At 70.5% G+C, this 56,726-nt stretch carries 51 protein-coding genes and 1 pseudogene (1 of these 52 cut by a window edge); 38 read left to right on the top strand and 14 right to left on the bottom strand.

Features of this window, described 5'->3' with window-relative positions; translation table 11 throughout:
- The 5 genes in view from ACFW0G_RS28850 to ACFW0G_RS28830 are tightly spaced (at most 56 nt apart) and all read left to right on the top strand, a layout consistent with a single transcriptional unit that may run on beyond the window.
- Positions 1–870: the 3' portion of a pyridoxal phosphate-dependent decarboxylase family protein gene (locus ACFW0G_RS28850; protein WP_378328553.1), read on the top strand. The gene continues 585 nt to the left of window position 1, outside the view; 870 of the gene's 1,455 nt are visible here — the last part of the coding sequence; the start codon falls outside the window, past its left edge; the stop codon is at positions 868–870.
- Positions 867–2,168 carry a lysine N(6)-hydroxylase/L-ornithine N(5)-oxygenase family protein gene (locus ACFW0G_RS28845; RefSeq protein WP_378328552.1) on the top strand — a complete coding sequence of 434 codons (1,302 nt, stop codon included), beginning with the start codon at positions 867–869 and terminating at the stop codon, positions 2,166–2,168. Before ACFW0G_RS28850 ends, ACFW0G_RS28845 begins: the two co-directional genes overlap by 4 nt.
- 2 nt (positions 2,169–2,170) lie before the next feature.
- On the top strand, positions 2,171–3,961 hold the full coding sequence (locus tag ACFW0G_RS28840; protein WP_378328551.1) for an IucA/IucC family protein: 1,791 nt from the start codon (positions 2,171–2,173) through the stop codon (positions 3,959–3,961).
- Complete coding sequence (locus ACFW0G_RS28835; RefSeq protein WP_378328569.1) at positions 3,958–5,289, top strand: glutamine synthetase; 1,332 nt, start codon at positions 3,958–3,960, stop codon at positions 5,287–5,289. Before ACFW0G_RS28840 ends, ACFW0G_RS28835 begins: the two co-directional genes overlap by 4 nt.
- Before the next feature lie 56 nt (positions 5,290–5,345).
- A complete protein-coding gene (locus ACFW0G_RS28830; protein WP_378328550.1) occupies positions 5,346–6,083 on the top strand; it encodes a phytanoyl-CoA dioxygenase family protein in 738 nt (245 codons plus the stop codon).
- A gap of 452 nt (positions 6,084–6,535) precedes the next feature.
- Here the strand turns inward: ACFW0G_RS28830 and ACFW0G_RS28825 are convergent, their stop codons facing one another.
- Positions 6,536–7,795 (bottom strand): DUF222 domain-containing protein, encoded by a 1,260-nt coding sequence (locus tag ACFW0G_RS28825; RefSeq protein WP_378328549.1) that lies wholly within the window; start codon positions 7,793–7,795, stop codon positions 6,536–6,538.
- A 228-nt stretch (positions 7,796–8,023) separates the two neighbouring features.
- On the opposite strand from ACFW0G_RS28825, the gene ACFW0G_RS28820 reads away from it, so the two are divergent.
- Positions 8,024–8,326: a hypothetical protein gene (locus tag ACFW0G_RS28820; RefSeq protein ID WP_378328548.1), complete on the top strand. Its 303-nt coding sequence runs from the start codon at positions 8,024–8,026 to the stop codon at positions 8,324–8,326.
- A gap of 216 nt (positions 8,327–8,542) precedes the next feature.
- The gene (locus ACFW0G_RS28815; RefSeq protein WP_378328547.1) at positions 8,543–8,983 is read left to right on the top strand and encodes a YybH family protein; all 441 of its coding nucleotides are present in this window, start codon (positions 8,543–8,545) and stop codon (positions 8,981–8,983) included.
- A 33-nt stretch (positions 8,984–9,016) separates the two neighbouring features.
- Here the strand turns inward: ACFW0G_RS28815 and ACFW0G_RS28810 are convergent, their stop codons facing one another.
- Positions 9,017–9,424 carry a hypothetical protein gene (locus tag ACFW0G_RS28810; RefSeq protein WP_378328546.1) on the bottom strand — a complete coding sequence of 136 codons (408 nt, stop codon included), beginning with the start codon at positions 9,422–9,424 and terminating at the stop codon, positions 9,017–9,019.
- A gap of 194 nt (positions 9,425–9,618) precedes the next feature.
- Here ACFW0G_RS28810 and ACFW0G_RS28805 point away from each other — a divergent pair, with 194 nt between their 5' ends.
- The 6 genes from ACFW0G_RS28805 (at position 9,619) to ACFW0G_RS28780 (ending at position 18,030) form a co-directional block, all read left to right on the top strand.
- Positions 9,619–11,517 (top strand): intein-containing Rv2578c family radical SAM protein, encoded by a 1,899-nt coding sequence (locus ACFW0G_RS28805; protein WP_378328545.1) that lies wholly within the window; start codon positions 9,619–9,621, stop codon positions 11,515–11,517.
- A gap of 98 nt (positions 11,518–11,615) precedes the next feature.
- Positions 11,616–13,388, top strand: coding sequence for an aspartate--tRNA ligase (gene aspS / locus ACFW0G_RS28800; RefSeq protein WP_378328544.1), 1,773 nt, complete (start codon positions 11,616–11,618; stop codon positions 13,386–13,388).
- Positions 13,388–14,329: a DUF389 domain-containing protein gene (locus ACFW0G_RS28795; RefSeq protein ID WP_378328543.1), complete on the top strand. Its 942-nt coding sequence runs from the start codon at positions 13,388–13,390 to the stop codon at positions 14,327–14,329. The genes aspS and ACFW0G_RS28795 overlap by 1 nt, the downstream gene beginning before the upstream one ends.
- Positions 14,330–14,407: 78 nt before the next feature.
- The gene (locus ACFW0G_RS28790; RefSeq protein ID WP_378328542.1) at positions 14,408–15,592 is read left to right on the top strand and encodes a phosphotransferase; all 1,185 of its coding nucleotides are present in this window, start codon (positions 14,408–14,410) and stop codon (positions 15,590–15,592) included.
- Positions 15,593–15,744: 152 nt separating this feature from the next.
- Positions 15,745–16,602 carry an SGNH/GDSL hydrolase family protein gene (locus ACFW0G_RS28785; protein ID WP_378328541.1) on the top strand — a complete coding sequence of 286 codons (858 nt, stop codon included), beginning with the start codon at positions 15,745–15,747 and terminating at the stop codon, positions 16,600–16,602.
- Positions 16,603–16,653: 51 nt separating this feature from the next.
- Positions 16,654–18,030, top strand: coding sequence for a replication-associated recombination protein A (locus ACFW0G_RS28780; protein ID WP_378328540.1), 1,377 nt, complete (start codon positions 16,654–16,656; stop codon positions 18,028–18,030).
- Positions 18,031–18,120: 90 nt separating this feature from the next.
- On the opposite strand, the gene ACFW0G_RS28775 is transcribed toward ACFW0G_RS28780, so the two are convergent.
- Positions 18,121–18,735: a class I SAM-dependent methyltransferase gene (locus tag ACFW0G_RS28775; protein WP_378328539.1), complete on the bottom strand. Its 615-nt coding sequence runs from the start codon at positions 18,733–18,735 to the stop codon at positions 18,121–18,123.
- Positions 18,736–18,865: 130 nt separating this feature from the next.
- Between ACFW0G_RS28775 and ACFW0G_RS28770 the strand changes: the two genes are divergently transcribed.
- From ACFW0G_RS28770 to ACFW0G_RS28745, 6 genes are all read left to right on the top strand, one after another.
- On the top strand, positions 18,866–19,996 hold the full coding sequence (locus ACFW0G_RS28770; protein ID WP_378328538.1) for an acyl-CoA dehydrogenase family protein: 1,131 nt from the start codon (positions 18,866–18,868) through the stop codon (positions 19,994–19,996).
- Entirely contained in the window at positions 19,996–21,024 is a 1,029-nt protein-coding gene (locus ACFW0G_RS28765; RefSeq protein WP_378328537.1) for a methylthioribose-1-phosphate isomerase, read from the top strand. The genes ACFW0G_RS28770 and ACFW0G_RS28765 overlap by 1 nt, the downstream gene beginning before the upstream one ends.
- A complete protein-coding gene (mtnC, locus tag ACFW0G_RS28760) occupies positions 21,021–21,737 on the top strand; it encodes an acireductone synthase (RefSeq protein ID WP_378328536.1) in 717 nt (238 codons plus the stop codon). Before ACFW0G_RS28765 ends, mtnC begins: the two co-directional genes overlap by 4 nt.
- Positions 21,734–22,366 carry a methylthioribulose 1-phosphate dehydratase gene (mtnB, locus tag ACFW0G_RS28755; RefSeq protein ID WP_378328535.1) on the top strand — a complete coding sequence of 211 codons (633 nt, stop codon included), beginning with the start codon at positions 21,734–21,736 and terminating at the stop codon, positions 22,364–22,366. Before mtnC ends, mtnB begins: the two co-directional genes overlap by 4 nt.
- Positions 22,363–22,941, top strand: coding sequence for an acireductone dioxygenase (locus tag ACFW0G_RS28750; protein ID WP_378328534.1), 579 nt, complete (start codon positions 22,363–22,365; stop codon positions 22,939–22,941). The genes mtnB and ACFW0G_RS28750 overlap by 4 nt, the downstream gene beginning before the upstream one ends.
- Positions 22,942–23,095: 154 nt before the next feature.
- Entirely contained in the window at positions 23,096–24,568 is a 1,473-nt protein-coding gene (locus ACFW0G_RS28745; RefSeq protein ID WP_378328533.1) for a trypsin-like serine protease, read from the top strand.
- Positions 24,569–24,586: 18 nt separating this feature from the next.
- On the opposite strand, the gene ACFW0G_RS28740 is transcribed toward ACFW0G_RS28745, so the two are convergent.
- From ACFW0G_RS28740 to ACFW0G_RS28730, 3 genes are all read right to left on the bottom strand, one after another.
- Complete coding sequence (locus ACFW0G_RS28740) at positions 24,587–25,021, bottom strand: SUKH-3 domain-containing protein (RefSeq protein ID WP_378328532.1); 435 nt, start codon at positions 25,019–25,021, stop codon at positions 24,587–24,589.
- Complete coding sequence (locus ACFW0G_RS28735; RefSeq protein WP_378328531.1) at positions 25,018–25,164, bottom strand: hypothetical protein; 147 nt, start codon at positions 25,162–25,164, stop codon at positions 25,018–25,020. The genes ACFW0G_RS28740 and ACFW0G_RS28735 overlap by 4 nt, the downstream gene beginning before the upstream one ends.
- 468 nt (positions 25,165–25,632) lie before the next feature.
- Complete coding sequence (locus tag ACFW0G_RS28730) at positions 25,633–26,115, bottom strand: hypothetical protein (protein WP_378328530.1); 483 nt, start codon at positions 26,113–26,115, stop codon at positions 25,633–25,635.
- A gap of 45 nt (positions 26,116–26,160) precedes the next feature.
- On the opposite strand from ACFW0G_RS28730, the gene ACFW0G_RS28725 reads away from it, so the two are divergent.
- Positions 26,161–27,087 (top strand): hypothetical protein, encoded by a 927-nt coding sequence (locus ACFW0G_RS28725; RefSeq protein WP_378328529.1) that lies wholly within the window; start codon positions 26,161–26,163, stop codon positions 27,085–27,087.
- Between the two features lie 4 nt (positions 27,088–27,091).
- On the opposite strand, the gene ACFW0G_RS28720 is transcribed toward ACFW0G_RS28725, so the two are convergent.
- Both ACFW0G_RS28720 and ACFW0G_RS28715 read right to left on the bottom strand, forming a co-directional pair.
- Positions 27,092–27,697 carry a TetR/AcrR family transcriptional regulator gene (locus ACFW0G_RS28720; protein ID WP_378328528.1) on the bottom strand — a complete coding sequence of 202 codons (606 nt, stop codon included), beginning with the start codon at positions 27,695–27,697 and terminating at the stop codon, positions 27,092–27,094.
- 11 nt (positions 27,698–27,708) lie between these two features.
- Positions 27,709–28,581: a 3-hydroxyacyl-CoA dehydrogenase family protein gene (locus ACFW0G_RS28715; protein ID WP_378328527.1), complete on the bottom strand. Its 873-nt coding sequence runs from the start codon at positions 28,579–28,581 to the stop codon at positions 27,709–27,711.
- A gap of 171 nt (positions 28,582–28,752) precedes the next feature.
- On the opposite strand from ACFW0G_RS28715, the gene ACFW0G_RS28710 reads away from it, so the two are divergent.
- Positions 28,753–31,011, top strand: coding sequence for a LuxR C-terminal-related transcriptional regulator (locus ACFW0G_RS28710; RefSeq protein ID WP_378328526.1), 2,259 nt, complete (start codon positions 28,753–28,755; stop codon positions 31,009–31,011).
- 36 nt (positions 31,012–31,047) lie between these two features.
- On the opposite strand, the gene ACFW0G_RS28705 is transcribed toward ACFW0G_RS28710, so the two are convergent.
- Both ACFW0G_RS28705 and ACFW0G_RS28700 read right to left on the bottom strand, forming a co-directional pair.
- The gene (locus ACFW0G_RS28705) at positions 31,048–31,752 is read right to left on the bottom strand and encodes an esterase/lipase family protein (RefSeq protein WP_378328525.1); all 705 of its coding nucleotides are present in this window, start codon (positions 31,750–31,752) and stop codon (positions 31,048–31,050) included.
- 101 nt (positions 31,753–31,853) lie between these two features.
- Positions 31,854–32,729 (bottom strand): MurR/RpiR family transcriptional regulator, encoded by an 876-nt coding sequence (locus ACFW0G_RS28700; protein ID WP_378328524.1) that lies wholly within the window; start codon positions 32,727–32,729, stop codon positions 31,854–31,856.
- 95 nt (positions 32,730–32,824) lie between these two features.
- Here ACFW0G_RS28700 and ACFW0G_RS28695 point away from each other — a divergent pair, with 95 nt between their 5' ends.
- The 5 genes from ACFW0G_RS28695 to ACFW0G_RS28675 are packed head-to-tail and all read left to right on the top strand — an operon-like array spanning position 32,825 to position 37,501.
- Positions 32,825–33,571, top strand: coding sequence for an amino acid ABC transporter ATP-binding protein (locus ACFW0G_RS28695; protein ID WP_378328523.1), 747 nt, complete (start codon positions 32,825–32,827; stop codon positions 33,569–33,571).
- 19 nt (positions 33,572–33,590) lie between these two features.
- Positions 33,591–34,529, top strand: coding sequence for a transporter substrate-binding domain-containing protein (locus ACFW0G_RS28690; RefSeq protein ID WP_378328522.1), 939 nt, complete (start codon positions 33,591–33,593; stop codon positions 34,527–34,529).
- Between the two features lie 13 nt (positions 34,530–34,542).
- Entirely contained in the window at positions 34,543–35,187 is a 645-nt protein-coding gene (locus tag ACFW0G_RS28685; protein WP_378328521.1) for an amino acid ABC transporter permease, read from the top strand.
- On the top strand, positions 35,184–36,005 hold the full coding sequence (locus ACFW0G_RS28680; RefSeq protein ID WP_378328520.1) for an amino acid ABC transporter permease: 822 nt from the start codon (positions 35,184–35,186) through the stop codon (positions 36,003–36,005). Before ACFW0G_RS28685 ends, ACFW0G_RS28680 begins: the two co-directional genes overlap by 4 nt.
- Positions 36,002–37,501, top strand: coding sequence for a serine hydrolase domain-containing protein (locus ACFW0G_RS28675; RefSeq protein WP_378328519.1), 1,500 nt, complete (start codon positions 36,002–36,004; stop codon positions 37,499–37,501). The genes ACFW0G_RS28680 and ACFW0G_RS28675 overlap by 4 nt, the downstream gene beginning before the upstream one ends.
- Here the strand turns inward: ACFW0G_RS28675 and ACFW0G_RS28670 are convergent.
- Positions 37,482–39,572 (bottom strand): phosphocholine-specific phospholipase C, encoded by a 2,091-nt coding sequence (locus tag ACFW0G_RS28670; RefSeq protein WP_378328518.1) that lies wholly within the window; start codon positions 39,570–39,572, stop codon positions 37,482–37,484. The genes ACFW0G_RS28675 and ACFW0G_RS28670 overlap by 20 nt on opposite strands.
- 154 nt (positions 39,573–39,726) lie before the next feature.
- Here ACFW0G_RS28670 and ACFW0G_RS28665 point away from each other — a divergent pair, with 154 nt between their 5' ends.
- The 11 genes and pseudogenes from ACFW0G_RS28665 to ACFW0G_RS28615 all read left to right on the top strand — a co-directional run bounded on the left by ACFW0G_RS28665 (position 39,727) and on the right by ACFW0G_RS28615 (position 51,943).
- Positions 39,727–40,218, top strand: a complete 492-nt coding sequence (locus ACFW0G_RS28665; protein ID WP_378328517.1) for a hypothetical protein — start codon at positions 39,727–39,729, stop codon at positions 40,216–40,218.
- Positions 40,219–40,226: 8 nt separating this feature from the next.
- The gene (locus ACFW0G_RS28660; RefSeq protein ID WP_378328516.1) at positions 40,227–42,350 is read left to right on the top strand and encodes a bifunctional polysaccharide deacetylase/glycosyltransferase family 2 protein; all 2,124 of its coding nucleotides are present in this window, start codon (positions 40,227–40,229) and stop codon (positions 42,348–42,350) included.
- Positions 42,351–42,390: 40 nt separating this feature from the next.
- Entirely contained in the window at positions 42,391–43,239 is an 849-nt protein-coding gene (locus ACFW0G_RS28655; RefSeq protein WP_378328515.1) for an NAD(P)-dependent oxidoreductase, read from the top strand.
- A gap of 268 nt (positions 43,240–43,507) precedes the next feature.
- The gene (locus tag ACFW0G_RS28650) at positions 43,508–43,906 is read left to right on the top strand and encodes a DUF948 domain-containing protein (protein ID WP_378328514.1); all 399 of its coding nucleotides are present in this window, start codon (positions 43,508–43,510) and stop codon (positions 43,904–43,906) included.
- Positions 43,903–44,205 carry a hypothetical protein gene (locus ACFW0G_RS28645; protein WP_378328513.1) on the top strand — a complete coding sequence of 101 codons (303 nt, stop codon included), beginning with the start codon at positions 43,903–43,905 and terminating at the stop codon, positions 44,203–44,205. The genes ACFW0G_RS28650 and ACFW0G_RS28645 overlap by 4 nt, the downstream gene beginning before the upstream one ends.
- Positions 44,206–44,307: 102 nt before the next feature.
- On the top strand, positions 44,308–46,971 hold the full coding sequence (gene alaS / locus ACFW0G_RS28640) for an alanine--tRNA ligase (RefSeq protein ID WP_378328512.1): 2,664 nt from the start codon (positions 44,308–44,310) through the stop codon (positions 46,969–46,971).
- The gene (gene ruvX / locus ACFW0G_RS28635) at positions 46,964–47,458 is read left to right on the top strand and encodes a Holliday junction resolvase RuvX (RefSeq protein WP_378328511.1); all 495 of its coding nucleotides are present in this window, start codon (positions 46,964–46,966) and stop codon (positions 47,456–47,458) included. Before alaS ends, ruvX begins: the two co-directional genes overlap by 8 nt.
- A complete protein-coding gene (mltG, locus tag ACFW0G_RS28630; protein ID WP_378328510.1) occupies positions 47,455–49,401 on the top strand; it encodes an endolytic transglycosylase MltG in 1,947 nt (648 codons plus the stop codon). Before ruvX ends, mltG begins: the two co-directional genes overlap by 4 nt.
- On the top strand, positions 49,391–50,254 hold the full coding sequence (locus ACFW0G_RS28625; RefSeq protein ID WP_378328509.1) for a shikimate dehydrogenase: 864 nt from the start codon (positions 49,391–49,393) through the stop codon (positions 50,252–50,254). The genes mltG and ACFW0G_RS28625 overlap by 11 nt, the downstream gene beginning before the upstream one ends.
- Before the next feature lie 81 nt (positions 50,255–50,335).
- A pseudogene (locus ACFW0G_RS28620) lies at positions 50,336–50,911 on the top strand (GrpB family protein); the annotation flags it as partial.
- A 90-nt stretch (positions 50,912–51,001) separates the two neighbouring features.
- Entirely contained in the window at positions 51,002–51,943 is a 942-nt protein-coding gene (locus ACFW0G_RS28615; protein ID WP_378328508.1) for a D-2-hydroxyacid dehydrogenase family protein, read from the top strand.
- A 17-nt stretch (positions 51,944–51,960) separates the two neighbouring features.
- Here the strand turns inward: ACFW0G_RS28615 and ACFW0G_RS28610 are convergent, their stop codons facing one another.
- The 3 genes from ACFW0G_RS28610 to ACFW0G_RS28600 are packed head-to-tail and all read right to left on the bottom strand — an operon-like array spanning position 51,961 to position 54,991.
- Complete coding sequence (locus ACFW0G_RS28610; protein WP_378328507.1) at positions 51,961–53,493, bottom strand: alpha/beta hydrolase; 1,533 nt, start codon at positions 53,491–53,493, stop codon at positions 51,961–51,963.
- Complete coding sequence (locus ACFW0G_RS28605; RefSeq protein WP_378328506.1) at positions 53,493–54,308, bottom strand: serine hydrolase domain-containing protein; 816 nt, start codon at positions 54,306–54,308, stop codon at positions 53,493–53,495. The genes ACFW0G_RS28610 and ACFW0G_RS28605 overlap by 1 nt, the downstream gene beginning before the upstream one ends.
- A 23-nt stretch (positions 54,309–54,331) precedes the next feature.
- Positions 54,332–54,991 (bottom strand): TetR/AcrR family transcriptional regulator, encoded by a 660-nt coding sequence (locus ACFW0G_RS28600; protein WP_378328505.1) that lies wholly within the window; start codon positions 54,989–54,991, stop codon positions 54,332–54,334.
- Positions 54,992–55,087: 96 nt separating this feature from the next.
- Here ACFW0G_RS28600 and ACFW0G_RS28595 point away from each other — a divergent pair, with 96 nt between their 5' ends.
- Positions 55,088–56,575: an FAD-dependent monooxygenase gene (locus tag ACFW0G_RS28595; protein WP_378328504.1), complete on the top strand. Its 1,488-nt coding sequence runs from the start codon at positions 55,088–55,090 to the stop codon at positions 56,573–56,575.
- Positions 56,576–56,726: the final 151 nt, after the last annotated feature.

The following is a 56,726-nucleotide window of genomic DNA, read 5'->3' as shown; positions in this document are numbered from 1 at the left end:
CTGCCCGCCCCGGTCGTCGTGCCCTGCGAGGACGACCGCGTGGTCCCGGCCGCACTGTCCGGGGCCCTCGCCGCGTTGGACGGCCCCGTGGTCGTCGTCGCCACCGCCGGGACCACCAACACCGGCGCGATCGACCCGCTGCCGGAGATCGCGAGGATCTCCCGCCGCGCGGGCGCGCGCCTGCACGTCGACGCGGCGTACGGCGGAATGGCGTTGTGCAGTCCCGAATTGCGGCCGCTGCTCGCCGGGCTGGAACTCGCCGACTCGGTCGCGCTGGACATGCACAAGTTCGGCTGGCAGCCGGTCGCGGCCGGGCTGCTCGCCGCCCGCGAGACCGCCGATCTCGCCGCGCTGAGCGTGCGCGCGGAGTACCTCAACGCGGACGACGACACCGAGGCCGGGCTGCCGGACCTGCTGGGCCGTTCGATCCGGACGTCACGGCGTCCCGACGCCTTCCGCATGGCGGTCACCGTGCGGGCGCTGGGCACCGACGGGATCGGAGCGCTGGTCGAGCGGTGCCGCGCCACCGCGTCGGAGGTCGCCGCGGTGATCGACGCGCATCCCGCGCTGCGGCTGCTCGCCCCGCCTGAACTGTCCACTGTGGTCTTTCGGCCCACCGTCGTGGATGGACGGTCCGAAGCGGACGAACTCGTCGCCGGGATCCGCCGCGTGCTGCTGGAGGCGGGCACCGGGGTGATCGGCCGCGCCGCGCTCCCGACCGGGCCGGACGGGGCGCCGCAGCTCTGGCTCAAGCTCACGCTGCTGCACCCGCACGCGAAGGCCGGCGACTACCGCGCGCTGCTGGAGCGGGTGGTCGCGGCGGCGGAGGCCGAATGCGCCGCCATGCCGGGAAGTCCGGTGGTGTCATGAGGTCCTACGACGTTGCGGGCATCGGGATCGGCCCGTTCAACCTGTCGCTCGCCGCGCTGGCCGAGCCGATCAGCGGGCTGGACGTCGCGTTGTTCGAGGCACGCCCGGAATTCCGCTGGCATCCCGGGCTGCTGGTCGAAGGCGCGACCCTGCAGGTCCCGTTCCTCGCCGACCTGGTGTCCCTCGTGGACCCGACCAGTCCACTGTCCTTTTTGAACTACCTGCGGGAACGCGGGCGCCTGCTGCCGTTCTACTTCGCCGAACGGTTCCACCTGCCGCGCGCGGAGTACGACGACTACGGGCGCTGGGCCGCGTCACGCCTGCCGGGCTGCCACTTCGGCCACCGGGTGACCGGGGTGCGCTGGTCGGCCGAACGGGAAGCCTTCGAGCTGACGATCTCCGGCGCGGAGCCCGTGCTGGCGCGGTCGGTCGTACTCGGCGTCGGTTCGGTGCCCTCGGTGCCGGAACCGCTGCGCGCGTTCGTCGAGGATCCGGACGCGCTCGCGCTGCATTCCGCCGACTACCTGTCCCACCGGGAAGCGCTGCTGGCCGCGGAGACCGTGACCGTGGTCGGCTCCGGGCAGTCCGGCGCGGAGGTGTTCCTCGACCTGCTGCGCTCACGATCCACAGTGGACGGACTGCGCTGGCTCGCGCGTACGCCGGCGTTCGCGCCGATGGAGTACTCGAAGCTCGGGCTGGAGCAGTTCACGCCCGACTACACCGCGTACTTCCGCGCTCTCCCCGAAGCGGTGCGCGACGAGTTGCTGCCCTCGCAATGGCAGCTGTACAAGGGAATCGACGGCGAGACGATCGCCGCCATCCACGACGAGCTTTACCGGCGCAGCATCGGCGGCGGCTGGCCGGAGGTGACGCTGACGCCTGGAGTCGAGGTCGTCTCGGTGTCTACTGTGGACGACGGGTTTTCGCTGGAGGTCCGGCATGTCCAGCAGGGCCGGACCGCGGTCGTGCGCACCGGTGCGGTGGTGGCGGCCACCGGCTACGCCGAAACGCCGACCGGCCCGCTGCTGTCCGGGCTCGGCGACGCGGTCCACCGGGACGCGCGGGGGCGGCTGAAGATCGGCGCGGACTACCGGGTGGAACTCGACGCGGCCATCGCCGGCACGCTCTTCGCGCAGAACGCGGAAAAGCACACGCACGGGCCGGGCGCGCCGGATCTGGGGCTCGGGGCGTGGCGCGCGGCCGCGATCCTCAACGCGGTGTGCGGTAAGGCGGTCTACGAACTGCCCGCCCGCACCGCGTTCACCACGTTCGGGCTCGGGAGTGGACAGGAAGGGTGAGGATGGACAACGCGGGATCGTGGCGCGCCGCGGGCGCGCTGATCACCCACAAGATGCTCGGCGAGCTGTCGTACGAGGCGATGCTCGTGCCCGAAGCGGGGGAAGAGACCGAGCGTGGCCACCGGCGGTGGCGGCTCGAACTGCCCGGCGATGTCGTCTACGCCTTCCAGGCGCGTCGGGGCGCGTTCGAATCGTGGACGGTCCTGCCCGGCAGTGCCTCCCGGCAGGTGGGCGACGGTCCCGCCGTGTCCGTCGACGACCCGCGCACGCTTGTGGTCGATGCGCGGAAAACCCTGGGGCTGACCGGTTTGCGGCTCGCCGACGTGCTGGCGGAGCTGACCGCGACGGTGACCAACGAGGCCGCGCGGCTGCGGCGGGCGCCGTCGGCGGCTGAACTGTCCACGATGGACTACAACGTCGCGGACGGGCACCTGACCGGGCATCCGCGGCTCGTGCTGAACAAGGGCAGGGTCGGGTTCTCCGCCGCCGACCGTGCCCGATTCGCTCCGGAGGCGGGCGCGGACATCCGGCTGCGCTGGCTGGCCGTGCACCGCGACCACGCCGAGTTCCGCTGCGTCGACGAACTGAGCGCGAAAGCCTTGCTGGAAGGCGAACTCGACGAGTCGCAGCGCGCGGAGTTCACCGCACGGGTCGCCGCGGTGGGCGATCCCGCCGACTACCTCTGGGTGCCGGTGCACCCGTGGCAGGCCGACGAGATCGTCGGCACGCTGTACGCGGCCGAACTCGCCACCGGCGCGATGATCGACCTCGGCGAGTCGGCGGACCACTACCGTCCACATCAGACGATCCGGACGCTGGCGAACATGGCCAGGCCCGATCGGCACGATGTCAAGACCGCCGTGTCGGTACGGAACACACTTGTCTACAGAGGACTCAACTCGGCGGCGACACTGGCGGGGCCGTCGGTGACGGCCTGGCTGCGGCGTATTCACGACGCGGACCCGGTGCTTTCGGAGAAGTACCGGTTCGAGCTGCTCGGCGAGGTCGCGAGCGTTTCGGTGCGGCATCCGGTGTTCGGCGCGCTGGAGGAACTGCCGTACCGGTTCCACGAGACGCTCGGCGCACTGTGGCGCGAGCCGCTGGTGACGCGGCTGGCCGAGGGGGAGCGGGCCATTTCCTTCGCCGCGCTGCCGTATCGCGACGCGGACGGGGTCTCCGTCCTCAGTGAACTCATCGGCCGGTCCGGGGAGAGCGCCGAGGAATGGCTGGCGCGATTGTTCGACCTGCTGCTCACCCCGCTCCTGCACTGGTTGCTGCGTTACGGCGTCGGTTTCTGCCCGCACGGCCAGAACCTGGTGCTGGTGACCGACCCCGGCGGGCGCCCGCTGCGGGTGGTGATCAAGGACTTCGCGCAGGGCGTCGACCTGATGGACCAGGAGCTGGCCTGCTACGCCGACCTGCCACCCGAGGCGGCCGCGGACATGCTGCGCTGGGCGCCGCATCTGCTCGCGCAGTCGCTGTTCAGTTCGGTGTTCTCCGGGCAACTGCGGTTCTGGGCGGAGATCCTGCTCGACGACCTCGGGCTGGCGCGGGCCCGGTTCTGGGAGCTGGTGCGCGCCGTCGTCGGCCGGTACCGGGACGAGAATCCGGACGTCGCCGAGCGGTTCGACGCGTGCATGCTGTTCGCACCGGACGTCGAGCGGGTGACCTTGAACCGCGAGCACCTCGCCGGGCAGGGCTTCGACAAGGTCGAGCGGGACGACGAGTTCGACGTGCGCTGGGGCCGGGTGCCGAACCCGTTGTCCGGGCCGGACCCGGACGGCGCGTGGTGAGCCCGTTCTCGCGGCCGGTCGGTGCTCGCTCGCTGGCCGCTCGTGCGGCGGCGGCGAGCGCGGCGGCGCCGGTGCTGCGGGCCGGGCTCGCCGAGCCGGGCGCGCGGTTGCTGCTGCTGGTGCCCGATCCGCACGCGCGGTTCGCGGCCGTGGAACTGAACGCGCCGTTCGCCGCCGAGGTACTCGACGACGGCTACGGCGTGTGCGGCTACGTCTTCGCGTGGACACCGGAACGGGAACCGCTGCCGTTACCGGAAGGCAGCGCGGTGACCCGCTATGTCGGCGGATTCGGAGATCTTCCTGTCCTGCCGGATCCGGCGTCCGCGGTGCCGCTCGGTGAGCGAATGTGGGCGGTGGTCGGCGATGCCGCGTGGCCATCGGGTGAACCGGCGGCGCTGGCACCCCGGGAAATCCTGCGCGGGCAGCTCGCGGCGCTGGAGGAACTGGGGCTCACGCCGTCGGTGGGAATCGAGCACGAGGTCGTCTTCCGCGACTCCGGTGGCGCGCCGCTCACGTCGCACGGCGTGGATTACGCAGTCGGTGGCACCGAACGGCTGACGCCGCTGCTGGCCGATCTGCGCTCTGCTTTGGACAGTGCGGGTCTCGGCGTCGAATCGGCGCGGGCGGAATGCCACCCCGGACAGTACGAGATCGTGCTCCGGCACCGCGATGCGCTGGCCGCCTGCGACGACGTCCTGCTCCAGCAGCTGATCGTGCGCCGCAAGGCCGCCGCGCACGACGTCACCGCCGACTACGCGGCGGCACCGGAAACCGGCCACGGCAACTCCGGCCACGTCCACCTGTCACTGTCCACAACAGACGGTTCGCCGATCGGTGCCGGACTTTCCGGCCCGCTGTCCGGGTTTCTCGCCGGAGTGCTCCAGTACGCACGAGCGCTGACACCGGTCTGGGCGCCGACGTGGAACAGCTACGTCCGGCTGCGCACCGCGCCGTTCTCGCCGCGGGTGGTGCGCTGGGGCGTCGACGACCGCACCGCGTCGGTCCGGCTCGCCGGGAGCGGGGCAGGGCAACGATTGGAGTTCCGTTTCGCCGGAGCCGACGCTTCGCCACACCTCGTCGTTGCCGCGCTGCTGGCCGCCGGACGTGCCGGACTCGCCGAGGGCCTGACGCCACCACCGGCAGGGCAGGCCGTCGGCGAACTGGCCACGACGCCATGGGAGGCACTGGCGGCGTTCGAGGAGAACGCGCCGAAGTTGCTGGGCGAGGACGTCGCCGAACTGATCGCGGCACTGCTGCGTGCGGAGATCGACGCCGGGCTCGACGCGGTGACGGACTGGCAGCGCGCCCGCGCCGCCCTGCGCTCCTGACCGGTTCGCCGGAAAATCGTTCGCCGCCTTGGCGCGGCGTCGCTACGCTGCCGATCATGCTGGATCAGCGACGGCTGGACGAGTTCGCCGAACGCGGTTTCGTGGTGATTCCACAGGCAGTTCCGGAAAACGCGGTGGCGGAGGCGGCGCGAAGCATCGATGAGCTGGTGGCAGCCGACCCGCCGGGCGGGCAGGTCGTCGGGCCGCATTTCTACTTCCCTGACGCGGCCGACGTCCCGGCCTTGCTGGCGGTGGTGACGGACAGCCCGGCTTGGTCGTACGCGGAATCCCTGGTCGGTACGGGAAATCTCGAGGTGCCGGGGCAGGTACAGATCGCGCTGAGCATCCCGCCGTTCTCGCACCGGCCAGGCGGGCACCATCTCGACGGTTACCCGCCAGGCCCGGACGGCCGCCCCTACACGTTCACCATGCTCGCCGGGGTGCTCATGTCCGACCAGCTCGGCGAGGACGGCGGCAATCTGTGGGTCTGGCCGGGCACGCACCTGACGCATGCGGAGTACTTCCGCGAGCACGGGCCCGACGCGTTCCTCGCCGCCGGCGGCTATCCGCCCATCCGCTTGCCCGAACCCGAGCAGATCCGGGGCAGGGCGGGGGATCTGCTGCTGGCGCACTTCCTGCTGGGCCACAACATCGGCGGCAACATGACGGACCGGACGCGGCGGGCGCTGTACTTCCGGCTGAAGCGGACCGGCCACGATCCGCGGTGGCAGGAGTTCCTCCAGGACCCGTGGCTCGACTACGACCCGCTCCGTACCGCGCCGCATGGCGAATGAGTGTCCTTTGTGGCCCTTGGGTGATCCATCGCTCTGTCGTGGTGTCCCGAAGGGCGAGCCGACGGGGCCGCGACGCGTTCGGCCGAGAGGTCGTGCATGGCACATCGAGGTCTTCTCGGTAGGTGCGAGGGGCGGTTTTGCTGGTGGGCGCTTCCCCGCGATGCTGTCGGCTCGTGCGGGGAAGTCCGAGGGACGCCCTGGGTGCGTCCACCGCACCCAGGGGCGCCTTGTCGCACGCCGAGGCCAGCGCACCGACGACGTCGTACGGCACATCCAGCACCCACAGCCCCGGAACCCTTTGTGAGAAAACCTCATTGAGGACGCTCAGGGTCGCGAATGTGCCATTCACGACCCTGGCCACGGGGAAAGAGACGCCCGTCGCCACCCGCGTACTGAGAAAACCGGACTGTGGCCATGGGGCAGGGCGGCTCTCATCGCTCGTTCGCTGCGGCTCACGTTCTGAGGTGGATGGTGTTGCGTCGTGGTGTGCGGGTGGCGTCCAGCCACGCGGGCGGCACGAATTCCGGGAGTCCGTCGGTGGTGATTCGGACTTCCCATTGGGAGTGGTGGATTACCTTGTGGTGGACGGAACAGAGGAGGACGAGATTGTCCACTTTGGTCTCTCCGTGGTGTGCCCAGTAGGTCACGTGGTGTGGTGTGCAACGGTAGGTGGGGGCATCGCAGCCGGGGAAGGCGCAGCCGCCGTCGCGGCGGGTGAGGGCGCGGCGGATGGCGGGGGTGGCGAGGCGTTGGGCTCGGCCGACGTCGAGGGGTTCGCCGTGCGTGCCCAGGACCATGGGGATGATCTTGGCGTCGCAGGCGAGTCGTCGTGCTTCGGATGCGGTGATCTCGCCGAGCAGATCAAGAGTGGCCTGTCCGATCCCGGACCGTAGTTCTTTGAGCCCGACGGTGACGACGATGTGGGTGGCTTCTCCGGCCTGTGTCGGCAGGTCGGGGTGTTCGGTCCACATCCGCACCAGTTCGGAGAAGGCACACCCGCGTCGTTCCCACTGGGTTCGGGTATCGCGCCCCTCCTCTTCGGTGGCGGGGCGTGGTTTCGCGAGTGGGTCGAGCATGGCTTGCAGGCGTGCGGAGGTCTCGTCGTCCACCCGGGCCTTGATCTGATGTCCGCCGTCACGGTGCGGTGCGATGGAGAACTCGGGCTGGAACGGTTTCGGTTCGCGGGTTTTCGGCTCCCGACCGTCCGGATCAAGCTGACTCAACAAACGCCGCCCGGCGGCACGGATTTCTCGGGGTCCGGCGGCACGGGCGAGTTCGGCGAGGATCTTCTCGGCTTGCTCCCGCTGATCCACCGGGGCTGTCTTGGGGAGTTTGTCGAGGACCCGGAGGATTTCGTCGATCTGGGCGGCGCCGACCGCGCCCTCGGCGGCGGCCTGCGCAGTCGCGGGTGCCGCAGGTGGCTGTTCACCGGTGGTGAGATCGTGAGTGCTGTTCAGCGCTAGTGCTCTTGTCGCGCGTGCTTTCGCTTCGGCGTAGGGGATGTTCAGCGTCTCCTGCAACAGTCGCATGAGGCTTCCATAGCCGGTGGTATCGCGGATCCCGCGCCGTTCCAGCTCGGCCATCACCTCGCCCTGCACAGCGGCTTCCCGACGCTGCACACACTCGGACTCCAAGAGCCGTGTCAGCAGGCAGTCGACATCGACGCGCCACCACTCGGTGCGCGTTGCGGAGGTGCTGCTGTCGACTGCCACGACATCAACGATACGCCGCCTGATCGAACATGTGTGCTATCGATCGGGTGAACCTCGAAAACGCACTTTTCCTTGCTGCATAATAGTTTCCGTGTCGTTCCTGGGATTCAGGATGTCCGTTGCTTCGTGGAAGCGCGGAGACCGGCGACGTCGTGTCATCGGGATTTCATCGGTTGTGATTGGCGTCCGGACCGCGAGCAACACGACTCGAAGGTGGGAAGCACGCCAGTGTCGAAGAGAACGGTCACCTGTGCGGTGGCCGTCATGGCGGCCGCCGCGTTCACCGTGTCGACGCCGGCCGCGGCCCAGGCTGCGGACACCCATGCCGGTACCAAGGCGTTGCTGGACCGCGCGCTGCGGCACGCGCCGGGCGCGGCGGTGTTCGCCGGCAACGGTTACGACGGCAGGCGCGCCCGCGGGCTACGACTACGGGCTCGGCCTGGTGAAGCACACGCTGTCCTGCGGCGGCGACGCGTGGGGGCACCCTGGCAACGTCGTCGGCTACGCGACCTGGACGGCGGCTACGGATGACGGGCGTTACGCGACCATGGTGACCAACACCTTCAGCACCGCCGCCGGTACCAACGGCGACGACCTCCGGTTCGAGATCCTCGACGTCGCCATGTGTGGTCGCTGAACACCGCACGTCCGATGTGGCCGGGCGGGACGCTCCGTTCGCGGGCCTGACATTCCGGGGCGCTGTGTCGTCGGACCGGTGAGAAGCCGGAATGGAAGGGACGGATCGAGATGACCGCGCAGCGCGAGGAAGACGAAGCCGCGATCAGGCGGCAAATCGGGAAAATCGGCGAAGGGCTCCGGCACAAGGATCTCGAAGGCCTGGAGCAGCTCTACGCGGCGGACATCGTGTCCTTCGACGTCGAGCCGCCGCTGCAGCACGTGGGCACAGCGGCGAAACTGAAGAACTGGGTGAACGTGTTCACGTTCTTCGAGAAGGTACGTTACGAGATTCGTGATCTGAAGCTCACCGTGGACGACGAGGTGGCGTTCGGGCACGGCTTCGGTCGTCTCGGTGGCACGCTGAAGAACGGGACGGAGACGAGCGGGATGTGGGTCCGGGCCACGTTCTGCTTCCGGAAGATCGGCGGCACCTGGCTGATCGCGCACGACCAGGTTTCCGTGCCGTTCGACATCACGAGCGGCAGGGGCGTGGCCGACCTCGAGCCCTGACCCGGGCGAAACTCGCCGGGGAAACCCGAGTCGTCAGGATTCGAGCAAGGACACGCGGACCCAGTTCTCGGTTGGTTTGAGTGCCGCCAGGACAAGAGTCACCGCCGCCGGGACGACCAGCGCCGCGAGCACGATCAGGATGATCGAGCCGGCACCCGCTGTGAGGGTGTTGTCCTTGACCTGGACCAAAACGACCGCCAGCGCTGCGCCTTGGACGACCGCTGCCGCGCTGCCCGTGAGAGTGAGCCAGCGTCCCGGCTTCCTCCTGCGATACAGCTGGATCCCGCCGATCAGCAGGAACGGAGCCTGCACCGCGAATTCGCCCAGCAACAAGGGCGGGAAGCTGCCAAGGATGTGCTGTGATCCCAGGAGGACCACCATGAGCACGCAGGCGGGAATGGCCGCCAGCCCGCCGAGCGCGGCCAGCACCGCGGCGGTCACGGGCACGCCCGCACCGGACCTCGCCGAGCCCGGAAGGCCGACCGGCGGCATAGGCGGGTATTCCATGTTCGTTGCTCCCCAGTTGCGTCGCGACCTTGGCGCACAACACACATCTTGGCGACGCCGATCAGCGTTACGGCCAGGGCGCGTCGAGCGCCGGATGTGACCGAACCGGTTTGACATTGCTTTAGAACATGTGTTCGACTGGCGGAGTGCGATGGGAACGACAGCGGGTGGGGGTGGAGCCGGTACTGCCAGGCTTGGAGGGCCTGGTGCGAACGGTGCGGCCACCGGAGTTCGACGGCGTCACCTTTCACGAGGTGCGGGCTCGTTCGGTACTGAACAAGGTGCCCGAGGGCTCCGGTGTCCCGTTCGGATGGACGGTCAACCCGTACCGCGGCTGCTCCCACGCCTGCACGTACTGCCTGGAGGGCGGCACCCGGATCCTGCTGGCCGACGGGCGCACGCGGGCGCTGTCCGAGCTGCGCGCCGGTGACCGGATCTACGGCACCCGCGGGCATGGCGCGGCACGCAGGCTGGTGCCCACCACCGTGCTCGCGCACTGGTCGACCGTGCGCGAGGCGTACCGGGTGACGCTGGAGGACGGCACCCGGCTCGTCGCGGGGGAGGACCATCGGTTCCTGTCCGGGCGAGGGTGGCGGTTCGTGACCGGCAGCAGGCTCGGCGTCGCGCAGCGGCCGCATCTGGCCGAGGGCACCGAACTCGTCGGCGTGGGCCGGTTCGCCGCGACACCGGACGACACGCTCGGCTACCGCGCCGGGTACCTGTGCGGGATGCTGCGCTCCGGCGGGTTCGCCGGTGAACCGGACGCGACGGCGCGCGCGGTGCGGTATCTGCCGGATTTCGGCTCCTCGGTGGGGTTTCTGCGCGTCCCGAAGACACCCGACGCGCACTGGCGGCACGGTTTCCTCGCCGGTGTCTTCGACCTCGCGGGCGGCTACCGGCGCGGCGCGCTGCGGATCACCCACGAGGAGCCGGAGATCGTCGACGCGCTGTGTGCCGCGCTGGAGGCGTCCGGCTTCGGCTACGACCGCGGCGAGCAACGGGTGAAGCTGCGCGGCGGTACCGCCGAGGTGATCCGGTTCCTGCACGCCTGCGATCCGGCGGTCGGCTGGAAGCGGTCGCTCGACGGGACGGCGATCGGCGCGAGCCGCCGCCGGGTGGTCTCGGTCGAACCGCTCGGGCTGCGGCTGCCGTTGTTCGACATCACCACGGGCACCGGCGACTTCGTGGCCGATGGAATGGTGTCCCATAACTGTTTCGCGCGGAACACCCATACGTACCTGGATTTCGACGCGGGCCGCGACTTCGACACCCAGGTCGTGGTGAAGGTCAACGCGCCGCAGGTGCTGGCCGCGCAGCTGCGGCGGCCCGGCTGGACCCGCGAGCACGTCGCGATGGGCACGAACACCGATCCGTACCAGCGGGCCGAGGGCCGCTACCGGCTGATGCCGGGCATCATCACCGCGCTCGCCCGCTCCGGAACACCGTTCTCGATCCTCACCAAGGGCACCGTGCTGACCAGGGACCTCCCGCTGCTGGAGAGCGTCGCGGCGGACGTCCCGGTGCGGCTGGCGGTGTCGATCGCGCTGCTCGACCGCGACCTGCAGCGGCGGCTCGAACCCGGCACGCCGAGCCCGGCCGCCCGGCTGGACCTGGTCGCGAAGGCGCGGGCCGCGGGGCTGCCGTGCTCGGTGATGGTGGCCCCGGTACTGCCGTGGCTGACCGACTCGGCCGAGGCGCTGGACGCGCTGTTCGGGCGGCTCGCCGACGTGGGCGCGAGCCGGGTCACCGTGCTGCCGCTGCATCTGCGGCCCGGCACCCGCGAGTGGTTCGCCCGATGGCTGGCCAGGGAGTACCCGGCGCTGGTGCCGCGGTACAAACAGCTGTACGCGCGCGGCAGCTACGTCACCAAGGCCTACCGCGAGCGGCTCGGCGAACGGGTCGGGCCGCTACTGCGGCGGCACGGCCTCGACCTGCCGGAGAACCTGCCCGAGCAGCGGAGCCACCGTGTCGAACCGGCGGCCGAGGCCGTCCCGGCGAACCCGGCGGAGCAGCTCCGGCTGCTGTGAGCCGCCGGGCCTGGTGACGCCGCGCCCGGTGCGGTTCGTTAGCCTGTGCGCTTGGCGAAAACCGCCCGGAATCCCCCTGCCGAAGGAGAGCAGTCGCAGTGCTCCGCACTCACCAAGCCGGCACCCTGCGTGCCGAGCATGCTGGTCAGACCGTCACCCTCACCGGATGGGTGGCGAGGCGGCGCGATCACGGCGGCGTGATCTTCATCGATCTCCGGGACGCGAGCGGGGTCGCCCAGGTCGTCTTCCGCGAGGGCGAGATGGCCGAGCGCGCACACCAGCTGCGCTCCGAGTTCTGCGTCCGCGTCGTCGGCGAGGTCGCGACGCGGCCCGAGGGCAACGCCAACGCCGAGATCCCGACCGGCGACATCGAGGTCCTCGCGACCGAGCTGGAGGTGTTCTCCGAGGCAGCGCCGCTGCCGTTCCCGATCGACGAGCGCGTCGACGTCGGCGAGGAGGTCCGCCTCAAGCACCGCTACCTCGACCTGCGCCGCAGCGGCCCGGCGGCCGCGATGCGCCTGCGCAGCGAGGTCAGCCGGGTGGCCCGCGAGGTACTGCACGAGCAGGACTTCGTCGAGGTCGAGACCCCGACCATGACCCGCTCCACCCCCGAGGGCGCGCGCGACTTCCTGGTCCCGGCCCGGTTGCGGCCCGGCTCCTGGTACGCGCTGCCGCAGTCGCCGCAGCTGTTCAAGCAGCTGCTCATGGTCGGCGGCCTGGAGCGGTACTACCAGATCGCCCGCTGCTACCGGGACGAGGACTTCCGCGCCGACCGGCAGCCCGAGTTCACCCAGCTCGACATCGAGATGAGCTTCGTCGAGCAGGACGATGTCATCGCGCTGGGCGAGAGCGTCGTGAAGGCGCTGTGGAAGCTCATCGGCCACGAGATCCCGCTGCCGATCCCGCGCATCACCTACGCCGACGCGATGGCGAAGTACGGTTCGGACAAACCGGACCTGCGCTTCGACCTCGAACTCACCGACATGACGGAGTTCTTCGCCGACACGCCGTTCCGCGTGTTCCAGTCGCCGTATGTCGGCGCGGTCGTCATGGAGGGCGGGGCCGACCAGCCGCGCCGCCAGCTCGACGCCTGGCAGGAGTGGGCCAAGCAGCGCGGCGCGCGCGGGCTGGCGTACATCCTCGTCAACACCGACGGCACGCTCGGCGGGCCGGTCGCGAAGAACCTCTCCGAGACCGAGCGAGCCAACGTCGCCGCGGCGGCGGGCGCGAAGCCGGGCGACTGCGTCTTCTTCGGCGCGGGCAAGGCCGCCGACGTCCAGCCACTGCTGGGCGCCGCGCGGGTCGAGATCGGCAAGCGGCTCGGCCGGATCGACGAGAACGCCTGGTCGTTCGTGTGGGTGGTCGACTTCCCGATGTTCGTGCCGGTCGAGGAGATCGGCGACGACGTCGCGGTCGGCGGTGGCAAGTGGACCGCGCTGCACCACGCGTTCACCTCGCCGACGCCCGACTCGATCCCCAAGCTCGCCGACGACCCGGGCAGCGCCCTGGCCTACGCCTACGACATCGTCTGCAACGGCAACGAGATCGGCGGCGGGTCGATCCGTATCCACCAGGCCGCGCTGCAGAAGCAGGTCTTCGAGATCATGGGCCTGGGCGACGAGGAGGCGCAGGAGAAGTTCGGCTTCCTGCTCGACGCCTTCCAGTTCGGCCCGCCGCCGCACGGCGGTATCGCCTTCGGCTGGGACCGGATCGTCATGCTGCTGTCGCGTTCGGACTCGCTGCGCGACGTCATCGCGTTCCCGAAGACCGGCGGCGGGTTCGACCCGCTGACCGCCGCGCCCGCCCCGATCACCGCGCAGCAGCGCAAGGAGGCGGGTATCGACGCCAAGCCGGTGCCGCCCGCGAACTGATGCTGCACCTGAGGGTGGTGTGCCCGCCGGAACGGACCGAGGAAGCACTCACCGTCCTGCGGGCACACGCCGGGACGGCACATCTGATCGCGCATCGCGGGGTCGCGGTGAGCCCGCCGGGCGACTTGATCGAGGCAGACGTCGCCCGCGAGGCCGCCGACGAGATCGTCGACGCGCTGTGCGCGCTCGATCTCGACCACAGCGGCGGAATCACGCTGGAGGCCGTCGACACGGCGCTGTCCGACGCGGCCGACGCCGCGGAGGAAGCGGCTCCCGGCGAGGGCGCGGATGCCGTGGTGTGGCAGGAACTTCTCGGCCGCACGGGCGAGGAATCCCGCTTCAACGCGACATTCCTGGCCTTCCTCGCCATCGCGTGCCTGCTCGCCGCCGTCGGGGTGCTCACCGACTCGGCGGTCACGATCGTCGGCGCGATGGTGGTCGGCCCGGAGTTCGGGCCCCTGGCGGCGATCGCGGTCGGGCTGGTGCTGCGGCGGTGGGATCTGGTGCGCCAGGCCGGGACCGCGCTCGCGATCGGGTTCCCGGTGTCGATGGCGGTGACGTTCGGGGTGGTGCTGCTCGGCTCCGTCACCGGGCTCTTCGACGTGGACACCGTGGTGAACAACCATCAGGTCGATTTCGTCTACAAGGTCGGGCCGCTCTCGCTCGTCGTGGCGCTGCTGGCGGGCGCCGCCGGGATGCTCGCGATGACGTCGGCCAAATCCGCCGCGCTGGTGGGAGTTTTCATTTCGGTCACGACTGTGCCCGCGGCCGGTTACGCGATGGTCGCCATCGTCGCGGGAAACTGGCTGCGGTTCCTCGGATCCCTCGGTCAGCTCGTCGTGAACCTCATCGGAATCGTTGCAGCTGCGGCCATTGTGCTGATGTTGCGCCGTCGCGTGCAACGTTCCCCGTCGATGGAACGTCCGCTTTCACGCGGGTGATCCTTCTCATCCGCACCGCAGCCGCTTGTCCGGATGTCAGTGGTCATGGTTGCTCAGTCACGAGTAGGGTCGGTGACAATGACAGTCGACACCTCCTCCGCCGACGACTCCACCGTCGGAGCAGGAGCCGAACACCTCGCCGTCGCGGCGGCGGTCGCAGCCGGCGAGTCCGTTCTCGCGCGCCGGTTCGGCAGCACGATCACGCTCGTCGCCCCGGAGGATCTCGCCGGGAGCGGCCCCGCGACGGTGGTCAGAGCGCGTGTCGCTTCCTCCCCGTTTTCCTTGCCGCGCACGCTGGTCATCAAGCACTACCCGGATCCGCCCGAACCGGGCAAACCGGATCCGTACGCGCAGGAAGCCGTCAGCTACCAGTTGTTCACGGCGCTGACCGCGGGGGAGCGGATGTGCCCCGAACTGCTGGCACACGACGCGCGGGACCGGGTCCTGGTGCTGGACGACCTGGGCCGCGCCCCGACGCTGGAAGACAAGCTGAACGCCCGTGACTCCCGCGCCGCCGAGCGCGCGCTGCTGTCATGGGCGCGCTCGCTGGGCAGGCTGCACGCCGGCACCGCCGACCGCGAGGCCGATTTCAACGCGCTGCTGCGGCGGCTGGGCGGCCCGGTGAAATGCGCGGACCTCACCCTGCCGACCTGCGAGCGGGTCGCGGAACTGCTCGAGGAGAAGCTCGACGTGCCGACGCCGGACGCGGTCCGCGAACGGCTGTCGCAGGCGGCCGACCAGGCGCGTTCCCCGGCGTACCGGGCGTTCAGCCCGGTCGACCTCAGCCCGGACAACAACCTCGTCACCAGCGCCGGGGTGCGCTTCCTGGACTTCGAGCGCGGGCTCGTGCGCACGGCGCTCGTCGACGCGGCGTACCTGCGGATCCCGTTCGCGTCCTCGCCCGGTGCGCTCGCCCTGCCCGCGGGGATGAGCGAGGCGATGATCGCCGCCTGGCGCGCCGAGGTCGTCGCGGTGTGGCCCGCCTTCGCCGACGACGAGATGCTGGCCGAGCAGCTGACCACGAGCGAGATGCTGCTGGTGTGGCTCCGCACCTTCGAGATGCTCCCGACGCTGGACCTGAGCCGCCCCGCGACACCGGTGAGCCGCGAGGCCGCACTGGTCACGTGGTGGCGTGAGCTGGCGAAACACGCCGGGTACGCGCGGCTGACGGACATCGCCGAGCACGCCACGCGTGTCGCGGCGGCGCTCGGCGCCCGGCTGGGCCCGCACTCCGACCTGGCCTACTACCCGGCGTTCCGTTAAGGCCACCTTACGGGCACCGGACGCCCGCAAGGTGGCCTTGACGGCACCGGACGCCCATAAGGTGGCCTTGACGGCATCGGGCGCACGCAACTTTCGCCGACGCGTCCTCGCCGCGTTACCCAGTCATCACCGCAGGTGAGTTTCGATGCCCGATGGTCGTCAGCGTGACCGTGATCGGCATCGAAGTCACCGAGTTCCCCGAACCCCACCAGCCGCGCCGCCCGCACCTCGTGCCGGTGGCCCGCCGCGCCGGGCGGCTCGCCGTCCTCGGCGATTCGACCGCCGTCGGCCTCGGCGATCCGCTGCCGCGCCGGGGCGGCTGGCGCGGGGTCGGCCCGCTGGTCGCCGCCGCGCTCGGCGTCGAACCGGACGGCTACCTCAACCCGTCGTTCACCGGCGCGCGGATGAGCTGCGTGCGTCGCGATCAGCTGCCCGCCACGGTCGCGCACCGGCCGGACGCCGCCCTGCTCGTGGTGGGCATGAACGACACGCTGCGCCCGGATTTCGACGCGGACGCCATCGCGGCCGACCTCACCGTCGTCCTGCGGGAGCTGGCCGCCGTCGGCACGACCGTGATCCCCGTCCGCTACCACGACCACGCGAAGGTGTTCCGGCTCCCGGCGTCGATCCGCCGCGCGCTGAGCGCCCGCGTCGCCGAGCTGAACGAGGCCATCGACGCCGTCGTCGAGCGCGAGGGTGTGCCGTGCCTGGACCTCGCCACCATGCCTGGCGCCTACGACCTCGCCGCGTGGAGCGTCGACCGGCTGCACCCGTCCGAGCTGGGACACCGCATGCTGGCGCAGGGATTCACCGCGCTGCTGGCCGAATCCGGGTTCGAGATCGCCGAACCGGTGAGCCTGACCTGTTCCGGCGGCGCCGACCCGAGCACCGCGGCGCACGTCGGCTGGCTGGTGTTCAAGGGCATCCCGTGGCTGTGGCGCCGCGGCGGCGAGTTCCTGCCCTACGCCGCGGCCATCATGTGGCGCTCGTTCCGTGAGCGGGCTCGCTGACGTCGCATCCCGTGGCGATTCGTGTCGGGGGTAGCGGCTAACGTCGACACCGTGGCGCAAGACGAACTCTTCACGGTGAACCCCGACCTCGGTCCGCCGCCGGAGCCGACCGAGGCGAATCCGGAGCTCACGCAGGCGGACCCGGCGAGTTCGCCGCTGGCGGTGCGGATGCGCCCGCGCTCGCTCGGCGAGGTCGTGGGCCAGCAGCACCTGCTGCGCGAGGGCGCGCCGCTGCGCAGGCTCGTCGAGGGCGCGGCGCCCGCGTCCGTGCTGCTCTACGGCCCGCCGGGCACCGGGAAGACGACGCTGGCGAACCTCGTCTCCATCGCCACCGGGCGCCGGTTCGTCGCGATGTCCGCGCTTTCGGCCGGGGTGAAGGAAGTCCGTGGCGTCATCGAGGAAGCCCGCCGCAGACGGGCCTACAACGCCGAGAACACCGTGCTGTTCATCGACGAGGTGCACCGGTTCTCCAAGACCCAGCAGGACGCCCTGCTCGGCGCGGTCGAGGATCGCACCGTCCTGCTCGTCGCGGCGACCACCGAGAACCCGTCGTTCTCCGTGGTCTCGCCGCTGCTGTCCCGCTCACTGGTGCTCCAGCTGCGCCCGCTGACCGACGACGACATCGTCGAGGTGCTCGAACGCGCGCTGGCCGACGAACGCGGTCTCGGCGGCGAGCTGACGCTGACCGAGGACGCGCGGGCGCACCTCGTCCGCCTTGCCGGGGGCGACGCGCGCCGGGCACTGACCGCGCTGGAGGCGGCGGCCGACGCGGCGGGTTCCACCGAGGGCAAGACCATCGACCTCGCCGTCGTTGAGTCCACAGTGGACAAGGCGGCGGTGCGCTACGACCGCGACGGCGACCAGCACTACGACGTCATCAGCGCGTTCATCAAGTCCATCCGCGGGTCCGATGTGGACGCCGCGCTGCATTACCTGGCACGGATGATCGAGGCGGGGGAGGACCCGCGGTTCCTGGCGCGGCGCCTGGTGGTGCACGCCAGCGAGGACATCGGGATGGCCGACCCGACCGCGTTGCAGTCGGCGGTCGCCGCCGCGCACGCCGTCCAGTTCATCGGCATGCCCGAAGGCAGGCTCGCGCTGGCGCAGGCCACCGTGCACCTCGCAACGGCGCCGAAGTCGAACGCCGTCATCACCGGCATCGACGCGGCACTGTCCGACGTCCGCGCCGGCGGGATCGGCACCGTGCCACCCCATCTGCGCGACGGGCACTACGCGGGCGCGAAGCAGCTCGGCAACGCGCAGGGCTACCGCTACCCGCACAACGTCCCCGAAGGGGTGCTGTCACAGCAGTATCCGCCGGACGAGCTGGTGGGCAAGGACTACTACCACCCGACGCAACGCGGAGCCGAACGGACACTCGCCGAACGCGTCCCGAGACTGCGCCGCACCATCCGCGGCGAACGGTGAAGGCTCCCTGGGGAAGTGCTGGACGGCGCCCGTCCGGCGACGCCAGTCGTATAACGCCCTATACGACTCGTCCGCGCCGATCGCACTGGGCTAGCCGATGGGCTTCACCCAGGTCAGGGAGTATCGGCGGAGCAGGTGCCGCCGATAGCGGACGTTGGGCAGCAGCCGCCGCGCGGTAGCCCGCACCTCCGCATAGCTCATCCGCGGGGACATCGCGGGCATCCCGTCCGGACCGTGCGCGCGGCGCAGTGCCTTGGTGATCCGCACGACCGGGGCCGCCGCGATCGTCACCGCCCAGTCCGCCGCGCTCGCCTCCCGGGCCAGGCCGACCACCACCAGCGTGCCGCCGGGGCGCAGCAGCTCGCGCATGCGGGTGAGGGCCGCTTCGTAGTCCATGTGATGGATCGTGGCCACCGAGCAGATGAAGTCGAATCCCCCGGCGGGGAGATCGGCGGCGAGGAAGTCGCCTTCGAAGAACGTGAGACGCGGGGAGCCGCCGGCGAGTTCACGGGCGCGCGCGATCATCTCCGGCGAGGCGTCGATACCGGTGACGTGCCGCGCCGGACCGGCCAGCTTGCGGGCGAGCAGACCGTCTCCGCAGCCGACGTCCAGCGCCTCGGCGCATCCCTCGGGAACAGTGCGGAGGATGCCGGGGTGCCGGGCGACGTTGGTGTTCCAATAGGGCTTCGGATCGGCTTGGCGCATCGGATCATGGTAGGAACACCGAGCCGTTCTTTCGGCGTGGTCCTCATGGGGCACTGAGATCGGCGTCACTCGCGTCATGGCCGCGTCGCATGGGACGGTGGGACCACCCCGACGAGGTGGGAGGTGCCCCGTGACCCAGCCGTGGCGTGACGTTGCCACGAAGCTCGCCGACGTCCTGGCCGCCGACGCCGCCGAGCGCGACCAGGCCGGCGGCGAGCCCGTGCGCGAGGTCGAGCTGCTGCGGGAGTCGGGGCTGCTCACGCTGCTGGACTCCGGGGGATGGGCGGCGGCCAACGAGGTCACCCGGATCGTGGCCGCGGCCGACGCGTCGGCCGGGCATCTGCTCGGCTACCACTACCTGCAGCTGTGGCGCGCCGGATTGTTCGGGACGCCGGTGTCGAGCCGGCCGGACTGGTTCTGGGCCGGGGTCAGCAACCCTCTCGACGCCGCCCTCCGCCTGACCCCATGCGGCGACGGCTTCACGCTCGAAGGGGCCAAGACGTTCGCGACCGGGGCGTCGGTCGCCGATCGGCTGGTGGTGAGCGGGACCCGTGCCGACACCGCCGAGAAGCTCACCTTCGTCGTCGACACCCGCGCCCGCGGCGTGACGTTCGCCGGTGACTGGGACAACATCGGGCAGCGGCTGACCGCGAGCGGCGGCGTGCGGTTCGCGGGCACGCGCGTCGACGCCGGCGATGTGCTCGGCGTCCAGCCGGAGAACCCCGCCGATCCCCGCTGTCCGCGGATCTCCTTGGCGGCGCTGGGTTTCCAGCTCATGCTCGCCCAGGTCTACGTCGGCACGGCGCTCGGCGCCCTCGACACCGCCGCCGCGTACACCCGCGACCGAAGCCGTGCCTGGATACTGTCCGATGTGGACTCCGCGGACGCGGATCCGTACGTGCTGGCAGGCTACGGCGAGCTGGTGGCCACGGCGCGCGCGGCCGGATTCGCGGTCGACGCCGCGGTGACGGCGCTCGGCCAGGCCGACGAGCGCGGCTGGGACCTCACGCACGAAGAGCGAGCGGAGGCCGCGATCGCGATTTCCGGCGCCAAGGTCGTGGCCGGCCGGATCGCGGTCGAAGCGACGTCGAAGATCTTCGAGTTCACCGGCGCCCGCGCCACCGCGACGAAGTACGGGCTCGACCGGTTCTGGCGCAACGCGCGCACGCTGACCCTGCACGACCCCGTGGCCTACAAGGCCCGCGAGGTCGGTGACCATTTTCTGCGCGGTACGCGGCCCACGCTGTCCGGGTACAGCTGATGTCCCTTCCCGTACTCGCCGACAGCGTCCGGCTGGCCGACGACGGCGTGCACATCCTGGACCGACGCCGTTTTCCGATCGAGCGGGAGTGGGTGCGCTGCGCCACCGCGGAAGACGTCGCCGTGGCCATCGAGGACATGGTCACGCAGTCGTCCGGCCCGTACTTCGCCGCGCTCGGCGCGATGGTGCTCGCCGCGCGCGAGGCGTCCACACTCGAGCCCGCGCCGGCACGTGCCTATCTCGGACGTGCCGCTGATCGTGTTGTCAGTACCCGGAAAACCAACAACCACCTCCGCAAGGCCGTCTGCTTCGTACTGTCCTCAGTGGACACCGCAGGCTCGGTGTCGGGTGCCGAACTGATCGCGGCGGCCGAGTCGGGTGCCCGGCTCGGCGACGAGCGATACCGCGCGCGCAGCCGCGCACTCGGGACGTACACCGCGGAGCTCCTGCCCGCCGGGGCGACCGTGCTCACGCACTGCTGGGCCGATCTGTACCTGGTCGAGCTGGTCCTCGCCGCGCGGCGAGCGGGCAAGGAGCCGGCGTTCGTCTGCACGGAAACGCGCCCGTACCTGCAGGGCACGCGCTTGACCGCGGAAACGCTGGCGGAGCTGGACGTGGCCACGACCGTCGTCACCGACGGCATGGGCGCGGCGACACTGGCTTCGGGGGAGATCACCGCGCTCGTCACGGCCGCCGACCGGGTCACGATGGACGGCCACGTGGTCAACAAGATCGGCACCCTCGGCCTCGCCGTCGCGGCGCACACGTTCGGCGTCCCGTTCCACGCCATGGTGCAGGCGCCGGACCAGGCCGCGCCGACCGGTTCGGACGTCCCGATCGAGTACCGCGACGGCGAAGAGGTGCTGAGTGTGCTGGGCCATCGGGTCGCGAGCGAACGCGTCCGTGGCCGCTATCCCGCTTTCGACGTCACTCCACCGCGGTTCGTCACCACGGTGGTGACCGACCGGGGCGCGTTCGCCCCGGGACGGCTCGGCGAGTACTACGCAGAAGGGGAACCCAACCAGTGACCACCACCCTGACCGCCCGGTGGGCCGTGCTCGACATCGAGGGCACGATGACGCCCACGAGCCAGGTGCATGTCGTGCTCTACGACTACGCGCGGCCACGGCTCGGCCCGTGGATCGAGGAGCACCCGGGCGATCCCGAGGTCACCGCCGCCGTGACGCAGACGCGGCATCTCGGCGGGCTCCCGGAGTCGGCGTCCACCGCCGAGGTCGTCGCGGTGCTGCACGGCTGGATGGACGAGGACCGCAAGGCCGCTCCGCTCAAGACGTTGCAGGGCCTGATCTGGCAGCGGGGTTACGCCGCGGGCGAACTGACCACCGAGTTCTTCGCCGATGTCGCGCCCGCGCTGCGTGCCTGGCACGGCGCGGGAGTGCGGCTGGCGGTGTTCTCCTCCGGCTCGGTCGCCGGGCAGATCGCGTCGTTCTCCCGGACCACCGACGGCGACGTCACCGGGCTGTTCGAGGCGCACTTCGACACCGTCAACGCCGGGCCGAAGCGGGAGAAGTCCTCGTACCGGGCGATCACCTCCGCGCTCGGCGCCGAATCCGCCGACGTGGCGTTCTTCTCCGACGTCCCGGCCGAACTGGACGCCGCGGCGGCCGACGGCTGGCAGACCGTGGGCCTCGCGCGGGACGGCGAGCCATACGGCGACGCGGATTTCGGCGCCCATCGGACGGTCCGGTCCTTTGCCGGGGTGGGGCTGGTGCCGCTGTGACAGCGTTGGAGGCGGCCGGACGCGCGCTCGCCGCCGAGTCGGCGCGGTACGCCGCGATGGGCTGGATGCGGGGTACCTCCGGCAACCTGTCGGTGGTACTGGGCCGTGATCCGCTCCGCCTGGCGGTCACCGTGAGCGGGCGCGACAAGGGCGAGCTGTCGATGGACGACGTCGTCCTGGTCGACGAGCGCGGCGAGGCCGTCGCCGATCAGCCCTTCCCGGAGAAGACGCCGTCGGCCGAGGCCGGACTGCATGCCCGCATCGCCGCCGTGTCCGGCGCGGGCGCCGTCGTGCACGTCCACGCGCTCGCGCCGGTGGTGGCCGCGGAGCGCTGGCCGGACGGCGTGCCACTGCGGGACCTCGAGATGCTCAAGGGCTTCGGGCGGTCCGCGCACGACGACCTGGTGACCGTGCCGGTGATCGCGAACGGTCAGGACATGTGCGCGCTGGGTGACGCGTTCGAGGCGGGCTTCGCGGCCGACACCCCGGCGCTGATCGTCGCGCGGCACGGCGTCTACGTCTGGGGCACCGATCTGACGCAGGCGAGGCACCGGCTGGAATGTCTCGAGTGGTTGCTCCGGTTCACCGTGGAGACGACACTCGATGCTGGTGGAAGGGGAGTGCGATGACCTTGCTGACGGTGTGGCCGGACGACCGGCCCGAGCAGGTCCGGCTGCGGACCGAGGACACCGAGACGATCGTCGCCGAGCTCAAGCGCCTCGGCGTGCGGTTCGAACGCTGGGAGGTCGTCGCGGACCTGCCGAGGGAGGCGACGCAGGAAGAGGTGCTCGCCGCCTACCGCGCGCGCATCGACCGCGTCATCGAGTCCGAGGGTTACCAGGTCGTCGACGCCATGCGGATGACCCCCTCGAACGACCCCGCCTGGGCGGACGAAGCCGCCGCCGCGCGCCGGAAGTTCCTCGCCGAACACACCCACGACGACGATGAAGACCGCTTTTTCGCGCGCGGCTCCGGCGTGTTCTACCTACACGTCGACGGACAGGTGTACGCGATCCTGTGCGAGGCGGGCGACCTGCTGAGCGTCCCGGCGAACACCACGCACTGGTTCGACATGGGCACGCGCCCGGACTACATCTCGATCCGCTTCTTCCACGACGACGGCGGCTGGGTCGGCAATTTCACCGGCGCGGCGCTGGCGGACGATTTCCCCGACTTCGACACCCTGACCGCTTCACGTAGCTGATTTCGCGAAGCTTTCTTAACCCGGTCGTGGACTTGTCGCCCGGCTGCTCCCGTAGCAATGTACGTGCCATAACGACGTAGGTCCGCACGGGGAACGGGGAATACCGATGCCGGGTTTCCGGAGGTGGGGTGCGGTTCTCGCTGCCGTGATCCTCGTGGCCACGGCGACGGTACCCGCCTCGGCGGATCCCGCGATCGTCGGCGGACGTCCGGCGGCACCCGACCAGTTCCCCTACCAGCTGAGCCTCTGGGGCGACGGAGCGTTCCAATGTGGAGCGTCGCTTGTGGACAGGGACATCGTGCTCACCGCGGCGCACTGCGTGGTGCGGTACAACGGTGACGCGAGCCGGGTGGTGATCCGCCACGGCAGCAACCGGCTCGACGGCGGCACCCCGGTCGCGGTCAAGAAAATCGTGGCGCACAAACAGTTCAACCCCGACTCGTACTTCAACGACATCGCGCTGCTGAAGCTCGCGTCCGCGATGACCTACGACGCGCACACCCGGCCGGTCACCCTGGCACCGGCGAACCAGGTCGTGCGCGTGGGCGAGACGCTGACCCTTTCCGGCTGGGGAAAGACGAGCTATCCCGGGGACAACCCGAACGACCTGCAGACCATCGGCTTGAAGGCGCTCGACCTCCAGACCTGCGCGACACGGCTCTCGTCGAAGGGGCCGGTCAGCACCGCCAGCCTCTGCACGACGAGCCCGGAAGGCCAGGGCGCCTGCAAGGGCGACTCCGGCGGCCCGCTCGTGACCGCTGCCGGGACCCAGGTGGGTATCGTTTCCTGGGGTGTCCACTGTGCACTGGGCTATCCCGACGTGTTCACCAGCGTAGGCTCCTTCAGCGACTGGATCCGCGCGAAGCGGCTTGAGCTGGGCACGACCTGCGTGCCCACCGCGCCGATCTTCGCGGTCAACGACGACGTGCTGCTCTACGGGCACCCGGCGGCCACCGACGGCGGCCCGATGGCCCCGGACCGGACCGTCATCGGCAACGGCGGCTGGGCGGCCTTCACCCGGGTCGTCGCCGGGCCCGACGGCGTGCTCTACGGCGTCCGCGCCAACGGCGACGTCTATCGCTACCGATGGACCGGCACCGGTTGGTCCGACGACTCGCGCAAGCTCGTCGCCACCGGCTGGACGGGCTTCGACACCGATGCCACGCGTAACCGCATCACGGTCGACGCCAGCGGCGATTTCTATCTTGTGGCCCCCGATGGCAAGCTGAGCCGCCGGAGCTATCAGCCTGCTTTGGGGACGTGGTCCAGCGAAACGATCGGCGCCGGCTGGAACGCCTACGACCTGATTACCGGCGCGGGCAAGGGTGTGCTGTACGCGCGTACCCCCGGTGGCCTGCTTTACCGCTTCACCTACGACACCGCGACCAAACGCTGGACCCAGACCGAAAAGCTCGTGGGCAACGGCGGCTGGAACACCTTCCGCCGGATTTCCTCGGCGGGCGGCGACGTCCTCTACGCCGTAACCGGCAACGGCGACCTGCGCTGGTACCGGTATCTGCCCTACAGCGATACGTGGGACGACGGTCCTGTCACCATCGGCAACGGTGGGTGGCAGCAGTTCACCGACGTCGAAATCCAGCGCAACGCCTGCACCCTGCCGACCTGATCGCCGCTACTTCGGGCGTCACAGTTCTCGAAGGAATCTGTTGGTCAGGACCAGATTGTCGAGGCAGGAGAGCAGATCCTCGCCGACTTCGCCGAACGCGTCGTCGAAGCCGCCGAACCAGTGTCCGTTCTCCCCGAGCAGCAACATGAGGTACCCCCTGTTGGCAGCCCCCACGGGCACGAGGGTGGTACCCGCACGGGCCGAATAGTCGGCAACCCACCCCGAGGCGGCTTGCGCGCAGATCACGGCCGCGGAAAACCAGGCGTCGTCGGGGGAACCGTCGCGTTCCCAGGTCAGGACGAGCCCCGAGTACTCGCGCAGGAAGTCGATCGCCGCGGGAAAGACCATGTGCCCTTCCTCCCACAGGGCGCGCAGGTCTTCCCCGATCGACACGTCCCGGCCAGGTTTCCAGCCACCCCGCCTGAGCAACTCGATCGCGGGCCGTTCGTTCATCGTGCGTCTATCGGAAGATGTGTTGCCGGATAGAGCAGGATCTCCGCGAGCGTCCACGGGTCGGTCACAGTGTCAAGCTTGTCGAACTCCGATTTCTCGATGTCTATGGTGAAGACCACCAGGCCTGTCTCCGTCGTGCTCACTCCTGCATAGCATCGCCAGCAGCTATGCGGCTGACTCACGGTGCCCTCAGGGCAGATAGCAATCAGTACGACGGACTCGATCTCCTCGCCGCGCGTTGCAATCCAGGTCGATCGCCCAACGGCGCTGTATCCGAGCGTCACAGCCCGATTGCCGAGTTGGATAAGTCTATCCGATGTTACTCTTTTAACGACGTTCGGGACCGGGGCGCCGAGAAGTCCGAGGCGAGGCTCGTCAGCTGTGGAACTTGACATCGTAGATCTCCGATAATATATGGATTCTTGCTGATTACCAGTTTACTACAAATATTCGGAGATCTTCTGTAATGGTCGGATGCTCCGGGCTCCCTGCCCTTCTTAGTAGCTCGGCGATGCGGTGGTTCCCGTTGAGGAGAGTGGTTCTCTTCGAGGAGACGCCGACGTAGCCACCGTCGATCGGGTTTCGGACCGCGTTGAGTAGCTGTTCATCTGTCATTCTAGCGACTTGGGCCAGCTGATCCTGGGTGGGTGGGTTGCCCTCCAGCAGTCCGCGAAGATCACCTGGTAGACCACGTCGGTGCCAGGGAACGCGCCCGGATAGGTGATCGCACTGCCCTCGGCCCGCGGTTCCAGCGCCCGTGGCGCACCGGCGATGCCGAGCCGGATTTCCCGCTCGCCGTGGGCGAAGCCGACGAGATTCTCCGTCGTGGTACCGAAAGAGCTCCGAAAAGTGTTGTGCTCGTTGCCGAAGGCGTAACCCTGGCGAGCCGGAGTCTTCGCGATCCGCGTGTCGATGTCCTGCCAGTGTCCGGCGGCGTCGCGGTAGTGCAGTGGTGTCTGCGAAACCTGCAGCTGCGTCCGCCCGTCCGACAGCGGGAATGCCTTGGTCATGAGTGTGCGGTGCTCGACCTGCTCGGCCAGCCGCTTGGGCTCGGCCGCCACCTGCCCCACCGGCGCGATTTCGTGGCGGGGCACCACATCCGCCGGTCCCGGCGGTGATGGCGGAACACTGCGGTGGGTATGAGCCGCCGGGCTCGAGGCGGCGGACCGCTGCGGCATCGCGGCCGCGATCGGGCCGGTACCGGTGTCGTCGTCACCGACTTCCACGGCTGGGTACGCAAAACCATCGACAGTCAGTTCGGCGCGTCCGGGATGACGCTCTCGGCCGACGGCCGCACCCTGTACGTCGCGCTCGCGTCCGGGGACGCGATCTCCGCCATCGACACCACTACGCTCGCCGAGACCGCCCGCTATCCCACTGGAGCCCAGAGCTGCCCGGCTCATCTCGCCCGCACCGGGACCGTGGTGTGGTTCGGTTACGGCTGCGAGGAATCGTGGAACGGTGGCATCGGCAAACTCGACGCCGTCGCTACCCCGCCCACCGTCACCCTCGACCTGCAGGGCGCCAACGTCCACTTCCACCACGCACCACTGCTCGCGTCGCGGACCGGAGACGCCGGACCGCTCGTGGCCGGCCAAGCGGAGCTCAGCCAATCCGCGGTGTACGTCTACGCCGTCACCGGCGGGAAACTCGACGCCCGCGCGTCCGGCGCCGTCGTCGGCAGCGACCTGACCGACCTCGCCCTCTCCCCGGACGGTAAGACCATCTACACCGCTTCGGGATCTCGCGACGCAGTGGAAGCCTTCAACAGCACCGATCTCACCCGCGCCGGGGCGTACCACACCGGCCAGTACCCGAACGCCGTGGCGACTTCGCCGGACGGCAGGTACATCGCGGGCGGCGTGCGCAATCCGCGCGACGACGTCTACGTGTACGAGACCGGTGGCGCCGTTCCACTGTCCACACTGGACGCTACGAGTGACGGAGTGCTCGCGCCCCGGGGTCTGGCGTGGAGTACCGACAACGAGCGGTTGTTCGCGATCACTCGGCCCGCCAACGGATCGGCGCCCACTTTGCGGGTGCTGGACTCTCCGGCCGGCCGATAAACTGTCAGGGGCCGAGCATTCCCGTCGCGATCGTGTCCACCACCCGCGGAACCGTGCGGGCGCGGAACGCGGTGGCCGGGGCGCCGTGGACGAGTTCCTGCGCGGTGGTTCCTTCGTGCAGCGCGGTGATCAGCAGGGCGAGGTCGCGCGCGTCGCCGGGGGCGAGGCCGGGCAGCAGCGAGGTGAGCAGGTCCGCCATCGCGGTGGTGAGCCGGTCCTCGTGCGGGGCGAGTTCAGCGGCGAGTTCGGGGTTGCGGGCCGCGTGGAGGGTGAACTCCATCGACACGAGAAACCATTGCCGGTCGTCGCGGCGGTGGGCGGCGAAGTACTCCAGGATACGCCCGACGGGGTGGGCACCGGCATCGGTGATGTCGCGGGCGGCGCGTTCGAGGTCGTCGAGGATGCGGTCGGTTTCGGTGTCGTACAGCGCCAGGAACAAGTGTTCCTTGCTGGAATAGTTGGAATAGAACGCGCCGCGGGTCAGGCCGGCGTGGCCGCAGATGTCGCTGATCGAGGTGGCGTGGTAGCCGCGCTCGATGAACAGTGCCCGCGCGCTGCGCATCAAGGCGGCCACGGTCCGCGGGCGGGTCTTCGTCGGCGACTTCGGCATCGGATCCCTTGTCAGGCAGGGTTGGGGTAGTCGTCGTAGAACCCGGCGCCGCTCTTCACGCCGAGGCGGCCGCGGGCGATGTAGTCACGCAGCAGCACGCGGGGTCCTTCGGGGTACTCGGGGTGTTCGGCCGCGTAATGTTCCTCGATGTCGAGCACGACGTCCAGTCCGACCTGGTCCATCATCCGGAACGGGCCGCCGCGCGAGCCGGTGTTGACGCCGAACATGCCGTCGACGTCCTGCGGAGTGGCGACGCCCTCGGCGACCACTTCGAGGCATTCGCGTTTGATAGCCGCCCACACCCGGTTGAAGATGAACCCGGTGCTCTCCTTGCGTGCCTCGAACGGGAAAACCCCGAACTCGGGCAGCGTCGTCAGCACGAAGTCGAGCACGTCCCGGTCGGTCTGGCCGCAGGACATCACGTCGACCGCGTTCTGCGCCGGCGGCATGTAGAAGTGGATGTTGAGCACGCGTTCCGGGTGGTCGACGTGGTCGAGGAACAGGCGGCTCGCGTAGGACGACGAGTTGCTCGCCAGGATCGCGTCCGCGTCGGCGATCTTGTCCAGCTCGCCGAAGATCCGCTTCTTCAGGTCGAGCCGCTCCGGGATCGCCTCGACGACCAGCCAGGCACCTTCGACGGCTTCGGCGAGGTCACCGCTGGCGATCACCTTGCCGGGCGTGCCGTTCTCGATCCTGCCCGCGATCTCGGCGACGTTTTGCTCCACATAGGACACCGCGGCTTCGCGCTGCGGCTGGGCGAGGTCGTGGATCCGCACGGTGCCACCGCGGGTGGCGAACATCAGCGCGATCCGGCGGCCGAGGGTTCCGGCGCCGATCACGGCCACCGGCCGGGACGCGTAGCCGGACGGGACGGCGAAGCTCATGGCACTCAACTCCTTCATCAGGGCTCTCAAACGAGTACACCTTGTATTCGATACACATCGTACGCGTTTGAATGACCAGGTCAACGCGCTGAACCGCAGGAGTGACGGAGGAGACTCGAGCGGTTAAGGTGGTCTGTCGATCAACGCGAGAAACGGGCGTGGAACGTAGCGATGGGGCTGCCGGGCGTGGTGACCAGCCTGATCGGCAGGCGCCGGGAGACGGCCGAGGTCCGGTCGCGGCTCGGGCCCGGCCGGGTGCTGACCCTCGTCGGCCCTGGCGGTGTCGGCAAGACGCGGCTGGCCGTCGCGGTGGCCGACGCCGTTCGTGACCGTGTCGGCGAAACCGTGTTCGTGGGGTTGGCCGAGCTGCGGGACGGCGCACTGCTGCCGACGCTGGTGGCGGATCGGCTGGGGTTGCAGGACCGGTCCGGTCAGCCCGCCCGGCGCGTGGTGCTCGACCATCTCCGCGACCGCGAAGCCGTGCTGGTGCTGGACAACTGCGAGCACGTGGTCGAAGCGTGCGCGAAGTTCGTGGCGGCGGTACTCGCCGGGTGCCCGCGGGTGGCATTGCTGGCGACCAGCAGGCAATCGCTTGGCGTCGCCGGGGAACATCTCGTGCGGGTGTCCCCGTTGCCGGTGCCCGCGGACGACGTCGCCTGCACACCCGCCGCCCTCGCGCAGTACGACGGGATCCGCCTGTTCGCCGAGCGCGCGACGGCCGTCCTCCCTTCCTTCCGGATCACCGACGCGAACTGCGCCGACGTCGTGCGCGTGTGCCGCAGGCTGGACGGGCTGCCGCTGGCGATCGAACTGGCGGCGACCCGCATCCGGTCGCTGTCGCCCAAGCAACTCGCCGAGCGGCTGACCCGCCGGCTGCCGTTGCTGACGACGGCACCGCGCACGGCGCCGGAGCGGCAGCAGACGCTCCGGGCGGCCGTGGCCTGGAGTCACGAGCTGTGCTCGCCCGCCGAACAGGCGGTGTGGGCGTGGGCGTCGGTGTTCGCCGGGTCCTTCGACCTCGACGCGGCGGAGGAGGTCTGCGGTGGCCTCGACGTCCCCGCGGCCGAGGTACTGGACGCGATCGACGGGCTGGTGGACAAGTCCGTGCTGGCCCGCGAGGAGGATCAGGGCGAGGTCGTTCGCTATCGCATGCTGGAGACTCTGCGCGAGTACGGGCAGGAACAGCTGGAGCGATCGGGCGAGCGGACCCACGTGGCGCGGCTGCACCGCGACTGGATCGATCGGCTCACCGCCAGGGCCGACACGGAATGGGTGAGTTCCCGGCAGCTCACCTGGATCGACCGGCTGCGCCGCGAGCACGGGAACCTCCGCGCCGCGCTGGACTGGTCGCTGGCCACGCCGGGCGAGGCGGGAGCGGCGCTGCGCATCGCCGGACGGCTCGACGAGTACTGGTCGCTGCGAGGATCGAGTGTCGAGGCCCGGACCTGGCTGGAACGCGCACTGGCCGCGGCGGGGGAGGACCACCCGGGCCGGGCGCACGGGCTGGCGGTCTGCGCGCTGCACGCGCTGTGGCATTCCGACATGGCCGCGGCGGACGCGCTGCTCGCCGAGGCGGAGGCGCTGGGCGGGGACGAGGTGACGCGGGCACACCGCACCTACGTCGCGAGCCTGCTCGCGTTGATGCGGATCGAGCCCGTTGCGCCCGAGCTGGCCGCTGCCGCGATCGACGTTTTCCGTGCCCACGGCGAGGTTCGTCGTGAACTGCATCCGTTGTTCATCCACGGCACTTCGATCGCCTATCTCGGCGATCTCGAGGCGGGGCGGCGCTCGTTGCGGCGGATGATGGCGCTGAGCGAGGAGCGCGGCGAGTCCTACTACCGGGCCATGGCGTTGTTCGGGATCACGGCCGTCGAGGTGGGGTACGGCGACATCGAGGTCGCCGACGCGGCGGCACGGGACGGGCTGTCCATCGCCGCGCTGATGCACAACCGGCTCGGCGAGGCCTACCGGCTGGAGTCCATGGCCTGGGTGGCGGACGCGCGGGGCGAGTACGAGCGGGCCGCGACGCTGTTCGGCATCGCCGCGACGGCGTGGGAAAGTGTCGGTGCCACCGCGGAGGTCGCCGTCGCGTTGCCGCACCGCCGGCACGCGAAGTCCACCCGCAAGGCGCTCGGCGCGGACAGGTTCGCCGCGGTGTTCGCCGAGGGCCGCGCCATGGACACCGGCCGGGCGATGCGCTACGCGCTCGGCGACGCCGGCGGTCCGCTCACCGACACGACCGAGGACGAGCTGACCAAGCGGGAACGGGAGATCGCCGGGTTCGTCGCGAAAGGACTGTCCAATAGGGACATCGCGGCGGAGCTGGTCGTCTCGCCGCGGACCGTGGACGCCCACGTGCAGCACATCCTGACCAAGCTCGGTTTCCGCAACCGCGCGCAGATCGCCGCCTGGGTCGCCGGGCGGCGGTGAGCGGGAGGCGAGGGGCGCTTCCCGCTCACCGCGGCGTCACGAGGCGAGCAGTTTCCGCACGCTGTCGAGGACACCGGGATCGCGGAAGATGTTCGTGTGCGTGACCCCGGGGGTGGTGACCTCGATGTTCTCCGCGCCGTCGATCGGGGTGTTCGTCGGCGGCACGATGATGCGGTCGTTCGGCGTCCACAGGGTGGCCCACTTCGTGCCCGCCGGGAGCGCCGGGGCGGCGTTGAGCTTCGACAGCACCGCCGAACCGGGCACCATCTCGCGGCAGGTCACGAGGGCGGTGCACAGGTTCGCCATGGTGGTGCCCTTGTTCGCGCCGGACAGGGAGATCCAGTGGTCGGTGACCCCGGCGCAGCCCGCGAACTTGACGCAGTAGCGGCTGTTCAGGCCGCCCATCGAATGCGAGACGATGTCGACCTTGGCCGCGCCGGTCCTGCTCAGCACGTCCCGCACGGTCTTGCCGAGCGCTTCGGCGGTGGTCACGTTCGACTGGGTATAGGTGTCGTAGGTGATCGCGGTGATCTGGTCACCGGTGTAGCCGTCCTGGGCCAGGGCCTGTTTCAGGGCACCCCACATGGACCCGTCCTCGGTGAATCCGTGGACGAGCACGATCGGGTTCCGGTGGTTGGGGAAGCCGCCCGCGGCCGACGAGGCCGGGGCGTGGGCGATCGAGACGGCGGCCAGCGCGGCGGCGAGGCCGAATGCCGCGACACTGCGGCGGAGTCGGTTCATCGTGTTTTCTCCTCGATGATCACGGGGCCTCCCAGCGTTGCCGCGCCATGACCTCCGGACATCGGGAGAATTACCTAGACGACTGCGTACGTCGCGGGCCGTCAGTGCGGCCGCTCGCCCAGCTCGCCGCGCAGCAGGGTGAGCAGCTCCGTGGTGGTCTTGGCGGTGTCCGCGGTCCTCGCCGCGATCGTGTGCGTCAGCATGTCGGTGACGACCGACGCGGTGAGCGTTTCGCCGGTGAACTTCGTCGGCGAGTCCGGTGCCGGGAGCACGACCCGCACCCGGGAGGCGAGGCCGCTGGACAGCTTGCTCGTCACCAGCACCACGGCGGCGCCGGTGCGCTCGGCGTGGGCGATGATCATCTCGACGTCGCGGTTGTGCCGCGCCGGGACGTAGACCAGCACCGCGTCCTCGGCGGTCAGCGGGAGCAGCGCGTCGGCGAGCCGGAAGCCGGTGTCGGGGCAGTGACGGGTCACCAGGCCCCGGCGGGCCAGGCGGAAAGCGGCGTATTCGGCACACACCGAGGAAACGCCGAGGCCCCAGGTGAACACCAGGCGGGCGCCGAGGAGCACGTCCGCGGCCGCCTCGACGTCGGCGGGGGCGAGCTGCCGATGGAGTTCCTTCAGCATTTCGACGCCGTCGGAGACGACGCGGTCGATCTGGCTCGACCCGGACGAGCCGATCTTCTCCATCGTCGTGCTGAGCCGGGTGGTGGGCTCGGTGCGCGTCGTCAGCGTCTGGCCGAGGTGTCGCTTCAGCTCGGGCAGCCCGGAGTAGCCGAGCGCCTTGGCGGTGCGGACCACGGTCGCGTCGCTGGTGCCCGCGGCGCTGCCGAGATCGCCCGCCGACGAGAACAGCACGTCGTTCGGGTTCGCCAGCATGAACTGCGCGACCTGCCGTTCGGCGGGCTTGAGGTCGTCCAGCCGGGCCCGGACGTAGCCGTCGAAATCGTCCCCGTCATACGAAGTAGTAACCATGACACCCTTGACTTAGTCGTAGTGCTTACTACAAACTGCTCACGCTTGACCCTGGATGTAGTAGACACTACACGTGAGCTCGACGAGGAGACCTCATGGACACCGATCGGCCCTTGGTGAAGCTCCGGGGCGTGCGGAAATCGTTCGGCGCGGCACGGGTGCTCACCGACATCGACCTCGACGTGCGCCGGGGCGAGGTCGTGGTGATCATCGGCCCGTCCGGCTCCGGGAAGTCCACGCTGTGCCGCTGCGTCAACCGCCTCGAAACCGCCGACGAGGGCGTCATCGAGATCGACGGGAAAGCGCTTCCCCAGGAGGGGAAGGAACTCGCGCGGCTGCGGGCCGACGTCGGCATGGTCTTCCAGTCGTTCAATCTCTTCGCGCACAAGACCGTCCGCGAGAACGTCATGCTCGGCCCGATCCGGGTCCGCGGGCTCAGCCGGGACGACGCGCGTGAGCGGGCCGACAAGCTGCTGGCCAGGGTCGGCGTCGGCGACCACGGCGACAAGTTCCCCGCGCAGCTTTCCGGCGGCCAGCAACAGCGCGTCGCGATAGCCCGCGCGCTGGCGATGGAGCCGGAGGTGCTGCTGTTCGACGAACCGACCAGTGCGCTCGACCCCGAGATGATCCACGAGGTCCTCGACGTGATGACCACCCTCGCCGCCGAAGGGATGACCATGATCGTGGTGACCCACGAAATGGGCTTCGCTCGCAAAGCCGCCGACCGCGTCGTGTTCATGGCCGAGGGCAGGATCGCCGAGTCGGCCGACCCGGCGACGTTCTTCGCCGAACCGAAGACCGCCCGCGCCCAGGAATTCCTCGCCCGCGTGCTCAGCCACTGAGCCGATAGAGAGAACCTCGATGACAGAAGGAAGACACACGCGGCGCGACGTCGTCCGCGCCGCGCTGCTGGCCGCGGGTGCGGTGCCGCTGCTGGCCGCCTGCGGGGGCCGCGCCGCCGCCCGCACCACCGGCAACAGCGCCTACGCCACGATCGACCAGACCGGCGCCGTCGACCATGGCCCCGTCGGCACCGATCTGCCGGAAACGCCCACGCTGCGCCGGATCCGCGACCGCGGTGTGCTGCTGCAGTCCGGTTCGGTGACCATGGCGGGCTTCGGGTTGATGAACCCGCGCACCGGCAAGATCACCGGCTTCGACGCCGGGATCGCCCAGCTGCTGGCGAAATACCTGCTCGGAAAGCCCGAAGTGGACACGATCACCGGCGGCGCGGACACCCGCGAAGCCATTCTGCAGAACCATTCCGTCGACGTCGCCGTGAGTACGTACACGATCAAGAAGAGCCGAGCACGGCTGGTGAACTTCGCCGGTCCGTACTACATCGCGCGCTCCGGGGTGCTGGTTGCCGCGAACGGGCACGTCGTCAATGCGCTCGACGACCTGGCCGGGCAGGAGGTCGCCGTGCAGCCGGGCGCGGCGGAAGAGGCGCTGCGCGCGGGCTGTCCCGCGGCGAAACCCGTGGTGTTCGAGGAAAGCAGCCAGTGTTCCGCCGCCGTCCGGCAGGGCCGCGTGCAGGCGTGGTCGGCGAACACGGCGATCCTGCTCGGCAAGGCCGCCGTCGACGGGCGTTTGCGGATGACGCCGGTGACGTTCGGCAGTAGCCCGTTCGGCATCGGGACGCCGAAGGACGATCCGGAGTTCAAGAAGATCGTCGCCGGCTTCCTCGAAAAGATCATGGCGGACGGGACCTGGCGGATGCTGTGGGAGCAGACCGTCGGCGTCCTCGTCCGCACCGCAGCGCCCGAGCCACCCCAGCTCGGGTCCGTCCCCGGTTCCTGAGAGGAGTTGAGACATGTCAGTGCTTTTCGGCCACGGCGGGAAAATCCTCGACGGCTTTTACGCGACACTGCTGCTGACGGTGTGCGCGTTTCCGCTGGCGCTCGTCCTCGGCTCCGCCATGGCGATCTGCCGGATCAGCCCGGTGCGGCCGCTGCGGATCCTGGGCCGCCTCTACGTCGACGTCGTGCGCAACTCACCGTTGCTGCTCGTCGTCGTCCTGATCATCTTCGGGCTGCCCGACGCGGGCCTGCTCATCCCGTTGTTCTGGTGCCTGGTGCTGGGACTCGGGATCTACTTCGGCGCGTATGTCTGCGAAACGGTCCGATCCGGCATCCGCGCGGTGGATCGCGGGCAGGTCGAAGCGGCGCGGGCGATCGGCCTGCCGTTCGGCCGCGTCGTCACGGATGTCCTGCTGCCGCAGGCGTTCCGGGCGATGGTGCAACCGCTCGGCACGATCCTGATCAACACCGCGCTCGGCTCGGCACTCGGTGCCGCGGTCGGCGTCGCGGAGCTGACGCTGGAAACCCGTTCATTCAATTTGGACACCGCGCAGCCGATCCTGGCGTTCGCGGTCGCCGCGTGCGGGTATCTGGCCATCAACCTCGTCGTCAGCCTCGCCGTCCGGCTGATCGAAAGAAAAGCGCGGGTATTACGATGAACGAAGACGTTCTGTTTGACGCGCTGGGGCCTCGGGCGAAAGCGCGGCTGCGTATCGTTTCGGTGATCTGCGGGCTGGTGCTGACCGCCATCGTCGTGGCGTTGCTGGTGCAGCTCGGCCTTTCCGGGCAGCTCGACCCGGACCGCTGGGCGATGCTCGCCGACGGCGCGATCCTGCGCTTCCTCCTGCAAGGTCTGTGGATGACGCTCCTGGTCGGCCTGGTGTCGACGGCGTTTTCGGTGGTGCTCGGCGTTTTCCTCGCCCTCGGCAGGCTCAGCCGGACCCGCTGGCTCGGCATCCCGTCGGCCACGGTGATCGAGTTCTTCCGCGCGATGCCGCTGCTGCTGATCCTGTTCTTCTTCATGTTCGGGCTGCCGCTGCTCGGCGTGCGGATTCCGCTGTTCTGGCAGCTCGTGTGCGCGATCGTCGCGCACGCCGGGGCGATCTTCGCCGAGATCGTGCGTGCCGGGATCCTCGCGATCGGGCGGGGCCAGAGCGAGGCGGGCAAGGCGATCGGCCTGCGACACTGGGAGGTGATGGCGTTCATCGTGCTCCCGCAGGCCGCGCGGGCGCTGACGCCGGCGCTGGTGAGCCAGATGGTTCGGGTGATCAAGGAATCCAGCCTCGGCTATGTCGTCGGGCTCGCCGAACTACTCAACAACGGCAAGGTGCTCAGCGAGTTCAGCGGCAACTTCATCCAGGCCTACGTCGGTGTCGGCGTGATCTACATCCTCGTCAACATCGCCCTTTCCCGGCTGGCCGAACGGCTCGCCGAGGGCAAGGGCGCAGTCAAACCCCGAGTACAGGAGCGTTCGTGAATTCCGCCGACCACCCGTTCACCGTCGCCACGCCGTCCGAGGCCGGAGTCGACGCCGACGCCGTCCGCCGGTTCGTCCGCCGGTTGGCCGCGGACGACATCTCCCTGGACAGCCTGCTGATCTGTCGTGGCGGCAAGCTGGTGCTCGACCAGTACTGGTGGCCCTATCGCGCCGATCGGCCCCACATGACGCACTCGGCGACGAAGTCGTTCGTCGGTACCGCGGTCGGGTTCGCGCTGGCCGAAAAGCTCGTCCGGCTCGACGACACGCTGGTGTCGTTCTTCCCGGAAAAGGTGCCCGCGGACGCTTCGGAGAACCTGCGCGCGATCACCGTCGAGGACCTGCTCACCATGCGCACCGGCCACCGCGTCGGGCTGTCCGGCAAGACGTGGCGGCTGCTGAAGACGAGCTGGGTCGAGGAGTTCCTGCGTGCCGACGTGGAGTTCCCGCCCGGCAAGACGTTCACCTACTCCAGCGCGACCTCGCACATGCTTTCGGCGATCGTGCAGCGCGTGAGCGGGGAGACCGTTTTCGACTACCTGACGCCGAGGTTGTTCGAGCCGCTCGGGTTTTCCGGGCACACCTGGGACACCGACCCGGAGGGCATCTGCTCCGGTGGCAACGGCCTGAGCGTGCGCAGTATCGACTTCCTCAAATGGGGGGTCCTGCACCTGAACGACGGTCGTTGGGAAGGCGAGCGGATTCTGCCCGGCGGCTGGGTGCGCGCGGCCAGCGAATGGCACGTCGAGAACGCCCACGCGGGCACGTGGACCGGCACCGAGTTCGTGCCGCAGGCCGCCGAAGACGCCGAGGAACGTCCCGAGGGTTACGGCTACCAGGTCTGGCTGGACACCGACGGCGCCTTCCGCGCGTCCGGGATGTTCGGCCAGGACGTGTTCGTGCTGCCCGCCCACGACGCCGTCGTGGTCACCACCGGCAGCATCCGGCACGGCAGGCACCGGCTGCTTTCCGCGCTGCTGCACGACGAACTGCTGCCCGCGTTCACCGGGACGCCGTCGTCCGCCGCCGACGAGCGCCTGGCCGCCGAGCTGTCCGCCACCCACGACGCGCCCGTCGTCGCCTCGGTGGCCCCGGCCGTCGACGTCGACGGCAAGCGATTCCGCTGTGCTGCCAACGAAGACGACCTCGACACGATTTCGTTCCGCCGCGAGGGCGACGCGCTGGTCGTCACCCTGGAAGACGCCCGCGGTACCCATGACGTCCGATGTGGACTGTCCACATGGGCCGAATCGCACACCGGTGTCACCGGCTGGCGGCTGCACCACTCCTATCAGTCGGAGTCGATGCGCGTGCTCGCCGCCGCCCGGTGGACCACTCCGCGCGAGCTGACGCTCGACTGGTACTTCGTCGAATCGCCGTTCCACGACACGGTGACCGCCGAGTTCACCGCCGACGGGGGCCTGCGGTGGCACCGCCGCGCCAACGTCAACAGCGGCGCCACCGAACGTCCCGTCGTCACCGCCCGGGTGGGGTGACGCCGGGGCGGCCGTCCTCGACCCGGCCGGTCAGCGTGCGCAGGAAGGCCGGGTCGCCGTCGGCGGTCACGCGCAGGTCGTACCAGCCGTGGGCGCTCGGCCAGTCCACGGTCACCTTCCGCCCGGCAGGAACCCGCACCACCCGCGCCGGGCCGCCCTTCGACGACGTCAGCCGCAACGTGACCGCCGACGCGCCCGAGTTCGCCAGTGTGAACTCGGCGCCGGACCGCCACGTGCGCAACCGGGTCTGAACGTCCACACCGGACGCGAGCCCGGTGCGGCTGCCCCGCAGCTCCCACCAGCCGCGGTTCGGGCCCTGCACGACGACGCGGTAGGCGTCGCCGGTCCACGACAGCGTTTCCGTCGCCGTCCCGCGCACGTCCCGGTGCGCGGGCTCGGGAAACTCGCCCGCGTACGGATAGATCGCGAAGTGCGCCGACTCCCGGCCGCTGTTGGCCAGCCGCAGCGCGAGCTTCCCCGACGCGTCGAGGGTGCCGGAAACCGTTGCCTGGTAAGGGAGTGTGCGAGCCGGCCGGGTGCCGGGCTCGACGGCGGGCGGTTCCTGCTTCGCCGGGGCGTTCGGATGCCAGCGGGCGATCGGCGCGGGCACCGGGCCCGGGTGCGCGAGCCGCGGCGGGCGTCCGGCACGGCCGAAGTCGAACGCGCCGGTCAGGTCGCCGGCGACGGTCCGCCGCCACGCGCTGATGTTCGGCTCGGCGACGCCGGTCCAGCGCTCCAGCAGCCGCAGCACCGACGTGTGGTCGTACACCGTGGAATCGACGAAGCCGCCGATCGTCCACGGTGACACGACGGTCATCGGCACTCGCGGGCCGAAGCCGAGCGGCTGGCCGTTGAAGTGGTCGGCGTCGTTCGCCATGTTGCCGGGCGGGACCGGGGGCGGGACGTGGTCGAAGTAGCCGTCGTTCTCGTCGAAGTTGACCAGCAGCACGGTCTTCGACCAGGTGTCGTGGTCGGCGGCGAGCGCGTCGATCAGGTCGTAGATGAGGTTCGCGGAACCGACCGGGGTGGACGCGCCGGGGTGCTCCGAGTCGGCGGCCGAGGGCACCAGCCAGCTCACCCGCGGCAGCCTGCGCGCCTTGATGTCCGCGCGCACGCGGGACACCAGCGTCTTCGGCTCGCTGCGGTACATCGCTTTCTCGAACAGACTCCGCTCGGCCGGGCTCAGCTTGGCGACCCCGGCGTCGAACTCGGCCCGCAGCTGCTTGCGTTCCGCTTCGGACTTCTTGGGGAGCGAATCGTAGAACTCCTCGGTGGTGCGGTATTTCCCCGAAACCGATTCGAGGATTTTCTTGCCGATCTTCTTGAAGGGTACGAAATATTCCACCGGATTGTCGGTGAAGTTGTCCCATTCCTGGTAGATCCGCCAGGACACGCCCGCGGCCTCCAGTCGTTCCGGATACGTCGTCCAGTCGTACCCGGCGTGGTCGTAGGAATAGGCGGCGTTCGTCACCGCGCGGTTCGTGCTGTTCGGTTCGAAACCGACCGTGCCCGTCCAGAGGAAGTTCCGGTTCGGGTTGGTCGAGCCGAAGATCGAGCAGTGGTAGGCGTCGCACAGGGTGAACGTGTCGGCGAGTTCGTACTGCAGCGCGATGTCGGCGCGGTCGTAGTAGGTCATCGTCGCGGCGCTCTTGGCGGCGATCCAGCCGTTGTTCCAGCCGCGCGCCCACGCCTTGCCGGTGCCGCCCCAGCTGTGGTCGAGGTCGCCGAGGTACTGGATGTCCGAGGCGCCCCGTCCCTCGCGTTCGGCCTCCTTGCGCAGCGAGAACGGCAGGACCGTGCCACCGGCCGGGTTCGGCTGCTCGAACACCGGGCGGCCGCCGGGCAGCTCCAGCGGATGGGTGTCGCCGAAGCCGCGGATGCCGCGCAGCGTGCCGTAGTAGTGGTCGAAGGACCGGTTCTCCTGCATCAGGATCACGACGTGCTCGACGGCGCCGAGGCCGCCGCGGCGCATCGGCTCGGCCATGGCCGCGTGGACGGACGGGGGCAGCAGCGAGCCGGCGACGGCCGCTCCGGTGACGCCGAGGACGCGGCGGCGGGACAGTTCAGGCATGTCCGGAACCCTTGCCGAGCAAGGTGAACGGCACAAGAACCGGAAGGGTCGCCTTCGTCGGTAATCGTGTGATGACGGCCCGTCGAATTCCGGGCCCGGGGCATTCCCAATCAGCGGGACATCTGTTTAAGTGGTGCGCCCCTACGGAGTGTGGATGACCGCCTTTTCTGATCTTGACAACGCCGGTCCCGACGGCGAAAGCACCGTGGCGAAGCCTGTCTTCGTCGACCCCAGCGGCCGCCGAAGACGTATTGTGCGCCGCTTCGCGATCGCGGGCTGCGCCGCGCTGGCCTGCTATCTCGTCGTGCTCGTCGCCGCGTTGTCCGGCGCGCCGATTCCCCCGGCCGCGCTGATCCCGCTGCCCGGCCTCGCCGCGCCGCCGTCGACGACGAGCACGCCCTCGCCGGCTTCCCCTGCCACCACAACGGAACACGAGACCGCGACGGAGACTTCCCCCACACCGCCGTCCGAGACCGACGCTCCCCGTACCACGTCGTTGCCTTCCGTTCCGGCGGTGGCGCCGTCGTCCAGCGCGGAGCCGGGGACCACCACCACGACGCCGCCCACCACCGACCACCGCAACAGCCGCGCGCCCACCACGCCCCCGGGGCAGACCCGGCTCACCCTGCCCGGCAACGGGCACTAGGACACACCGTGCCGGACCACCGACGCCGCGCGCCGTCACCGAGGGCGCACTGGGTGCTGCTCGCCTCGGCGCTCGCCGCCGTCGCGGTGCTACTTGCCCTGCACCTGCTCGTCGACGCCGGACCGCGGGCCGACGAGACCATGCCCGCCGGAGCCGCGGTCACCGTCCCCGACGGGGTCCGTGCGGGCGGCGCGGTGATCGACGCCCGCGGCGGGCAGGTCGTGCTGCCGCGTCCCCGGGACAAGACGCTGGCGCTCACCTTCGACGACGGTCCCGATCCCGAGTGGACGCCGCGGGTGCTCGACGCGCTCGACGCGCACCACGTGCACGCGACGTTCTTCGTCACGGGCGCCCGCGCCGCGCGCTATCCCGGGCTGATCCGCGAGATCCTGGCGCGGGGCCACGAAATCGGCAATCACACCGCGACCCATTCCGACCTCCGCGCGGACGGCGAGCTGCGCACCAAGCTCGAGCTGCGGGGCACCGACCTGGCGCTCGCCGGCGCGGCGGGGATCAGCACCTCGCTGGTCCGCCCGCCGTACTCGGCCACACCCCGTGCGCTCGACGACCCGGCGTGGGCGGCCGTGCGCGGGCTCGGCGCCGACGGCAGGCTCGTCGTTCTGTCCGATGTGGACACCGAGGACTGGCGCCGTCCCGGTGTCGATCGCATCGTCGCCAACGCCACGCCCGCGAGCGGTCGCGGTGCCGTGCTGCTCATGCACGACGCGGGCGGTGACCGGTCGGAGACGGTGGCCGCGCTGGACCGCCTCGTCCCGGAGCTGAGTGGCGCGGGCTGGCGGTTCGACACGGTGACCGGCGCGACCGGGATCAGCGGGGCGACCGGTGAGGCCGACACCGTGACCAGAGTGGGCGGCTGGGCGCTCGTCGCGGCCGTCGGCGCGGGCGGGGTGCTCGCCGCGGTGCTGCGGTGGCTGCTGATCGCCGCCGGCGTCCTCGCCGTGCTGCGCACGATCCTGGTGCTCGTCACCACGGCCGTCCACGTGCGGCGCGGGGGCGCGCGGCGGCTGCTGCCGGTCCGTGAACCGGTGACCGTCATCGTGCCCGCGTACAACGAGGAGGCCGGGATCGAGGCGACGATCCGGTCGATCCTCGCCTCCGACCACCATCCGGTGTGGGTGATCGTCGTCGACGACGGCTCCACGGACGGCACCGCCGAGGTCGTCGAGCGGCTGAGCTTTCGCCGCGTCCGGCTGATCCGCCAGCGCAACGCGGGCAAACCCGCCGCGCTCAACGCCGGGCTCGCCGCGGCGCGGACCGAACTGGTGGTCATGGTGGACGGTGACACCGTCCTCGAACCCGGCACGGTGCGCGCGGTGATCCGGCCGTTCGCGGATCCGGCGGTGGGGGCGGTCTCGGGCAACGCCAAGGTCGGCAACCGGGGCGGGCTGCTCGGCCGCTGGCAGCACATCGAGTACGTCATCGGGTTCAACCTCGACCGGCGGATGTACGACGTGCTGGAGTGCATGCCGACCGTGCCCGGCGCGGTCGGCGCGTTCCGCCGCTCGGCGGTGCTCGCGCTCGGCGGCGTCGGGGAGGACACCCTCGCCGAGGACACCGACCTCACCATGGCGCTGGAACAGGACGGCTGGCGCGTGGTGTACGAGCAGGGGGCGCGGGCGTGGACCGAAGCGCCCGCCACCCTCGGGCAGCTGTGGAAGCAGCGCTACCGCTGGTGCTACGGGACCCTGCAGGCGGTGTGGAAGCACCGTCGCGCGATCGTCCGCCGGGGCGCGGCGGGACGGCTCGGCCGCCGCGGCATCCCGTACCTGCTGCTGTTCCAGGTCGTTCTGCCGATGCTGGCGCCCTTCGTCGACCTCGCCGCTCTCTTCGGCGTTTTCACCGGCGACTGGCCGATCGCGCTCGCCTACTGGGCGGTGTTCCAGGTCATGCAGCTGATCCCGGGGGTGATCGCCTTCCGGCTCGACAGGGAACCGCTCGGCCCGCTGGCCGCGCTGCCGCTGCAGCAGTTCGTCTACCGGCAACTGATGTACCTGGTGGTGATCCAGTCGGTGATGACCGCGGTCGCCGGCGCCCGGCTGCCCTGGCACAAACTCCACCGCACCGGGCAGAACACCCCGCCAAGGCCGGTTGGTCCAACCAGGAGTGCTTGAACCGCTGCGCGGAGTCATCGCGTTCGGCACCATGGAGTACATGACGACGATCGGCTTCCTCGGCACCGGGATCATGGGCCACGCGATGGCCGCCAACCTCGTCCGCGCCGGACACGACGTCCGCGTGTGGAACCGCACCCGCGCCAAGGCCGAGCCGCTGGCGGAGCTCGGCGCGCGGGTGGTCGACGATCCGGCGAAGGCGGCTGAGGGCGCCGGCACCCTCGTCACCATGCTCGCCGACGGGCCCGCGGTGGCCGAAGCGTTCGAAGCGGCCGCGGTCGCGCCCGGCACGCTGTGGCTGCAGACGAGCACGGTCGGCGTCGACTGGACCACCCGCCTCGCCGAGACGGCGGAGAAGAGCGGAGCGGAGTTCGTCGACGCCCCGGTGCTCGGCACCAAACAGCCCGCCGAGAAGGGCCAGCTCGTCGTGCTGGCCTCCGGGCCGGAGTCGCTCGCCGAACGTGCCGCGCCGGTGTTCGACACGATCGGCTCGCGCACGATCTGGGTCGGGCCGGTCGGCTCCGGCACCAAGCTGAAACTCGTCGCGAACGCGTGGGTGCTCGCGCTGACCAACGCGACCGCGGAAAGCCTCGGCCTCGCCCGCGCGCTGGGCGTCGACCCGACCTTGTTCCTGGAGACGATCAAGGGCGGCGGCCTCGACGTCGGCTACGCGCACGTGAAGGGCGGCGCGATGCTGGCGGGGGAGTACCCGGCGTCGTTCCCGGCGAGCCTCGCCGCGAAGGACGCGCGGCTGGTGCTCGAAGCGGGCGGCGACGCCGTCGACCTCGGCGGGGCGCGGGCGACACTGGCGCATCTGGAGATCACCCTCGCCGCCGGGCACGGCAGCGAGGACATGGCCGCCCTCTACCGCGCCGTAGTCCGCGACTGATCACGCGAGATCTCCATCTGATCACGCGAGTCCTCCGCACACACACGCGAGATGTCCCCCGGCGCACCCGGGCCTCCCGGCATGGTGTGGAGCGGCGCGGGAGGTCTCGTGTGCTCCGGGGGAGATGTGGCGTGATCGGCGGGAGATCTCGCGTGCTGGGGCGGCCTGGCTGCGCTGCGTGACCGTGTGGCGGGGCGCGGGCAACGGGGTGTCGTCCAGGCGGTAACCTCACGGGCACCACAGACCGTGCAACCCCCGAGGAGGGCCCGTGACGCTGGGGCAGCTCGCCGCGCTCATCGCCGCAGGGGCTTTCGTAGTGCTGGTAGTGCTGCTCGTGCGCCCGCTGTACAAGCTCGGCCGCACGCTGGACGAAGCCACCATCGCGATCCGCAAGGCTCACGAGAACACCGACCCGCTGCTGCTCGGGGCGAACGAGACGATCACGCACGTCAACACCCAGCTCGAGCGGGTCGACGGCATCACCGCGAACGCGCAGGCCGTCAGTGGCAACGTCTCGGCGCTGTCCTCGGTGTTCACCGCGACGCTCGGCAGCCCGCTGGTGAAGACCGCGGCCCTGTCCTACGGCATCACCAAGGCCGTCAAGGCGCGCCGGAAGAAGAAGGAAGAAAAGGCCCTGCGCCCCGCCCGGCGGAGGGGACGCAAATGAGGCGCCTTTTCTGGCTCGGGCTCGGCGTCGTCGCCGGCGTCGCGCTCTCCCGCAAGGCCACCGAAACGGCTCGCCAGGCCACCCCGGCGGGGTTAGCATCGAACCTGGGCGACGCCGTGCGTGAGCTGGCCGGCGCCGTCGGTTCGTTCGGCGCCGAGGTACGCGCCGGGATGAACGAACGGGAACAGGAGCTGCACGACATGGTCGAGGAACGGACCGGCTACTCCGCGCCGGTGGCGGGCGGCAGGCACGCCGCCGCACAGCGCCCCGTCCGGCGAGCTCGCCGGGCGGAGGGCTGACGCGGCCGCGTCCGCGACCCGAGGCCCTTCGCCGCCGCCGTTCCCCCATACCCGGCCGGGTACCCGAGCGTGTACCCCGAGCCTCAGCACAAGGACTGACCCGTGGACACACACGAAATCACCGATCGTTTCCTGCGCCATTTCGAGAACAAGGGCCACACCCGCGTTCCCAGCGCCCCGCTGATCCTCGACGACCCGAACCTGCTGTTCGTCAACGCGGGCATGGTGCAGTTCAAGCCGTACTTCCTCGGCGAGGCCCCGCCGCCGTACCCGCGCGCGACCAGCGTCCAGAAGTGCGTCCGCACCCCGGACATCGACGAGGTCGGCAAGACCACCCGGCACAACACCTTCTTCCAGATGGCCGGGAACTTCTCGTTCGGCGACTACTTCAAGGAAGGCGCGATCGAGAACGCCTGGGAGCTGATCACCAGGCCGCAGTCCGAGGGCGGCTACGGCCTCGACCCGGACCGCCTGTGGGCCACCGTCTACGAGGACGACGCCGAGGCGGCGGGGCTGTGGAAGAAGATCACCGGCCTGCCCGGTGAGCGCATCCAGGCCCGCGACGGCAAGGACAACTACTGGGACATGGGCGTTCCCGGCCCCGGCGGTCCGTGCTCGGAGATCTACTACGACCGCGGGCCTGGCTACGGCCGCGAGGGCGGCCCGGTCGCGGACGAGGACCGCTACATCGAGATCTGGAACCTCGTCTTCATGCAGGACGTCCGCGGCGAGAAGAGCCCGAAGCACGGGCACAAGCCGATCGGCGAGCTGCCGAAGAAGAACATCGACACCGGCATGGGCGTCGAGCGCGTCGCGACGATCCTGCAGGGCGTCGAGAACGTCTACGAGACCGATCTCGTGCGCCCGGTCATCGGCCGCGCCGAGGAGTTCTCCGGCCGCCGCTACGGTTCCGACCACACCGACGACGTCCGCTTCCGTGTCATCGCCGACCACGCCCGCACCGGCGTGCTGCTCATCGGCGACGGCGTCACGCCCGGCAACGACGGCCGCGGCTACGTCCTGCGCCGCCTGCTGCGCCGCATCATCCGCTCCGCGCGCCTGCTCGGCGTGCACGAGCCGGTGCTGCCCGCCTTCGCCGCGGTCGTCCGCGACACCATGGGCCCGACCTACCCCGAGCTGGTCGCCGACTTCGGCCGCATCGAAGAGGTCGTGCGCGTCGAGGAGGAGGCGTTCCTCTCGACGCTGACCAGTGGCTCGCGGATCTTCGACCTCGCCGCCGAGGAGACCAAGCGCTCCGGCGGCGAGATCCTGGCCGGGGACAAGGCTTTCCAGCTGCACGACACCTACGGCTTCCCGATCGACCTGACCCTGGAGATGGCGGCCGAGCAGGGCCTGTCCGTCGACGAAGAGGGCTTCCGCACGCTCATGAACGAGCAGCGGCAGCGGGCGAAGGCCGACGCGGCCTCGCGCAAGAGCGGCCACGGCGACCTGTCGGAGTACCGCAAGGTCCTCGAACAGCACGGCGAGACCGAGTTCCTCGGCTACACCGACCTGCAGGCCGACGCGAAGGTCGTCGCGCTGCTGGCGGACGGGCAGCCGGTGACCAGCGTCGGCGCGGGCAGGAAGGCCGAGCTGGTGCTCGACCGGACCCCGTTCTACGCCGAGAGCGGTGGCCAGGTCGCCGACACCGGCGTGCTGGTCGGCGATGGCGTCGAGCTCAAGGTCCTCGACGTGCAGAAGATCGTGCCCGGTCTGTTCGTGCACCGCGTCGAGGTCACCGAGGGCGAGGTCGGCGTCGGCACCGGGCTGACCGGGTCCGTCGACTCGCACCGCAGGCTGTCCATCGAGCGCTCCCACTCCGCGACGCACCTCGTGCACGCGGCCGTCCGCGGCGCGTACGGCAGGCGCGCGGCGCAGGCGGGCTCGCTGAACTCGCCGGGCCGGATGCGCTTCGACTTCACCACGCCTGGGTCGGTCTCGGCGGATGTGCTGACCGAGGTCGAGGAGGAGGTCAACGACTACCTCCAGACCGACGTCGAGGTGCGGAGCTACGTCACCACCAAGGACAAGGCCCTCGAACTCGGCGCGGTCGCGCTGTTCGGCGAGAAGTACGGCAACGACGTCCGCGTGGTCGACATGGGCGAGTACTCGCGGGAGCTGTGCGGTGGCACGCACGTCGGCCGCATCGGCCAGCTCGGGCTGGTCAAGCTGGTCGCCGACTCGTCGATCGGCTCCGGGGTGCACCGGGTCGAGGCGCTGGTCGGCGCGGACGCGCTCCGCTACGTCCGCAAGGAGCAGCTGCTGGTTTCGCAGCTGGCGAACACCTTCAAGGTGCCCTCGGACCAGCTGCCCTCGCGCATCGAGGACGTGCTGAGCAGGCTGAAGAACGCCGAGAAGGAGATCGAGCAGCTGCGCACGCAGCAGGTGCTCGGCTCGGCGGGCGCGCTCGCGGACAAGGCACAGGACGTGAACGGCTTCGCCGTCGTCGCCGAGACCGTGCCCGAGGGTGTCGACGCCAACGGCCTGCGCGCGCTCGCGTCGGAGGTCCGCGGCAGGCTCGGCGCGCGGCCCGGCGTCGTCGCGCTGTTCGCGCCGTCGGGCGAGAAGATCAGCTTCGTGGTCGCGACGACTTCGGCGGCGCGGGACAAGGGGCTCGCCGCGGGCAAGCTCGTGCCCTCGTTCGCCCCGGCCATCGGCGGCCGTGGCGGCGGCAAGCCGGACATGGCGCAGGGCGGCGGCACCAACCCGGCGGGGGCCGGGGAAGCCGTCACGGCCCTGCGCGCGGCGATCGCCGCCCTTGGGTAAGCAGCGCGGCCCGGATCGTCCCGGTGTGGACGATCCGGGCCGGGGCAGGCGCCTTGGGGTCGATGTCGGGTCTGTCCGAGTGGGAGTCGCGCTGAGCGATCCCGCCCCCATCCTCGCGAGCCCGCTCGTTACCCTGTCCCGCGATGCGAACGACGACAGTGATCTGGACCAGCTCGCCGCCCTCGTCACCGAGCACGAGGTCGTCGAGGTGATCGTGGGCCTGCCCAGGACGCTGGCCAACCGGCACGGTTCGGCCGCCGCCATCGCACTCGGCTACGCCGACGCGCTCGCCGGGCGGATCGCGCCCGTTCCCGTGCGGCTCGCCGACGAGCGACTGACGACGGTCACGGCGACGCGTATCCTGGCGGCGCGTGGGGTGAAGGGGCGTAAGCAGCGTGCGGTGGTCGACCAGGCCGCCGCCGTGGAAATCCTGCAGGCGTGGCTCGACGCCGCCGCCGCACAGCACGCTCGGGAGGGCGATTCATGACCGAGCCGCCCGGTGGTTCCGAACGCAGGGGAGGACGTCGACGGCTGCGCGAACCCGCGCCCGAGACACCCCCCGCCCGGAACCCCGAACCCCGGCCCGCGCCAGGGCGATCCGCACCACGGCCCGCGAGGTCCACTCAGCCGGGTGAAATGCCGCCCCGGCATCACCGGCGTGCCCTGCCCCCGGAGGAGCAGCCCGGGTTCGACGAGCCTCCGCCGCGTCGCCGGGCCGTTCCGCCGCCGGGCGCCCCGGTGGAGCCCCGGCCCGCCGGACGTCGCCGCCGGGCCGAACCGGAGGATTTCGCGCCCCCGGCGGACGAGTACCCGGCACCCGCCGACGACGGTTACGGCCGCCGCGCCGTCCGCTCCCGGTATCGCGACGAGCCGGACGAGCCACCGCCACCCCGGGCCCGGCCGCGGCGCGCGGCCGAAGAGCCCGGACGTCCGCCGCGCCGGATGCCCCCGCCCGAGCGGGCCGCGGGTCCGCCCGATCGGCCGGTGGGCCCGCCTGACCGGCCTGCCGGTCCGCCCGACCGGGACGCCGACCTGCCCGCCGAACCACCGCCCCGGATGCCGCCCGAGCGGCCCCGTCGCCCCCGGCCGGTGCGGGACGAGCGGCCCACCGACATCATCCCGTTCGTGCCGGACGAGCCCGAACCGCCGAAACGCGGGTCGCGGCGGGAGCCGGAGCCCGAGGAAGCGCCCGCCGAAGACGAGTTCTTCGACGAGTACGGGTACGACGAGGAGTACGACCCGGAGTACGACGGCGAATACGCCGAATACGAAGACGGTGAGTACGAGGACGAGGAGCCGAAGCCGAAGAAGCGTCGTCGCAAGCGGGCTTTCGGCTGGATCGCCGCCATCGCCGTGCTCGTGGCGCTCGGCGGCGGTGCCTGGTACGGCTACCAGGCCCTGTTCGGCTACGAGGACTTCGAGGGCTCCGGCACCGGTGACGTCCTCGTCCAGGTCGAGGACGGCGATTCGACCTCGGCGATCGGCGCCCGGCTCGCCGACGCGGGCGTCGTCGCGAGCGGGCGGGCGTTCGTCAAGGCCGGCAAGGACAATCCGGCGCTGGCCAAGATCCAGCACGGCTACTACGTGCTGAAACAGCACATGTCCGGGACGAGCGCGGTCGACATGATCGTGTCCCCGCAGGCGCGCGTCGGCGAGCTGGAACTCAAGCCCTACACCCAGTTCGACGACATCACGCAGCCCGACGGCAAGGTCACCCCCGGGGTGTTTTCCTTGCTGTCCAAGGCTTCCTGCGCGAACCTCAACGGCAAGAGCACCTGCATCAGCACCGACGAACTGCGCAAGACGGTCGCGAACGCCGACCTGAAGGCGCTGGGCGTGCCGGACTGGGCGGTGGAACCCGCGTCGAAGGCCGAGAACAAGGACAAGCGGCTGGAGGGGCTCATCGCCCCCGGCGTGTACGACGTCAAGCCCGGCTCGTCCGCACTCGACATCCTCACGAAGCTGGTCAAGGACTCGGCGGCGTCGATCGCCGACGCGGGGCTGACAGCCCAGCATGCCGGGCCCGGCAGGACCCCGTACGAGACGCTGATCATCGCGTCGATCATCGAGCGCGAGGCGGTCACCTCCGACTTCGGCAAGATCTCCCGTGTCATCTACAACCGGCTCGGGAAGAACATGAAGCTGGAGATGGACTCGACGATCAACTACCCGCTCGACAAGCCGACCCTGTTGACCAGCGACGCGGACCGGGCCAGGCCGGGCCCGTACAACTCCTATCTCAACACCGGGCTGCCGCCGACGCCGATCGCGGTGTCCAGCAAGGACGCCATCCAGGCGGCGTTGACCCCGCCGCCCGGCGACTGGCTTTTCTTCGTCAAGTGCGAGAAGAACGGCCAGTCCTGTTTCGCGGTGACCAACCAGGAGCACGACAAGAACAAGCACGACGCGCAGGCCCGCGGTGTCTACTGATCCCGGGCCGCGCAAGGCGGCGGTGCTGGGCAGGCCGATCGAGCACTCGCTGTCGCCGGTGCTGCACGGCGCCGCGTTCCGCGCGCTCGGGCTCGACGGCTGGACCTACGAGCGGATCGAGACCGGCGCGGAGGAACTGCCCGGCTTCGTCGACGGCCTCGGCCCGGAGTGGGCCGGGCTGTCGGTCACCATGCCGGGCAAACGCGCGGCGCTCGACCACGCGGACGAGGTGACCCCGCGCGCGGCGGCTGTCGGCGCGGCCAACACCCTGGTGCGCCGCGCCGAAGGCGGCTGGCGCGCTGACTGCACCGATGTCGAAGGCGTGACCGGCGCGCTGCGGGCCGCGGGCGGGTACACGCCGTCAACCGGGGACGTCGCCGTCGTGCTCGGCGCGGGCGGCACCGCGGCGGCGGCGGTCGTCGGGCTGGCGGATCTCGGCGTCCGCCAGGTCCGGCTCGTCGTCCGGGAACCCGCGCGGGCCGGGGAGACCCTCGACGCGGCGAAGCGGGCCGCACTGGACGTCGAAGTCCTGCGATGGTCCGAAGTGGACTTCGCGGAGCTGACCGCGGCGGCGGTGCTGGTGAACACCGTCCCGCCGGACGCCGTGCTGCCCCACGTCGAGCAGCTCGCGGGCATCGGCCGCGTCCTCGACGTCATCTACCACCCCTGGCCGACGCCGCTCGCCGAAGCCGTCACCGCCCGCGGCGGACGGCTCGCGACCGGGCTGGACATGCTGCTGCACCAGGCTTTCGGCCAGGCCGAGCAGTTCACCGGCCTGCCCGCGCCCCGGGAAGCCATGCGGGACGCCCTGCGCGTGGCGACCGGGAATATCCTTCCGCTGCTGCTCTCCTGAAGTTTCCTCCCGCAAGATCGGCCGCCTGATATTCTGGCCGACTGCCTTGTACCTGTTCTTGGGGAAGGACACTGAGGGGAAATGCCCAAACCGGACAGCTCCGACTACACCGAAGACGACATCGCGTCCGCTTGGGTGGGGGCGCCACCCGTCTTGAATTCGCAGGTCACCCTGGCCGAATACGACCCGGAATGGCCGAAGCTCTACGAGCGCGAGGCCGAGCGCATCCGCGCCGCGCTCGGCGATCGGATCCTCGTGCTCGAACACGTCGGCTCGACCTCGGTGCCCGGCCTGTGCGCCAAGCCGATCATCGACATCCTGCTCGAAGTCCCGGACTCCGACGACGAGGACGCGTACGTTCCCGCGCTGGAGGCCGCGGGCTACCGGTTGAACATCCGTGAGCCGGACTGGGAGAAACACCGCTGCTTCAAGGGCCCGGACACCAATGTCAACCTGCATATCTACTCGCCGGGCAACGGTCAGACCGAGCGCTACCGGCTGTTCCGCGAACGTCTGCGCGCCCATCCCGGGGAACGGGCGCTCTACGAACGCACGAAGCGGGAACTGGCCGCGCGGAACTGGCAGTACATCCAGAACTACGCCGACGCGAAGACCCCGGTGATCGACGAGATCATCGAACGCGCCCGCGCCGCGCGGTAGTGCTCCCGGCGTGAGCTGAAGGGGACTTTCCTCGCGTGACATGCGAGGAAAGTCCCCTTCAGCACCTCACCACGTATGGTGACCGGCATGAAGATCGCGATCCTCGACGATTACCAGAACGTGGCGCTGAACTACGGCGACTGGGACTCCCTGAACGCCGACATCCACGTGTTCACCGAACCGTTCGCGGGCGCCGACGAGGTCGTCGAGCGGCTCGCCGGGTTCGAGGTGGTCGTCGCGATGCGCGAGCGCACCCGGTTCCCCGCCGAAGTCCTCGACCGGTTGCCCGGCCTGAAACTGCTGGTGAGCACCGGCGTGCGCAACGCCGCCATCGACGTGCCCGCCGCCCGGCGCAACGGCGTCGTCGTCTCGGCCACCGGCTACTCCGGGCTGTCGACGGCCGAGCACACCTGGGCGCTCATCCTCGCCGCGGCCCGCAACCTGCCCGCCGAATTCCGCTCGATGCGCGAAGGCGGCTGGCAGCGCACGGTCGGGATCACCCTGCACGGCCGGACGCTCGGCCTGCTCGGGCTGGGCAGGCTCGGCTCCGGCGCGGCGCGGATCGGCCAGGCGTTCGGGATGGAAACCATTGCCTGGAGCCAGAATCTGACTCCGGAGAAGGCGGCGGAACACGGCGTCACGGCGGTCTCGAAGGAGGAGCTGTTCGCCCGTTCCGACGTCCTGTCGATCCACCTGGTGCTCAGCCGGCGCAGCCGGGGGCTCGTCGGCGCGGCCGAACTCGCGGCGATGAAGCCCTCCGCGTTGCTGGTGAACACCTCCCGTGGTCCCATCGTGGACGAGGCCGCGCTGGTGGATGCCCTGCGGCGCAAGGAAATCGCCGCGGCCGCGCTCGACGTCTACGACATCGAACCGCTGCCGTCCGACCATCCACTGAGGACACTCGACAACGCGATCCTGACCCCGCACCTCGGCTACGTCGCGCACGAGGTCTACGAGGTCTTCTACGGCGACGCGGTCGAGGACATCGCGGCCTACCAGGCGGGCAACCCCATCCGCGTCATGGAGTGAGCCGGGCTCGCGAGCTGCTAGAACGGCTGGGCGTCGGGGGCGCAGATCGCGCCCTCGGCGGGCACCTTCAGCTCACCGAGGTACCGCGCCACGGCGTCCCACGCGCATTTGCTGGGCACGTCCAGCGACGTGTGCCCGGCGCCGTCCACCACCAGCACGTGGCCGTCGCCGAGTTCGGCCGCGGTCGCCCGCGCGTTGCTCAACGGAGTCGCGGGGTCGAACCGGTTGTTGAGCACCAGGATCGGGTTCTTCCGCTGCCGGTTCCACGGCCCGGTGTAGCGGTCCGCGTCGTGGCCGGGCCAGCCGATGCACTGCGTCAGCGAGAACACCGCGGCGAGCCCGAAATACGGTTGCCGCGCTTGCTCGCTCGCGGCCAGCTTGTCGTAGTCGGCCGGGCTCTGCGGGTTGTCGCTGTCGACGCACTGCACCGCAAGGAACCCGCCGTTGTGCACCGGGACATACGGGTCCAGCACCGGCCGCGTGTCCGCCGCGCCGGCCGAGGATGCGGCGAGGGAGTTCAGCGTCTGTCCCAACGACTTCCAGCGCGGCGAGAGGTACAACGCGCTGTCGATCGTCTGCAGCAGCGAAGCCAGCGTCACGCCGCCGACCGGTCCCTGGCTCAGCTTCGCGAAGATGCCGGCGAACTTCCGCCGTTGATCTCCTTGCGAGAACGCGCATTTCGGCCCGGCGGCGGCGCACACGGCGAAGAAGTGCTCGAGTTCTTCCTGCTGGGCCGAGGCGACATCCGCGCGGACGTCGACCGGGGCGTGCTCCTGCCCCGGCTTCCCGGTCGCGTTGGCGACCAGGTCGAGCGTGCCGTCGAGCACCATCGAACGCACCGAGCCAGGGAACAGGTTCGCATACGTGCCACCGAGATACGTGCCGTAGGAGTAGCCGTAGTAGTTCAGCTCCCTGTCCCCGGCGGCCTGGCGCAGCAGGTCCAGGTCGCGCGCCACGTTCGCCGTCGAAAGGTGGTCGAGCAGCTCGCCCGACCCGGCCGCGCACGCCTTGCCGACGGCTGCGCTCGCGGCGTAGAAGGCGTCGTGCTGGTCCGGGCGCAGCGGCGAACCTTCGGCCTTCGGCTCGTCCGCGCCGGGACAGCTGACCGGCGCCGAACCGCCGATGCCGCGCGGGTCGAAGCTCACCAGGTCGTAATGGGCACGCACTTCGTCGGGATAGTGCGGCCCGAATCGGGTCAGCTCGCCGACGCCGTCCGTGCCCGGTCCGCCGAAGTTCACGAACAGCGTTCCGGCCCGGTGCGCGGGATCCTTCGCCGGGAGCTTGATCACCGACAGCGTGATCGTCTTTCCCCGCGGTTCGCGGTAGCTCAGCGGCACCGGGGCGCTCGCGCACTGGAACGCGCCGTGACACGGTGTCCAGCGCAGTTCGGGGACAGCCGCGCCGTTGGTGCCCAGCGGCGGGGTCACCGCCTCGGCCCGATCGGCGGCCTGCCCAGGCCGGGGCTGGGACTGGGGTTCGGGCGACGCCGGGGCGCAGGCCGTCAGTGTCAGCAGCAGGACGGCGGCGAGCGCGCCGCGCCGGGGCCGCATCAGCCGCGCAGCTCCGCCAGCACCGCGTCGGTGTAAGGCGGCCACACCTCGGCCGCCCACAGGCCGAACGCGCGGTCGGTGAGCGCGACACACGCCGCGCGGGCTTCCGGGTCGACCCACAGGAACGTCCCGGACTGTCCGAAGTGGCCGAACGTCGCGGGCGAACTCGACGAGCCCGTCCAGTGTGGACTCTTGTGGTCGCGGATCTCGAAGCCGAGGCCCCAGTCGTTCGGCTTCTGGTGCCCGAAACCGGGCAGCACACCGGAAAGCCCGGGGAACACGACGTTCGTCGCCTCGCGCACCGTGCCCGCGTCGATCAGCTTCGGCGCCTGGAGCTCGGCCGCAAAGGCGACCAGGTCGTCCACAGTGGACACGGCGCCGGATGCGGGGGAGCCGTCGAGCCGGGTGGTGGACATGCCGAGCGGGCCGAGCAGCGCCTCGGCCTGGTACTGCGCGAACGGGATGCCCGAGTGCTCGGTCAGCGCGTCGGCGAGCTGCTCGAACCCGGCGTTGGAGTAGAGCCTCCTGGTGCCGGGCGCGGCCATCGCCTTGTGCGCGTCGAAGGCGAGCCCGGAGGTGTGCGCGAGCAGATGCCGCACGGTCGAGCCTTCGGGCCCGGCCGGGGTGTCCAGCTCGAACACGCCCTCTTCGACGGCGATCAGCGCGGTGTAGGCGGTCAGCGGCTTGGTGACCGACGCGAGCCGGAACGGGTGCCGGGTGTCCCCGTGGGTCCCGAGCACGGCGCCGTCCGCGCCCACCACCGCCGTCGCGGCGGTTTCGACCGGCCATTCGTCGATCAGGCGCACGCTGTCCATGGCGCCAGCGTATGGGAACCGCCTCAGGCCGTGCCGCCGGGGGACTTCGCCGCCGCGGTGGCTTTCAGGCCGGCGATCAGCACGTCCAGCGCCCGCTCGAAGTCCTTGTCCGGGTCGAGCCGCGGCAAGGTGCCCAGGAACCTGCTGAAGTGCGGGAACTCGCCCGCGTCGACGGCGGAGAACGGCGCCAGCTGCTCCGGCCCCGGCAGTTCGTTGCCGAACCCCGAGGTGACCAGGAGCAGTGAGCCGAACACCAGGCCGTTGACCGCGGCCGTCATCCGGCGGAGCTCGTCGCCGCCGAAACCGGCCTCGGCGAGCGCGCCGAGCAGTTCTTCGATGGGGAGCAAGGCGATACGGGAGGTCGGGTTCGCCTGGTCGGACGCCATCGCCAGCGGTACGACGGGATGGCGCCGGTAGGTCCGGTACATGCCCAGCGCCAGCGACCGCACACGTTCGGCCCACGGCAGGGCGGGGTCGGCCCTCGGGATGCCGGCCATCACCCGCTCCGTGATGCCGTCGAGGATGTCGGCCTTGTTCGAGACGTGGTTGTACAGCGCCATGGCCTCGACGCCGAGCGTCTTGGCGAGCTTGCGCATGGTCAGCCCGTCCAGGCCTTCGCTGTCGGCGAGCGCCAATGCCGCGTCCAGGACTTTCTCCCTGTTGAGCGGCTCTCGTCGGGCCACGGGCGGTCTCCTCGGTCGATGTGTTCCTTGACAGCGCCGAGTCTAGTCCGGAGTATTTACGTTGTAAATTTACAGCGTAAATACCGGGAGTGGATCATGACGGATGTGATCGTGGCCGGGGGCGGTCCGGTGGGGCTGCTGCTGGCGAGCGAGCTGAAGCTGGCCGGGGCCGACCCGCTGGTGCTGGAGTCCGCACCGGACGGCGCCGCGCGCCGCGCCCGCAGTCTCGGGCTGCGTGGCGTCAACGGGCGCACCACGCAGTCGCTGGCGATGCGCGACCTGCTCGGGCCGCTGGCCGAGGCGCAGGAGGCGGTGTTCGCCGCCATGGGCGAGCTGCCGGGTGGCCGCGACGCGCCCGAGGTGTTGCTGCGGCTGGTCCGCGAGGGCAGGGCGAGGGGGCACTTCGGCGGGCTGCCGCTGCTCAAGGAGGCGGGCGAAGGTGGCGGGGCCACGCCGAACTATCTGATGAAACAGCACGCGCTGGAACAGATCCTCGCCGATCGGGCCCGCGAGCTGGGGGTGCGGATCGAACATGGCTGGACCGTCGCCGACGTCGTCGACGATGGCGAGTCGGTGACCGTCGTCGCCGACGACGGCCGGACCGAGCGCGCGGCGTACCTGGTCGGCTGCGACGGCGGTCGCAGCGTGGTACGCCGGAAGACCGGGATCGAGTTCCCCGGGACCGACGCGACGATGACCGGCCGGACCGTGGTGGCGGAACTGGCCGACCCCGATTCGCTCACCTCGTCCGTGCGTGCGCCCGGCGGCCTCGTCAACCTGTCGATGGTCCGGGGCGAGATCGCCACGATCGAATTCGACGGGGGACCGGCGGACCGCGACGCGCCGTTCACCGCCGAAGAACTGATCGGCAGCCTCCGCCGGGTCACCGGACGGGACATCGCCGTGAAGCGCGTGGAAGCCGGGATCCGCTACAGCGACAACACCCGGCAGGCGGCGACGTACCGCAAGGGGCGCGTGCTGCTGGCCGGGGACGCCGCGCATGTCCACTCGCCGATCGGCGGGCAGGGGCTGAACCTCGGGATGCAGGACGCGATGAACCTCGGCTGGAAGCTCGGCCTCGTCGTCCGCGGGATCGCGCCCGAGTCCCTTTTGGACACTTACCACGCGGAGCGGCATCCGGTGGGGGCGCGGGTTCTGCGGAACACCCGCGCGCAGGTGGCGTTGATGCGTCCGGGGCCCCAGATCGAGGCACTGCGCGAGGTGATGAGCGAGACGCTGGCGATCCCGGTGGTGCGGGACAAGTTCATCGCGATGGTGAACGGCGTGGACATCGACTACGCGCCGGACGCGCATCCGCTGGTGGGCCGGTTCCTGCCGGGGCCGGTGCCCGAGGTTCGCGACGGCAAGGCGTTGCTGCTGTCCGACGACGACGAAATCCTTGCCACCGCAAGGGGATTTGACGACCGGGTCCGGGTGACCGGCGTGCATCCGGACATCGCGGGACTGCTCGTCCGCCCGGACGGCTACGTCGCCTGGGCGACGTCGGAGGCGGGTACGGACGGGCTGGCGGAAGCCCTGTCCACGTGGTTCGGTGCCCCGGCCGCCGTGCCGGTGGCGGGCTGAGGGGGAGAGCCGTGGGGGGGGGGGGGGGGGGGCCCCCCCCCCCCCCCCCCCCCCCCCCCCCGCCCCGCCCCCCCGGCGCCGGGCGGAGGGCGCCCAAGGGGGCGCCCCCCCGCCGGCCCCCGGGGCCCCCAACCCAACACCCGGAGTGCGA

The sequence above is a fragment of the Amycolatopsis sp. NPDC058986 genome (assembly GCF_042741125.1).
Classification (GTDB): domain Bacteria; phylum Actinomycetota; class Actinomycetes; order Mycobacteriales; family Pseudonocardiaceae; genus Amycolatopsis.
This window is presented reverse-complemented; position numbering and strand designations above follow the sequence as displayed.

Coding starts and splice junctions, on each gene's coding strand:
- ACFW0G_RS28845 (WP_378328552.1), top strand. CDS start 867: ATGAGGTCCTACGACGTTGCGGGCATCGGGATCGGCCCGTTCAACCTG.
- ACFW0G_RS28840 (WP_378328551.1), top strand. CDS start 2,171: ATGGACAACGCGGGATCGTGGCGCGCCGCGGGCGCGCTGATCACCCAC.
- ACFW0G_RS28830 (WP_378328550.1), top strand. CDS start 5,346: ATGCTGGATCAGCGACGGCTGGACGAGTTCGCCGAACGCGGTTTCGTG.
- ACFW0G_RS28815 (WP_378328547.1), top strand. CDS start 8,543: ATGACCGCGCAGCGCGAGGAAGACGAAGCCGCGATCAGGCGGCAAATC.
- ACFW0G_RS28805 (WP_378328545.1), top strand. CDS start 9,619: ATGTGTTCGACTGGCGGAGTGCGATGGGAACGACAGCGGGTGGGGGTG.
- ACFW0G_RS28795 (WP_378328543.1), top strand. CDS start 13,388: ATGCTGCACCTGAGGGTGGTGTGCCCGCCGGAACGGACCGAGGAAGCA.
- ACFW0G_RS28790 (WP_378328542.1), top strand. CDS start 14,408: ATGACAGTCGACACCTCCTCCGCCGACGACTCCACCGTCGGAGCAGGA.
- ACFW0G_RS28785 (WP_378328541.1), top strand. CDS start 15,745: ATGGTCGTCAGCGTGACCGTGATCGGCATCGAAGTCACCGAGTTCCCC.
- ACFW0G_RS28775 (WP_378328539.1), bottom strand. CDS start 18,735: ATGCGCCAAGCCGATCCGAAGCCCTATTGGAACACCAACGTCGCCCGG.
- ACFW0G_RS28765 (WP_378328537.1), top strand. CDS start 19,996: ATGTCCCTTCCCGTACTCGCCGACAGCGTCCGGCTGGCCGACGACGGC.
- ACFW0G_RS28750 (WP_378328534.1), top strand. CDS start 22,363: ATGACCTTGCTGACGGTGTGGCCGGACGACCGGCCCGAGCAGGTCCGG.
- ACFW0G_RS28740 (WP_378328532.1), bottom strand. CDS start 25,021: ATGAACGAACGGCCCGCGATCGAGTTGCTCAGGCGGGGTGGCTGGAAA.
- ACFW0G_RS28725 (WP_378328529.1), top strand. CDS start 26,161: ATGAGCCGCCGGGCTCGAGGCGGCGGACCGCTGCGGCATCGCGGCCGC.
- ACFW0G_RS28720 (WP_378328528.1), bottom strand. CDS start 27,697: ATGCCGAAGTCGCCGACGAAGACCCGCCCGCGGACCGTGGCCGCCTTG.
- ACFW0G_RS28715 (WP_378328527.1), bottom strand. CDS start 28,581: ATGAGCTTCGCCGTCCCGTCCGGCTACGCGTCCCGGCCGGTGGCCGTG.
- ACFW0G_RS28710 (WP_378328526.1), top strand. CDS start 28,753: ATGGGGCTGCCGGGCGTGGTGACCAGCCTGATCGGCAGGCGCCGGGAG.
- ACFW0G_RS28705 (WP_378328525.1), bottom strand. CDS start 31,752: ATGAACCGACTCCGCCGCAGTGTCGCGGCATTCGGCCTCGCCGCCGCG.
- ACFW0G_RS28700 (WP_378328524.1), bottom strand. CDS start 32,729: ATGGTTACTACTTCGTATGACGGGGACGATTTCGACGGCTACGTCCGG.
- ACFW0G_RS28695 (WP_378328523.1), top strand. CDS start 32,825: ATGGACACCGATCGGCCCTTGGTGAAGCTCCGGGGCGTGCGGAAATCG.
- ACFW0G_RS28690 (WP_378328522.1), top strand. CDS start 33,591: ATGACAGAAGGAAGACACACGCGGCGCGACGTCGTCCGCGCCGCGCTG.
- ACFW0G_RS28685 (WP_378328521.1), top strand. CDS start 34,543: ATGTCAGTGCTTTTCGGCCACGGCGGGAAAATCCTCGACGGCTTTTAC.
- ACFW0G_RS28680 (WP_378328520.1), top strand. CDS start 35,184: ATGAACGAAGACGTTCTGTTTGACGCGCTGGGGCCTCGGGCGAAAGCG.
- ACFW0G_RS28670 (WP_378328518.1), bottom strand. CDS start 39,572: ATGCCTGAACTGTCCCGCCGCCGCGTCCTCGGCGTCACCGGAGCGGCC.
- ACFW0G_RS28665 (WP_378328517.1), top strand. CDS start 39,727: ATGACCGCCTTTTCTGATCTTGACAACGCCGGTCCCGACGGCGAAAGC.
- ACFW0G_RS28655 (WP_378328515.1), top strand. CDS start 42,391: ATGACGACGATCGGCTTCCTCGGCACCGGGATCATGGGCCACGCGATG.
- ACFW0G_RS28645 (WP_378328513.1), top strand. CDS start 43,903: ATGAGGCGCCTTTTCTGGCTCGGGCTCGGCGTCGTCGCCGGCGTCGCG.
- mltG (WP_378328510.1), top strand. CDS start 47,455: ATGACCGAGCCGCCCGGTGGTTCCGAACGCAGGGGAGGACGTCGACGG.
- ACFW0G_RS28615 (WP_378328508.1), top strand. CDS start 51,002: ATGAAGATCGCGATCCTCGACGATTACCAGAACGTGGCGCTGAACTAC.
- ACFW0G_RS28610 (WP_378328507.1), bottom strand. CDS start 53,493: ATGCGGCCCCGGCGCGGCGCGCTCGCCGCCGTCCTGCTGCTGACACTG.
- ACFW0G_RS28605 (WP_378328506.1), bottom strand. CDS start 54,308: ATGGACAGCGTGCGCCTGATCGACGAATGGCCGGTCGAAACCGCCGCG.
- ACFW0G_RS28595 (WP_378328504.1), top strand. CDS start 55,088: ATGACGGATGTGATCGTGGCCGGGGGCGGTCCGGTGGGGCTGCTGCTG.